Source organism: Streptomyces sp. NPDC005202 (assembly GCF_040608235.1).
GTDB lineage: Bacteria > Actinomycetota > Actinomycetes > Streptomycetales > Streptomycetaceae > Streptomyces.
In genome coordinates, this window is sequence record NZ_JBEXHW010000007.1 from 171930 (window position 1) to 227417 (window position 55488).

Annotated in this window: 56 protein-coding genes and 3 pseudogenes; 33 read left to right on the forward strand and 26 right to left on the reverse strand. The window is 71.7% G+C overall.

All coding sequences use genetic code 11. The features are described 5' to 3' along the window. Window positions 1-232: 232 nt before the first annotated feature. Both ABZV31_RS14625 and ABZV31_RS14630 read left to right on the forward strand, forming a co-directional pair. Window positions 233-1360, forward strand: coding sequence for an alpha/beta fold hydrolase (locus ABZV31_RS14625; protein WP_355892877.1), 1128 nt, complete (start codon window positions 233-235; stop codon window positions 1358-1360). Between the two features lie 171 nt (window positions 1361-1531). Then, window positions 1532-2971: a hypothetical protein gene (locus ABZV31_RS14630; protein ID WP_355892880.1), complete on the forward strand. Its 1440-nt coding sequence runs from the start codon at window positions 1532-1534 to the stop codon at window positions 2969-2971. Window positions 2972-3053: 82 nt separating this feature from the next. Here the strand turns inward: ABZV31_RS14630 and ABZV31_RS14635 are convergent, their stop codons facing one another. Both ABZV31_RS14635 and ABZV31_RS14640 read right to left on the reverse strand, forming a co-directional pair. Beyond that, window positions 3054-3467 carry a VOC family protein gene (locus ABZV31_RS14635; protein WP_355892883.1) on the reverse strand — a complete coding sequence of 138 codons (414 nt, stop codon included), beginning with the start codon at window positions 3465-3467 and terminating at the stop codon, window positions 3054-3056. A gap of 75 nt (window positions 3468-3542) precedes the next feature. Continuing rightward, window positions 3543-3722 carry a hypothetical protein gene (locus ABZV31_RS14640; protein WP_355892886.1) on the reverse strand — a complete coding sequence of 60 codons (180 nt, stop codon included), beginning with the start codon at window positions 3720-3722 and terminating at the stop codon, window positions 3543-3545. A gap of 79 nt (window positions 3723-3801) precedes the next feature. Between ABZV31_RS14640 and ABZV31_RS14645 the strand changes: the two genes are divergently transcribed. The 3 genes from ABZV31_RS14645 (at window position 3802) to ABZV31_RS14655 (ending at window position 6930) form a co-directional block, all read left to right on the forward strand. After that, the gene (locus ABZV31_RS14645) at window positions 3802-5400 is read left to right on the forward strand and encodes an ABC-F family ATP-binding cassette domain-containing protein (RefSeq protein WP_355892889.1); all 1599 of its coding nucleotides are present in this window, start codon (window positions 3802-3804) and stop codon (window positions 5398-5400) included. Window positions 5401-5774: 374 nt separating this feature from the next. Continuing rightward, window positions 5775-5996, forward strand: a complete 222-nt coding sequence (locus tag ABZV31_RS14650; RefSeq protein WP_053128672.1) for a helix-turn-helix domain-containing protein — start codon at window positions 5775-5777, stop codon at window positions 5994-5996. Window positions 5997-6126: 130 nt separating this feature from the next. Beyond that, the gene (locus ABZV31_RS14655; protein WP_355892892.1) at window positions 6127-6930 is read left to right on the forward strand and encodes an enoyl-CoA hydratase/isomerase family protein; all 804 of its coding nucleotides are present in this window, start codon (window positions 6127-6129) and stop codon (window positions 6928-6930) included. A 4-nt stretch (window positions 6931-6934) separates the two neighbouring features. Here the strand turns inward: ABZV31_RS14655 and ABZV31_RS14660 are convergent, their stop codons facing one another. After that, complete coding sequence (locus ABZV31_RS14660; protein WP_355892895.1) at window positions 6935-7684, reverse strand: nucleopolyhedrovirus P10 family protein; 750 nt, start codon at window positions 7682-7684, stop codon at window positions 6935-6937. Between the two features lie 86 nt (window positions 7685-7770). On the opposite strand from ABZV31_RS14660, the gene ABZV31_RS14665 reads away from it, so the two are divergent. The 5 genes from ABZV31_RS14665 to amaP all read left to right on the forward strand — a co-directional run bounded on the left by ABZV31_RS14665 (window position 7771) and on the right by amaP (window position 10225). Further along, window positions 7771-8268, forward strand: a complete 498-nt coding sequence (locus tag ABZV31_RS14665; RefSeq protein WP_355892898.1) for an Asp23/Gls24 family envelope stress response protein — start codon at window positions 7771-7773, stop codon at window positions 8266-8268. A gap of 133 nt (window positions 8269-8401) precedes the next feature. After that, entirely contained in the window at window positions 8402-8587 is a 186-nt protein-coding gene (locus tag ABZV31_RS14670; RefSeq protein WP_355892901.1) for a hypothetical protein, read from the forward strand. Continuing rightward, window positions 8584-8967 (forward strand): hypothetical protein, encoded by a 384-nt coding sequence (locus ABZV31_RS14675; RefSeq protein ID WP_355892904.1) that lies wholly within the window; start codon window positions 8584-8586, stop codon window positions 8965-8967. The genes ABZV31_RS14670 and ABZV31_RS14675 overlap by 4 nt, the downstream gene beginning before the upstream one ends. Continuing rightward, window positions 8964-9641 (forward strand): DUF6286 domain-containing protein, encoded by a 678-nt coding sequence (locus ABZV31_RS14680; RefSeq protein WP_355892907.1) that lies wholly within the window; start codon window positions 8964-8966, stop codon window positions 9639-9641. The genes ABZV31_RS14675 and ABZV31_RS14680 overlap by 4 nt, the downstream gene beginning before the upstream one ends. Continuing rightward, window positions 9638-10225: an alkaline shock response membrane anchor protein AmaP gene (amaP, locus tag ABZV31_RS14685; protein WP_355892910.1), complete on the forward strand. Its 588-nt coding sequence runs from the start codon at window positions 9638-9640 to the stop codon at window positions 10223-10225. Before ABZV31_RS14680 ends, amaP begins: the two co-directional genes overlap by 4 nt. A gap of 96 nt (window positions 10226-10321) precedes the next feature. Here amaP and ABZV31_RS14690 read toward each other — a convergent pair whose 3' ends face one another. The 7 genes from ABZV31_RS14690 to ABZV31_RS14720 all read right to left on the reverse strand — a co-directional run bounded on the left by ABZV31_RS14690 (window position 10322) and on the right by ABZV31_RS14720 (window position 16815). Then, a complete protein-coding gene (locus ABZV31_RS14690) occupies window positions 10322-11077 on the reverse strand; it encodes an SDR family oxidoreductase (protein ID WP_355892913.1) in 756 nt (251 codons plus the stop codon). Between the two features lie 5 nt (window positions 11078-11082). Then, window positions 11083-12870 (reverse strand): glycoside hydrolase family 15 protein, encoded by a 1788-nt coding sequence (locus tag ABZV31_RS14695; protein WP_355892916.1) that lies wholly within the window; start codon window positions 12868-12870, stop codon window positions 11083-11085. A gap of 87 nt (window positions 12871-12957) precedes the next feature. Further along, entirely contained in the window at window positions 12958-13749 is a 792-nt protein-coding gene (locus ABZV31_RS14700) for an SURF1 family protein (RefSeq protein ID WP_355892919.1), read from the reverse strand. A 47-nt stretch (window positions 13750-13796) separates the two neighbouring features. After that, window positions 13797-14030 (reverse strand): hypothetical protein, encoded by a 234-nt coding sequence (locus ABZV31_RS14705; protein WP_355892922.1) that lies wholly within the window; start codon window positions 14028-14030, stop codon window positions 13797-13799. 92 nt (window positions 14031-14122) lie between these two features. Beyond that, window positions 14123-15223 carry a DEDDh family exonuclease gene (locus ABZV31_RS14710; protein WP_355892924.1) on the reverse strand — a complete coding sequence of 367 codons (1101 nt, stop codon included), beginning with the start codon at window positions 15221-15223 and terminating at the stop codon, window positions 14123-14125. Between the two features lie 324 nt (window positions 15224-15547). Then, window positions 15548-16366 carry a class I SAM-dependent methyltransferase gene (locus tag ABZV31_RS14715; RefSeq protein WP_355892927.1) on the reverse strand — a complete coding sequence of 273 codons (819 nt, stop codon included), beginning with the start codon at window positions 16364-16366 and terminating at the stop codon, window positions 15548-15550. Further along, entirely contained in the window at window positions 16363-16815 is a 453-nt protein-coding gene (locus tag ABZV31_RS14720) for a hypothetical protein (protein ID WP_355892930.1), read from the reverse strand. Before ABZV31_RS14720 ends, ABZV31_RS14715 begins: the two co-directional genes overlap by 4 nt. 20 nt (window positions 16816-16835) lie before the next feature. Here ABZV31_RS14720 and ABZV31_RS14725 point away from each other — a divergent pair. The 6 genes and pseudogenes from ABZV31_RS14725 to ABZV31_RS14750 all read left to right on the forward strand — a co-directional run. Continuing rightward, a pseudogene (locus ABZV31_RS14725) lies at window positions 16836-17120 on the forward strand (hypothetical protein); the annotation flags it as partial. Next, window positions 17117-17476 (forward strand): ASCH domain-containing protein, encoded by a 360-nt coding sequence (locus ABZV31_RS14730; RefSeq protein WP_355892933.1) that lies wholly within the window; start codon window positions 17117-17119, stop codon window positions 17474-17476. The pseudogene ABZV31_RS14725 and the gene ABZV31_RS14730, both read left to right, overlap by 4 nt. Before the next feature lie 308 nt (window positions 17477-17784). Beyond that, window positions 17785-18312, forward strand: a pseudogene (locus ABZV31_RS14735) (SDR family NAD(P)-dependent oxidoreductase); the annotation flags it as partial. A 17-nt stretch (window positions 18313-18329) separates the two neighbouring features. Next, window positions 18330-18748: pseudogene (locus tag ABZV31_RS14740) on the forward strand (amidohydrolase family protein); the annotation flags it as partial. 53 nt (window positions 18749-18801) lie between these two features. Next, window positions 18802-19512, forward strand: coding sequence for a VIT family protein (locus tag ABZV31_RS14745; protein WP_355892936.1), 711 nt, complete (start codon window positions 18802-18804; stop codon window positions 19510-19512). A gap of 129 nt (window positions 19513-19641) precedes the next feature. After that, a complete protein-coding gene (locus ABZV31_RS14750) occupies window positions 19642-20688 on the forward strand; it encodes a zinc-dependent alcohol dehydrogenase family protein (protein ID WP_355892938.1) in 1047 nt (348 codons plus the stop codon). 96 nt (window positions 20689-20784) lie between these two features. On the opposite strand, the gene ABZV31_RS14755 is transcribed toward ABZV31_RS14750, so the two are convergent. The 4 genes from ABZV31_RS14755 to ABZV31_RS14770 all read right to left on the reverse strand — a co-directional run bounded on the left by ABZV31_RS14755 (window position 20785) and on the right by ABZV31_RS14770 (window position 26561). Further along, entirely contained in the window at window positions 20785-21795 is a 1011-nt protein-coding gene (locus tag ABZV31_RS14755) for a CopD family protein (protein WP_355892941.1), read from the reverse strand. Between the two features lie 105 nt (window positions 21796-21900). After that, window positions 21901-23355: a CoA transferase gene (locus tag ABZV31_RS14760; protein WP_355892944.1), complete on the reverse strand. Its 1455-nt coding sequence runs from the start codon at window positions 23353-23355 to the stop codon at window positions 21901-21903. Window positions 23356-23444: 89 nt separating this feature from the next. After that, window positions 23445-24968, reverse strand: coding sequence for a S8 family serine peptidase (locus ABZV31_RS14765; RefSeq protein ID WP_355892946.1), 1524 nt, complete (start codon window positions 24966-24968; stop codon window positions 23445-23447). A 66-nt stretch (window positions 24969-25034) separates the two neighbouring features. Further along, a complete protein-coding gene (locus tag ABZV31_RS14770) occupies window positions 25035-26561 on the reverse strand; it encodes a S8 family serine peptidase (RefSeq protein ID WP_355892949.1) in 1527 nt (508 codons plus the stop codon). A gap of 247 nt (window positions 26562-26808) precedes the next feature. On the opposite strand from ABZV31_RS14770, the gene ABZV31_RS14775 reads away from it, so the two are divergent. From ABZV31_RS14775 to moaA, 3 genes are all read left to right on the forward strand, one after another. Then, window positions 26809-27165 (forward strand): DUF485 domain-containing protein, encoded by a 357-nt coding sequence (locus ABZV31_RS14775; protein WP_355892951.1) that lies wholly within the window; start codon window positions 26809-26811, stop codon window positions 27163-27165. Then, window positions 27162-28781, forward strand: coding sequence for a cation acetate symporter (locus tag ABZV31_RS14780; protein WP_355892953.1), 1620 nt, complete (start codon window positions 27162-27164; stop codon window positions 28779-28781). The genes ABZV31_RS14775 and ABZV31_RS14780 overlap by 4 nt, the downstream gene beginning before the upstream one ends. A 157-nt stretch (window positions 28782-28938) precedes the next feature. Beyond that, on the forward strand, window positions 28939-29928 hold the full coding sequence (moaA, locus tag ABZV31_RS14785; RefSeq protein ID WP_355892956.1) for a GTP 3',8-cyclase MoaA: 990 nt from the start codon (window positions 28939-28941) through the stop codon (window positions 29926-29928). A gap of 18 nt (window positions 29929-29946) precedes the next feature. Here moaA and ABZV31_RS14790 read toward each other — a convergent pair whose 3' ends face one another. Further along, window positions 29947-30159 (reverse strand): hypothetical protein, encoded by a 213-nt coding sequence (locus ABZV31_RS14790; protein ID WP_355892958.1) that lies wholly within the window; start codon window positions 30157-30159, stop codon window positions 29947-29949. 212 nt (window positions 30160-30371) lie between these two features. Next, a complete protein-coding gene (locus ABZV31_RS14795) occupies window positions 30372-30770 on the reverse strand; it encodes a DUF3099 domain-containing protein (protein WP_355892961.1) in 399 nt (132 codons plus the stop codon). 265 nt (window positions 30771-31035) lie between these two features. On the opposite strand from ABZV31_RS14795, the gene ABZV31_RS14800 reads away from it, so the two are divergent. Beyond that, a complete protein-coding gene (locus tag ABZV31_RS14800) occupies window positions 31036-31317 on the forward strand; it encodes a GlsB/YeaQ/YmgE family stress response membrane protein (RefSeq protein ID WP_355892963.1) in 282 nt (93 codons plus the stop codon). Window positions 31318-31388: 71 nt separating this feature from the next. Here ABZV31_RS14800 and tyrS read toward each other — a convergent pair whose 3' ends face one another. From tyrS to ABZV31_RS14815, 3 genes are read right to left on the reverse strand one after another with little or no spacing between them, the layout of a single operon-like run. Then, window positions 31389-32657: a tyrosine--tRNA ligase gene (gene tyrS / locus ABZV31_RS14805; protein ID WP_355892966.1), complete on the reverse strand. Its 1269-nt coding sequence runs from the start codon at window positions 32655-32657 to the stop codon at window positions 31389-31391. A gap of 56 nt (window positions 32658-32713) precedes the next feature. Continuing rightward, window positions 32714-34108 (reverse strand): metallopeptidase TldD-related protein, encoded by a 1395-nt coding sequence (locus ABZV31_RS14810; RefSeq protein WP_355892969.1) that lies wholly within the window; start codon window positions 34106-34108, stop codon window positions 32714-32716. Then, window positions 34105-35628 carry a TldD/PmbA family protein gene (locus ABZV31_RS14815; protein ID WP_355892971.1) on the reverse strand — a complete coding sequence of 508 codons (1524 nt, stop codon included), beginning with the start codon at window positions 35626-35628 and terminating at the stop codon, window positions 34105-34107. The genes ABZV31_RS14810 and ABZV31_RS14815 overlap by 4 nt, the downstream gene beginning before the upstream one ends. Window positions 35629-35924: 296 nt before the next feature. On the opposite strand from ABZV31_RS14815, the gene fabG reads away from it, so the two are divergent. From fabG to ABZV31_RS14830, 3 genes are all read left to right on the forward strand, one after another. Beyond that, window positions 35925-36629 (forward strand): 3-oxoacyl-[acyl-carrier-protein] reductase, encoded by a 705-nt coding sequence (fabG, locus tag ABZV31_RS14820; protein ID WP_355892974.1) that lies wholly within the window; start codon window positions 35925-35927, stop codon window positions 36627-36629. A gap of 5 nt (window positions 36630-36634) precedes the next feature. Continuing rightward, window positions 36635-37402, forward strand: coding sequence for an enoyl-ACP reductase FabI (fabI, locus tag ABZV31_RS14825; protein ID WP_355892977.1), 768 nt, complete (start codon window positions 36635-36637; stop codon window positions 37400-37402). A 301-nt stretch (window positions 37403-37703) separates the two neighbouring features. Beyond that, entirely contained in the window at window positions 37704-38054 is a 351-nt protein-coding gene (locus ABZV31_RS14830) for a hypothetical protein (RefSeq protein ID WP_355892980.1), read from the forward strand. Here ABZV31_RS14830 and ABZV31_RS14835 read toward each other — a convergent pair. Beyond that, window positions 38032-38724 carry a FadR/GntR family transcriptional regulator gene (locus ABZV31_RS14835; protein ID WP_355892982.1) on the reverse strand — a complete coding sequence of 231 codons (693 nt, stop codon included), beginning with the start codon at window positions 38722-38724 and terminating at the stop codon, window positions 38032-38034. The genes ABZV31_RS14830 and ABZV31_RS14835 overlap by 23 nt on opposite strands. A gap of 70 nt (window positions 38725-38794) precedes the next feature. On the opposite strand from ABZV31_RS14835, the gene ABZV31_RS14840 reads away from it, so the two are divergent. The 4 genes from ABZV31_RS14840 (at window position 38795) to ABZV31_RS14855 (ending at window position 41435) form a co-directional block, all read left to right on the forward strand. Continuing rightward, window positions 38795-40099: a CynX/NimT family MFS transporter gene (locus ABZV31_RS14840; RefSeq protein WP_355892984.1), complete on the forward strand. Its 1305-nt coding sequence runs from the start codon at window positions 38795-38797 to the stop codon at window positions 40097-40099. Between the two features lie 47 nt (window positions 40100-40146). Continuing rightward, the gene (locus tag ABZV31_RS14845) at window positions 40147-40263 is read left to right on the forward strand and encodes an SGM_5486 family transporter-associated protein (RefSeq protein ID WP_355892986.1); all 117 of its coding nucleotides are present in this window, start codon (window positions 40147-40149) and stop codon (window positions 40261-40263) included. 170 nt (window positions 40264-40433) lie between these two features. Beyond that, window positions 40434-40640, forward strand: a complete 207-nt coding sequence (locus tag ABZV31_RS14850; RefSeq protein ID WP_355892989.1) for a hypothetical protein — start codon at window positions 40434-40436, stop codon at window positions 40638-40640. A gap of 276 nt (window positions 40641-40916) precedes the next feature. Then, window positions 40917-41435: a histidine phosphatase family protein gene (locus ABZV31_RS14855; RefSeq protein WP_355892992.1), complete on the forward strand. Its 519-nt coding sequence runs from the start codon at window positions 40917-40919 to the stop codon at window positions 41433-41435. Window positions 41436-41623: 188 nt separating this feature from the next. Here the strand turns inward: ABZV31_RS14855 and serB are convergent, their stop codons facing one another. Together serB and ABZV31_RS14865 are read right to left on the reverse strand one after the other, a co-directional pair. Further along, a complete protein-coding gene (gene serB, locus ABZV31_RS14860; RefSeq protein ID WP_355892995.1) occupies window positions 41624-42832 on the reverse strand; it encodes a phosphoserine phosphatase SerB in 1209 nt (402 codons plus the stop codon). 210 nt (window positions 42833-43042) lie between these two features. Beyond that, window positions 43043-44890, reverse strand: coding sequence for a streptophobe family protein (locus ABZV31_RS14865; RefSeq protein ID WP_355892997.1), 1848 nt, complete (start codon window positions 44888-44890; stop codon window positions 43043-43045). A 255-nt stretch (window positions 44891-45145) separates the two neighbouring features. Here ABZV31_RS14865 and ABZV31_RS14870 point away from each other — a divergent pair, with 255 nt between their 5' ends. Continuing rightward, the gene (locus ABZV31_RS14870; RefSeq protein ID WP_355893000.1) at window positions 45146-47662 is read left to right on the forward strand and encodes an FHA domain-containing protein; all 2517 of its coding nucleotides are present in this window, start codon (window positions 45146-45148) and stop codon (window positions 47660-47662) included. A 79-nt stretch (window positions 47663-47741) separates the two neighbouring features. Here ABZV31_RS14870 and ABZV31_RS14875 read toward each other — a convergent pair whose 3' ends face one another. The 3 genes from ABZV31_RS14875 to ABZV31_RS14885 all read right to left on the reverse strand — a co-directional run bounded on the left by ABZV31_RS14875 (window position 47742) and on the right by ABZV31_RS14885 (window position 50594). Then, a complete protein-coding gene (locus ABZV31_RS14875) occupies window positions 47742-48518 on the reverse strand; it encodes a transglycosylase SLT domain-containing protein (RefSeq protein WP_355893003.1) in 777 nt (258 codons plus the stop codon). A gap of 298 nt (window positions 48519-48816) precedes the next feature. Next, window positions 48817-49902 carry an S-adenosylmethionine:tRNA ribosyltransferase-isomerase gene (locus ABZV31_RS14880; protein WP_355893006.1) on the reverse strand — a complete coding sequence of 362 codons (1086 nt, stop codon included), beginning with the start codon at window positions 49900-49902 and terminating at the stop codon, window positions 48817-48819. Further along, window positions 49899-50594 carry an SDR family oxidoreductase gene (locus ABZV31_RS14885; protein ID WP_355893009.1) on the reverse strand — a complete coding sequence of 232 codons (696 nt, stop codon included), beginning with the start codon at window positions 50592-50594 and terminating at the stop codon, window positions 49899-49901. The genes ABZV31_RS14880 and ABZV31_RS14885 overlap by 4 nt, the downstream gene beginning before the upstream one ends. Before the next feature lie 240 nt (window positions 50595-50834). Between ABZV31_RS14885 and ABZV31_RS14890 the strand changes: the two genes are divergently transcribed. The 3 genes from ABZV31_RS14890 (at window position 50835) to ABZV31_RS14900 (ending at window position 53015) form a co-directional block, all read left to right on the forward strand. Further along, window positions 50835-51980 (forward strand): GAF domain-containing sensor histidine kinase, encoded by a 1146-nt coding sequence (locus ABZV31_RS14890; protein ID WP_355893012.1) that lies wholly within the window; start codon window positions 50835-50837, stop codon window positions 51978-51980. Further along, window positions 51973-52614 (forward strand): response regulator transcription factor, encoded by a 642-nt coding sequence (locus ABZV31_RS14895; RefSeq protein WP_355893015.1) that lies wholly within the window; start codon window positions 51973-51975, stop codon window positions 52612-52614. Before ABZV31_RS14890 ends, ABZV31_RS14895 begins: the two co-directional genes overlap by 8 nt. Before the next feature lie 155 nt (window positions 52615-52769). Beyond that, complete coding sequence (locus ABZV31_RS14900; protein ID WP_355893018.1) at window positions 52770-53015, forward strand: chaplin; 246 nt, start codon at window positions 52770-52772, stop codon at window positions 53013-53015. Between the two features lie 175 nt (window positions 53016-53190). Here ABZV31_RS14900 and ABZV31_RS14905 read toward each other — a convergent pair whose 3' ends face one another. Continuing rightward, the gene (locus tag ABZV31_RS14905; protein ID WP_355893020.1) at window positions 53191-54030 is read right to left on the reverse strand and encodes a hypothetical protein; all 840 of its coding nucleotides are present in this window, start codon (window positions 54028-54030) and stop codon (window positions 53191-53193) included. 150 nt (window positions 54031-54180) lie between these two features. Between ABZV31_RS14905 and ABZV31_RS14910 the strand changes: the two genes are divergently transcribed. Together ABZV31_RS14910 and ABZV31_RS14915 are read left to right on the forward strand one after the other, a co-directional pair. Beyond that, window positions 54181-54972, forward strand: a complete 792-nt coding sequence (locus tag ABZV31_RS14910) for an ABC transporter ATP-binding protein (RefSeq protein ID WP_355893023.1) — start codon at window positions 54181-54183, stop codon at window positions 54970-54972. 55 nt (window positions 54973-55027) lie between these two features. Beyond that, window positions 55028-55459 carry an NfeD family protein gene (locus tag ABZV31_RS14915; RefSeq protein ID WP_355893026.1) on the forward strand — a complete coding sequence of 144 codons (432 nt, stop codon included), beginning with the start codon at window positions 55028-55030 and terminating at the stop codon, window positions 55457-55459. Window positions 55460-55488: the final 29 nt, after the last annotated feature.

The following is a 55488-nucleotide window of genomic DNA, read 5'->3' on the forward strand; positions in this document are numbered from 1 at the left end:
GGATAGGTGGTGTGGTGCGCCACGGGCAGCGGGATAGGTGGCGGTGGTGCGCCACGGGCAGCGGGATAGGTGGCGGTGGTGCGCCACGGGCAGCGCGGGATAGGTGGCGGTGGTGCGCCACGTGGCAGCGGGCGCAGGGGTGAAGACGGCTCTTCCCGGAACTCGTCGGGACATGTCACCCCGACCCTTCCTCCCGCTGGCCGGTGGCCGGATGCTCCAGGACACTGGTTCCGTGCGCACAGTCAAAGCGACGGCCGCGGCCGTCACCGTGGCCCTGGCGGCCGGCGCGGCGAGCGTCGTCGCCGGCCGGCTCGCCAGTGACGCCGCGCTCAAGGCGCCCCCGGGCCGGCCCCTGCCCACCGAGCCCCGGCTCACCGTGCACGGCACGGCGGCGGGCCAGATCACGCTCACCAGGGACCTGGCCTCCCTGCGGCCCGGCACCTACGGCCTGTCCGGCAACGGCTCCCACGCGATCGTCGGCCCCGTCCTGCAGACCGCCCCGCACCCCCCCGACACCGTGGTACGCCGCCTGGAACGCGTCACCCACGGCACCCTGCGCTCCGGCGACAAGGTCTGGCTCACCCCGAACGTGCACATCGGCAACCCGAAGTCCGCGCTCGGCCTCGACCACGCCGACGTTGACATCCCGGGCGAACTCGGCGCCCTGCCCGCGTGGTTCGTGCCCGGCGTCCGCGACACCTGGGTGATCACGGTGCACGGCCTGGGCACCACCCGCGAACACCCCATGAACGTCATGGGGTTCCTCCACCGTCGCCGCTTCCCCGTGCTGGACCTCGCCTACCGCGGCGACCTCGGTGCGCCCCGCTCCCCGGACGGCCTGAACCACCTCGGCGAGACGGAGTGGCGCGACCTGGACGCGGCCATCCGCTACGCCGTGCGCTACGGCGCCCAGCGGGTCGTCCTGCACGGCTGGTCCACCGGCGCCACCATGGCCCTGCACGCCGCCGCCCACTCCGGGCTGCGCGACCGCATCTCCGGGCTGGTGCTGGACTCCCCGGTCCTCAGCTGGGAAACGACGCTGCGGGCACTGGCGGCGGCGCGCCACACGCCGGGTGCCCTGCTGCCGCTCGCGGTGCGCGCCGCGCAGGGGCGCACGGGACTGTACGGCGACCGCCTCGCCGACGCGGCCGACCCCGCGCGGCTCACGGTGCCGACGCTGATCCTCCACGGCCCGGACGACAGGGTGGCGCCCTGGCAGCTGTCCCGCCGCCTCGCCGACCGCCGGCCCGACCTGGTCGCTTTTCGCACGGTTGCGAACGCTCCGCACGGGGCGATGTGGAACGCCGACCCGGACGCCTACGAGGAGGCCTTGCGGCGCTTCCTCACCCCGTTGATGTGACCGCGGGGCGACGGCCCGGAGGCGAACCGTCGTCCACCGGTTCCGTTCAAGGGCGCACCAGTGGCCTGATCACGCCTCCGGGGCCCGCCAGACCCGGTGCGTTGGCCATCCCCGTCGCCCGCCGTGACATTCCGTTTGGGTTTTCGGACCGTCAACCGGAAGACTGCACCCGTGACGTCCCGTATCCCGCGCGACTCCAGGCTTCGACTCGTCCGCCCGCGACCCCTGGCCGCCGCCCCCCGAACCGTGAACCAGCGGCGCTCGCACCGCCCCGCACCGCGCCCTCCCGAGGGCACCCCGGCACCCGCGGAGCTGGCCAGAATGGCGCGCTCCCGCCTGGCCGGGGCGGCCCGCGTCGCCCGCTGGGCCGACGCCGCCCTCGGCCCCGGCCGGGCCGGCGCGACCGCCGACGGCAAGGCCACCCTGTCCGACGCGACCGCCGAACGGGCCGCCCGCGAGTTGGGCCTGACCGTCGCTCAGGTCCGCGCCGACTGGGACACCGCCCGCCTCGCCGGCCTGGTCGAGGTGCACGGCGACCGCGCCCGCCCCGGCTGGCGGCTGCGCGCCTGGGACCGCGACGACAGCGCCGTCCTGCGCGGCTGGGTCGCTCTCTTCGACGCCTGGTCGCTTGCCTGCCCGGAGCCCGCCGGCCACGAGCACGCCGCCGTCGCCGAGGTCGTCTCGGCCATGCCGCAGGTGCTCTCCTTCCTCCAACTGTCCGCCGGCCCCGTCCCCGTGGAGCAACTCCTCGACCTCCTCCAGCAGCGGGTCACCGAACTGCGCACCGAACGCTGCGAAGTCCCCTACGGCCCGCAGCCCGAGCCCGCGAGGCCCACGTCCCCGGTGCCGGGCACCCCCGCCGACACCGCCCCGGAACCCGCCGAGGACACCTCGCTCGCTCCCCTCCTCGACTGGGCCCTGAGCGCCCTCGCCTCCGTGGGTGCCCTCACCTACGGCGACGGGCAGGCCACGCTCACCCCGCTCGGCAGCTGGGCGGTCTGGGTCAAGCTGGAGCAGATCTGCGTCGCCGCCCAGAGCCCCGCCGGGAACATCGAGCAGGCGGCCGAGGACATGCTCCGCGGCTGCGCCCAGCTGCGTCCGAACGCGGCCCGCGCCGAGTACCGCGCCTGGCTCGCCGCCCGCCCCGTCGGCAGCGCCGTCACCGAACTCCTCGACGCCGCCCGCGGCGAGGACGCCCTGCTGCGCGGCCTAGCCTTCGAGGCACTGCGCGTCGTCGGCGCCCCCGCCGAGCCCGACGTGCGGGCCGTGCTCGACGAGCCGACCCTGCGGCCGTACGCCCTGCTGTGGCTGGCCGAGCACGACGGCATCGGCCCGGAGGACGCCCACGAGGTCCTCACCCGGGAGGAGGCCACGTGGCTGTGGGTGGACACCGCCGCCGCCGTCGCCGACCACGGCGAGGCCCCGATGCTCGTCCGGCACCTGGAGTCCGCGGTGCAGCCCACCGTCCCCGCGCTGCTCGACGAGGTGCGCGCCGTCGGTCATCCCCGCACCGTGCAGGTGCTGGTCGCGCTCGCCGCCGCGCACCCCGACCCGGCGCTGGCCAAGGCCGTGCGCCGAGCGGCCTTCCAGGTGCACACCGGGGGCAGCTAGAGGGCTCGGTCCCGTCCGAGGCCGAGGCTTCCTGAGCTCAGGCTTCCCGAGCTCAGGCCTCCTGAGCTCGGCCCTCCCGAGCTCAGGCCCCTGTCTGAGGGGCGTACGTGCCGAAGCTCCAGACGTTGCCCTCGACGTCCCGGGCCATGTAGTCCCGCGAGCCGTAGTCCTGGTCCGTCGGGGGCATCAGGATCTCCGCGCCGTGGTCCACCGCCCGCTGGTAGTGGGCGTCCACGTCGTCCACGACGATGTACACCCCCGTCGGGCCCGCGCCCCGCATCGCCTCGTCGAAGCGGCCGCCGCGACCCTTCGAGCCGAGCATCACCGCGCCGTTGCCCTGCACCAGTTCGGCGTGCTGTACGAGGCCGTCCTCGCCCTCGTACGCCGACAGCTCCGTGAAGCCAAAGGCCTCGGTGAGCTGCTTGATGGCCGCCTTGGCGTCCGCGTACAGCAGCGTGGGGTAGATGCTCGGACGCCCGCCGCCCGTACCTGCCATGCCGATCACTCCCCTGTGAGTCGGTGCCGTCCGTGAGTCGGTACGTGCCGAAACTCCGGCCCGCCGCTCAGTCCGTCAGTCTTGCAGTCGCCACTGACAACGCCCCGCTCTCCGGCACGGGCGCAGGCCGAACAGGCCGAACAGGCCGAACAGGTCGAACAGGTCGAACAGGCCGAACAGGTCGAACAGGGTGAACAGGGTGAACACGCGGACGCTGAAAAAGCGCTTGCACGGCCCCGTTAGACTGGTCTCCATGGCCATTCTCCTCGCGCATTAGACGGCGGGAACGTCCTCAGCCGCCCATCCCGCCACCCACCCGCCCTGGAGTCTGTCCGTGATCTCCGCTTCCGGCATCGAGCTGCGCGCCGGTGCCCGCATCCTCATCGAGAACGCCACCTTCCGCGTCGCCAAGGGCGACCGCATCGGCCTGGTCGGCCGCAACGGCGCCGGCAAGACCACCCTCACCAAGGTCCTGGCCGGCGAGGGCATCCCGGCCGCGGGCACCGTCACCCGCTCCGGCGAGGTCGGCTACCTCCCGCAGGACCCGCGCACCGGCGACCTCGATGTGCTCGCCCGCGACCGCATCCTCTCCGCGCGGGGCCTCGACGTCCTGATCCGCAAGATGCGCGAGAACGAGCAGCGCATCGCCACCGGCAAGGGCGCCACCCGCGAGAAGGCGCTCAAGCAGTACGAGCGGCAGGAGACGGAGTTCCTCACCAAGGGCGGGTACGCCGCCGAGGCCGAGGCCGCCACCATCGCCGCCGCCCTGAACCTGCCCGACCGGGTGCTCGGCCAGCCCCTGCACACACTCTCCGGCGGTCAGCGCCGCCGTATCGAGCTCGCCCGCATCCTCTTCTCCGACGCGGACACCCTCCTGCTGGACGAGCCGACGAACCACCTCGACGCGGACTCGATCGTCTGGCTGCGGGACTACCTGAAGACCTACCGCGGCGGCTTCATCGTCATCTCGCACGACGTCGACCTGGTCGAGACGGTTGTCAACAAGGTGTTCTACCTGGACGCCAACCGCGCCACGATCGACATCTACAACATGGGCTGGAAGCTCTACCAGCAGCAGCGCGAGGCCGACGAGAAGCGCCGCAAGCGGGAGCGGGCCAACGCCGAGAAGAAGGCCGCCGCGCTCAACGCCCAGGCCGACAAGATGCGCGCCAAGGCCACCAAGACGGTCGCCGCGCAGAACATGGCCCGCCGCGCCGAGCGCCTGCTGGCCGGCCTGGAGGACGTCCGGCAGTCCGACAAGGTCGCCAAGCTCCGCTTCCCGGAGCCCGCGCCCTGCGGCAGGACCCCGCTGATGGCCGAGGGACTGTCGAAGTCGTACGGCTCGCTGGAGATCTTCACCGACGTCGACCTGGCCATCGACAAGGGATCCCGGGTCGTCATCCTCGGCCTCAACGGTGCCGGCAAGACCACCCTGCTGCGGCTGCTCGCGGGCGTCGAGCAGCCGGACACCGGCATGGTCGTGCCCGGTCACGGCCTCAAGCTGGGTTACTACGCGCAGGAGCACGAGACCCTGGACCCCGACCGCACGGTCCTGGAGAACATGCGCTCGGCGGCCCCCGACATGGACCTCGTCGAGATCCGCAAGGTGCTGGGCTCCTTCCTGTTCTCCGGCGACGACGTCGACAAGCCGGCCGGCGTCCTCTCCGGCGGCGAGAAGACCCGCCTCGCCCTCGCCACGCTCGTCGTCTCCTCGGCGAACGTGCTGCTCCTCGACGAGCCGACCAACAACCTCGACCCCGCCAGCCGCGAGGAGATCCTCGGCGCGCTGCGCACCTACAAGGGCGCGGTCGTCCTGGTCACGCACGACGAGGGCGCGGTCGAGGCGCTGCAGCCGGAGCGGATCATCCTGCTGCCCGACGGTGTCGAGGACCTGTGGGGAGCCGACTACGCGGACCTCGTCGCCCTCGCCTGAGCACTCCCGGCGCCCGGCACGGCGGTCAGCACCGCTTGATCGAAGGAGTGATCCACTGCGTATGGATCATTCGGCCGATCCGTGATCCATCATCTGAGTGAGATCTCCTCGTACCGAGGTGTGTCCTACATCGATTTCCCGGCCGAGCCCTTATCCGCCAAGGGCTCGGCCGTGGTACGTCCCTGACCTGGTACTTCGCGGAAGAACCCGTTCGGCGGTACGGATGCCGCCGTGTGGAGGGATGGATTCCGCATGTGGGGATGCGCTCCTGTCGTCACAACCATGTCTCACGGACCTTGCCGAATGGGTGGCCATCACGCCCCGGAGGGGTGATCATGAGGGGACCAGAGCGCACTTCCCATGAGGAGGCACGGGTGGCCGAGACTCTGAAGAAGGGCAGCCGGGTGACCGGCGCCGCGCGCGACAAGCTCGCGGCAGACCTGAAGAAAAAGTACGACGCCGGTGCGAGCATTCGGGCGTTGGCCGAGGAAACCGGCCGCTCGTATGGATTCGTGCACCGGATGCTCAGCGAGTCGGGCGTCACGCTCCGTGGGCGTGGCGGGGCGACGCGGGGCAAGAAGGCCACGACGGCCTGACCGCGGGTGGCCATCGGCTTCGACGATGGCCACCCGGTCGGTCGACCGATCGGCCGGGTGGTTACTGTGCAGTCACTTGAGGATGCCCTCGTACGGCATCCAGGATGACCGCACTCATCGGAGGCGCCCCATGGCTTCGCCCGAGCACGACCTCGATCCGGTACTCGACAAGGACGGCGTACGGCTCACCGTCGACGACGCGATCGCCACGGTGACGCTGACCAACCCGGCCAAGCGCAACGCGCAGAGCCCCGCCCTGTGGCGGGCGCTCGCCGAGGCCGGGCGGCTGCTGCCGGGCTCCGTCCGCGTCGTGCTGCTGCGCGCCGAGGGCAAGTCCTTCTCGGCCGGGCTCGACCGGCAGGCGTTCACGCCCGAGGGCTTCGACGGCGAGCCGTCGTTCATCGACCTCGCGCGCGGCAGCGACGCCGAGCTGGACGCGACCATCGCCGAGTACCAGGAGGCGTTCACCTGGTGGCGGCGCAGCGACATCGTGTCCGTCGCCGCGGTCCAGGGGCACGCCATCGGGGCGGGCTTCCAGCTGGCGCTCGCCTGCGATCTGCGCGTCGTCGCCGACGACGTGCAGTTCGCCATGCGCGAGACCAGCCTGGGGCTGGTACCGGACCTCACCGGTACGCATCCGCTGGTGGGGCTGGTCGGCTACGCCCGCGCGCTGGAAATCTGCGTGACCGGGCGGTTCGTGACCGCCGAGGAGGCGGTGAGCACGGGGCTGGCGAACCTCGCCGTGCCCCTGGACCAGCTCGACGGAGCGGTACGGGACCTGACCTCGGCGATCCTGGCCGCGCCCCGGAACGCCGTGATCGAGACCAAGGCGCTGCTGCGCGGCGTCCAGGGACGCTCGTACGAGGAGCAGCGTGCCGCCGAACGCCAGGCCCAGGCCCGGCGGTTGCGGGACCTGGCCGGCGTCGGCGAATGAGCCGTCAGCCCACCGTCGTGACCAGTACGGCCACGGTCGGGTGATCCGTCAGCGCCTCGGCCACGGCCGTCCGGATCTCCCGGGTCACGTCCAGAGCCCGGTGGTCCGTGCGCACCGCCACCTCCACGCGGACATGGCGGCGCGGCAGGGCGTTCTCCTGCTGCCGCTCTTCGATGTGCACCGCCCGGCCCAGGCCGCCGAGCGCGCCCGTCAGACGCATCACCCCGGGGACGGCGAGCACGACCGCGGCCACACGGGTTTCGTCGGCGTCCGCGGCCGTTGCTCCGGCGTCCGCGGCCGCCTCTTCGGCCGTCGGCGGTTGAGGCGGCCGCACGGGGACGGGTACGGGTTCCGCTGCCTCGTCCAGCAGGGCCGTCACCCGTAGGTCGATGTCGGTGACCGTCAGGCCGAGGGCCTCCGCCGCGGCCGCCGCCAGGGTGCCACGCAGGCGGGCCGCCGTCGTCGGCAGCGGCTCGACGGCCGTCGCCGCGAGGTCCGCGGACACGCGCAGGGGACCGGGCGGCAGAGCACTCGGCGGTGGCGGTACGACGGGGGCCTGGCCGTTCTCCGGGTCGGCCAGGGCGACGCGGAGCGCGCCCAGCCGCACCCCCGGCACGTCCTGCGCCGCGCGCCGCAGCACCGCCTCCGCCGCGCGCTCCGCGATCCACGCGGCATCGTGCGGGCCGCCCAGGGGCAGGAGCCTGCCGAGCGCCAACTGGTGCCGAACTGTCCGGGTCCACCCGTCTGCCGTCATTGCTCCAGCCTGCCGCATCCTTGGCGCGCGATCGCGGCGGCGGCCTTACGGTGGCTGGGGGACGACGACCGAAGGGACGTACGGCGATGACCGACATGACGGAGCAGAACCGGACGAGGACCCCCGAGGGTGAGACGGACGTGCCGGACACACCCGGCACGCGCAGGGCCCAGCCGACCAGGCGCGGCGGAGGAGATCCCGCCAAGCGAGGCCGGACCACCATCGCCGACGGTGTCGTGGAGAAGATCGCCGGGCTGGCCGCGCGTGACGTGCTCGGGGTGCACGCCATGGGCAGCGGGCTGTCGCGGACCTTCGGGGCCGTACGGGACCGGGTGCCGGGCGGTTCGAAGTCGGTGACCCGGGGAGTGAAGGCCGAGGTCGGTGAGGTGCAGACCGCGCTCGATCTGGACATCGTCGTCGACTACGGCGTGTCGATCGCGGACGTGGCGCATGCCGTCCGGGAGAACGTGATCGCGGCCGTGGAGCGGATGACGGGACTCGAGGTCGTCGAGGTCAACATCGCTGTCAGTGACGTGAAGCTGCCGGAGGAAGAGGACGAGGAGCCGGAGCCGCGGATCCAGTGACGCCCGGCGACCGGAGCACCGAACGACCGAAGGCGACCGGAGCACCGAACGACCGAAGGCGACCGGAGCACCGGACGGCCGAGGGACGATTGACGGACGGCCGAGGGACGGCTGAGGAGCTGAGGAGCACACGATGAGCATGGCTGTGGTCGGCATGATCGCCGGCATGGCACTGGGCTTCGCCGGATACTTCGGCGGGTTCGGCGCCTTCCTGCTGGTGGCGGCTTTGGGCGCCGTCGGCTTTGTCGTCGGCCGGTTCCTGGAGGGGGACCTGGACCTCGGCGACTTGTTCCGTCCGCGTGACAACCGCCGGCGGTGACCTCCGTGAGCGGCGGAGCCGGTGAGCTCCGCAGATCCCCGGCCGCCGTCGCACCGGGCGAGCGCGGCGCGACCCGGATCGCCGACCGCGTCGTCGCGAAGATCGCCGAGCAGGCGGCGCGCGAGGCGCTCGGGGTGCTGCCGCCGGACGCCGCGCCGCCGCACGCCACGGTCGTCGTGCACCGCGACGCCGCGCACGTCCGGGTCCACCTCGACCTCGCGTACCCGTGCGACATCGGTGCCCGGTGCCGCGAGGTGCGTCGCCGAGTGGTCGAGCGGGTAGGCGCGTTGGTGGGAATGCAGGTGCCGGAGGTCGCCGTCCGGGTGGAGCGGCTGCACCTGGCAGCGGCACACGGCGCGGCACACGGGAGGACGCCATGAGCGAGCCCCGGGGTACCGAGAGCACCACCCGGCCCCTACCGGTCATTGAGAAGGCGACCGACGACGCACTCGGCCAGTCGGCGTCGGCGGCGGCACACGAACCCCCGCCCGTCCTCGACGGCGAGGACGGCGGCAGCGGCCGCTTCTGGTCCGCGCGCCGGGTCCCCGCGGGCATCGTCGCGCTGCTGCTCCTGCTCGCCGCGGGGGCGTTCCTGTACGACGTCGCGGCCGTGCGCGCCCACCGGCCCGCCCTGCGCTGGCGCCGGGAGCTGGCCCGGCAGCTGGCCGAACGGCCCCTGGACGACACCTGGGTGCTGGTCGGCGCCGGCGTCACCGCGGTCCTCGGCCTGTGGCTGGTCGTGCTCGCGGTCACCCCCGGGCTGCGGGACCTGCTGCCGATGCGGCGCACGCACCCCGACGTCCGGGCGGGGCTGTACCGGGAGGCGGCCGCCCTGGTGCTGCGCGACCGGGCCATGGAGATCGCCGGCGTGCAGTCGGTACGCGTACGGCTGCGCCGGAGAACGGCCGACGTGCGGGCGGTCACGCACTTCCGGGAACTCGACGACGTGCGCGCCGACCTGGACGCCGTGCTCGCCGACGCGATCAGGGGACTGGGGCTGGCCCGGCCGCCCGCGCTGTCGGTGCACGTCGCGCGACCCGGACGGCAGGGGTGAGGGCCGTGATCAGGGTCGTCAACCGCGTACTGATCGCCGTCGTCGGACTGGTGCTGGCCCTGCTCGGCGGCTCCGTGCTCGCCGTCGGACTGGGGGTGCGGCCACCCTCGTGGTGGATCCACGACGGGCGGCACGACGTGCTGCTCAGCGTCGCCGAGCGGACGCGGTGGCGGGACGCCGGCTGGTGGTGGCCGACGGTCCTCGCCGCGCTGGCCGTCCTCGTGCTGCTCGCCCTGTGGTGGCTGACCGCCGTGCTGCGCCGGCGCCGGCTGGCCGAGGTGCTGGTGAACACCGGCGACGGCGAGCACGCGCTGCTGCGGGGCCGGGCCCTGGAAGGCGCACTGGCCGGCGATGCGGAGGGGCTGGACGGTGTCGAGCGGGCCCAGGTCCGCCTGACCGGCCGCCGTGACGCCCCCGCGACCCACGTGCGGCTCCTGCTCGAGCCGCACGTGGACCCCGGGACCGCGCTGCATGACCTGACCACCCGGGCCCTGGCGCACGCACGGGACTCGGCGGCCCTCGAGGCGCTGCCGACGGAGGTGCGGCTGCGCGGGGTCAAGCACCGGGCGGAACGGGTGAGTTGACGGCGAGGTGCTGGGCGACACGGTTGAGGGCGCGGGGAACTGTGCGATCAGCCCCACCGGCCCGCAGAGGCCCGTCGGCCTCGACCCCGCGAGAACTCAGAACCCGTGCCGGGCCCCACCATCCACCGGCACCATGATCCCCGTCAGATACGACGCGGCCGGCGACAGCAGGAACGCAGCCGTTCGCCCGAACTCCTCCGGAGTGCCGTAGCGGCGGAGCGGAATGCGGGACTCGTTGGCCGCCCGGGTCGCCTCCGGATCGGCGGACAGCCCGTCCAGCTCGCGCGCGCGATCCGTGTCGATGCGGGCCGGGAGCAGACCGACGACACGGATGCCGCGCGGCCCCAGCTCGTCCGCGAGGGACTTGGCGAAGCCGGCGAGACCCGGCCGTAGGCCGTTGGAGATGGTCAGCCCCGGTATCGGTTCGTACACCGAGCCGGACAGCACGAACCCGATGACGCCGCCCGCCTCCAGCTCCGCGGCGGCCGCGCGAGCGACCCGCACCGCACCCAGGAACACCGACTCGAACGCCGCCCGCCACTGCTCGTCGGTGTTGTCGGCGACGAAGCCGGGCGGCGGACCGCCGACGCTGACGAGGACGCCGTCGAAGCTGCTGAAGTGCTCGCGCGCGGTCGCGATCAGCCGGGCGGGGGCCTCCGCGTCCGCGTTGTCCACGGCCACACCGACGGCGTTCGTGCCCAGCTCGGCCGCCGCGTCGGCGACCCGCTTCTCGTCCCGCCCCGTGATGACCACCTTCGCCCCGTCGGCGACGAGCTCGCGCGCGGCGGCGTTGCCCAGCCCGCGCGTGGCCCCTGTGACGACGTACACCCGGTCCTTAAGTCCAAGATCCATGGCTCCTATCCTGCCCGGTCGCCCCCGTACAGGGCGAGGGCGGTGTGCACCAGGCCGATGTGGCTGAACGCCTGCGGGAAGTTGCCCAGCTGCCGACCGGACACCGCGTCGTACTCCTCGGACAGCAGCCCCACGTCGTTGGCGAGGCCCACCAGCCGTTCGAACAGCTCCCGCGCTCCCTCCGTACGGCCCGTCATGTGCAGCGCGTCCGCGAGCCAGAACGAGCACACCAGGAAGGTGCCCTCGGCGCCCGGCAGCCCGTCGACGGTCGTCCCGTCGGCGCTGTAGCGGCGCAGGAAACCGCCCTCGCCCAGCTCCGCGCGGACCGCGTCGATGGTGCCGATCACGCGCGGATCGTCCGGCGGCAGGAAGCCGACGCGCGGGATGAGCAACAGGGCGGCGTCCAGCTCCCGCGAGCCGTAGGACTGCGTGAAGGTGTTCCGCTCGGGGTCGTAGCCCTTCTCGCACACCTCGCGGTGCACCTCGTCGCGCAGCGCGCGCCAGCCGTCCAGGTCGCCGCGCAGCGTCGGGTTCTCCTCCAGCGTGCGCACGGCGCGGTCGGCGGCCACCCATACCATCACCTTCGAGTGCACGAAGTGACGTCGTCCGCCGCGCACCTCCCACAGCCCTTCGTCCGGCTGCCGCCACGCCGTCCGCAGGAACTCCATCAGCGCGCACTGCAGGGCCCACATGTGCGGCTTGGCCGACAGGCCCGAGTGCCGGGCCAGCGACAGCGAGTCCATGACCTCGCCGTACACGTCGAGCTGGAACTGCTCCACGGCGTCGTTGCCGATGCGTACGGGCGCCGAGCCGGCGAAGCCGGACAGCCACGCCAGCTCGTACTCCGGAAGCCGCCGCTCGCCCGCCAGGCCGTACATGATCTGCAGGTCCGCCGGGTTGCCCGCGACCGCGCGCAGCAGCCAGTTCCGCCACGCCTCGGCCTCCTCGAGGTAGCCGGCCGTCAGCAGCGCGCCCAGGGTGAGGGTCGAGTCGCGCAGCCAGCAGTAGCGGTAGTCCCAGTTGCGCACGCCGCCCGGCTCCTCGGGCAGGGAGGTGGTGGGGGCGGCGACGATGCCGCCGGTGGGCGCGTAGGTGAGCGCCTTGAGGGTGATCAGGGAGCGGACGACGGCGTCCCGGTGCGGGCCGTCGTAACGGCAGCGGGACGCCCAGACCTGCCAGTCCTCGACGCTGTGCGCCAGGGCCTCGTAGGGGTCGACCAGCGGCGGGCGCGGCTGGTGCGAGGGGTGCCAGGTCAGGACAAAGGCCACCTTCTCGCCCTCGGTCACGGTGAACTCCGCATGCGTGCCGAAGTCCTCGCCCCAGGTGCGCACCGCGGGCTCCGAGCGCAGCCACGCCGAGTCCGGTCCGGCGACGGCGACCCGGTGGCCGTCGGACCTGCGCATCCACGGGACGATCGAGCCGTAGTCGAAGCGCAGCCGCAGCGTGCTGCGGACGGTCACCCGGCCGCTCAGACCCTCCACGATCCGTACGAGGTCGGGGGCGCGGTCGCGTTGCGGCATCAGGTCGGTGACGCGTACGGACCCCTCCGGGGTGTCCCACTCGGTGTCGAGGACGAGGGTGTCCGGGCGGTAGGCGCGGCGGGTGCAGGGGCCGGTGGCGCCCTTGGGGGCGATGCGCCAGTGGCCGTTCTCCTCGTCGCCGAGCAGCCTGGCGAAGCAGGCGCCGGAGTCGAAGCGGGGCAGGCACAGCCAGTCGACGGAACCGTCCCTGCCCACCAGGGCGGCGGTCTGCTCGTCACCGATGAGCGCGTAGTCCTCGATCCGCGGGTGCACGGATGTCCGGATTCCCGGCCAACCGAGGGGGCAATCAGGGCCGGGGCTGCGCGAGTGAAACGGTTGCCGACGGGACGGGGCGGGCTCTCAGACCGAGGCCGGTTCGTTCTCCTGCGCCGCTTCCTTCGTCGCCGCCTCCGCCCGTTCGCGGGCCTCGCGGCGGACCAGGACCACCCAGCCGAGCGGGACGCCCGCCGAGAACAGCCACCACTGGATGGCGTACGCCAGGTGCGGGCCGATGTCGCGGTGCTGGGGGTCGGGGATCGGCTCGGGGCTGCCGCCCTTGGGCGCGGGCGCGGTCAGCTCGATGTAGCCGCCGAGGACCTGCTTGCCGAGCCGCTGCGCCTGCTGCGCGCTGCTGATCAGCATCACCTGGCGGTCGGGCAGGCCCTTGACGTTCTTGATGCCGCTCTCCGCGGTCGTCTCGTCGGGCATCAGCCGCCCGGTGACGGTGACCTCGCCCCGCTCGGGCGCCGGGATCTTCGGAAACGTGGTCTGCGCGCCGTTCGCCGGGATCCAGCCCCGGTTGACCATGAGGACCCTGCCGTCGTCGAGGACGAAGGGGGTCAGGACGTGGTAGCCGACCTCGCCGTCGGAGTTCGTACGGCGGCGTACGACCTCCTCGTCCGCGGTGTCGAAGTGCCCCTTCCCGGTGACCCGGCGGTACAGGTCGGCGTGCTTGACCTGCGCTCCGGGCGAGGTCAGCGACTCGGCCGGCACCGGCTTGGCCGCCAGGGATTCGGCGATCACCTTGTTCAGCGCGACCCTGTGCTCATGGCGGTGCAGCTGCCAGAAGCCCAGCCGGATCATCGTCGGGATCAGCGCGATCGCGACGATGGTGAGGATCACCCACTGGCGGGTCAACAGGAAGCGGTACACCCCACGACGGTACAACTCGGGCCGTGGGGTGCTCGCAGAGGGGGGTCTCAGACGCGGTCGACGATTCCGGCCCTCCCCTCGGCGCGGGCGCAGTGGGCGCCGCAGTACCAGTGGCCCTCGACCTCGACGCCCTGCCCGATGATCTGGACACGACAGTGTTCGCAGATGGGGGCCATGCGGTGGATCGCGCAGGCGAAGCAGTCGAAGACGTGCACCGCGCCCTGGGCGTGCACCTCGAAGGTCATTCCGTAGTCATTGCCGCATACTTCACATCTGGCCATGCGCCACAGGGTGGGCCGTGGGCGCGGTGCGGGCGAGCGGGCGGTGGGCGAGTCGTCCGGCAATCACCCGTACGTCCGTCAGCGACCGCCAGTCACCGCACTGACGCGGGCGCTCCGCCCGCCGCTGCCGACGCCCCGCTTCCTTCCTCCGGCGCGCGCTCTCCCGTCGCGGGCGCGCTCTCTCCCGCTGCAGGCGCGCTCTCTCCCGCCGCAGGCTCCACGTCTCGCAGCAGCTGCCCGAACGCCGCCTCGTCCACCATCGGCGTGCCGTACTGCCGCGCCTTGACCACCTTCGACGTCCCCGAGTCCGGATCGTTCGTGACGAGCAGGCTGGTCAGCCGGGACAGGCTGGTGGCGACATGCAGCCCGGCCTCGGTCGCACGGTCCTCCAGCAGCTCGCGGTCGACCGAGGTGTCGCCGGAGAAGGCGACCCGCATGCCCTGCTTGAGGCGTTTGCCCTCTTCGTAGCGGCCGGGGTTGGGATAGGGGCAGGCGGGCCTCCTGCGGGTCGGGCGGGTCGGGCGCCAACTGCTCGGCCGGTAGCCGCCGTAACCGCCTGTCTGCTGGCGTGGCACGGGCCGGTCGGACCACTCCGTCAGCGGCCGGCACTCGTGCAGCGGCAGCCGGACGCCGCCTGCCGCCGCGGCCCGCAGACTGGGCCGGAACGCCTCCGCCAGCACGCGCGCGTCGTCCAGCGCGTGGTGCGCCCGCTGCTGCACGACGCCGAAGTGCGCCGCGAGCGACTCCAGCTTGTGGTTGGGCAGCGGAAGGCCCAGCTCCTTGGAGAGCGCGATGGTGCACAGCCGCTGCCGCACCGGCGCCTCGCGCTTCGCGCGCGCGTACTCGCGTGCGATCATCTGCCAGTCGAAGACCGCGTTGTGCGCGACGAGCACCCGGCCGTCGAGCCGGGCCGCGAACTCCTCGGCGATGTCCTCGAAGACCGGCGCGCCCTCGAGCAGCTCGCTCGTCAGACCGTGGATCCACACCGGGCCCGGGTCCCGCTCCGGGTTGACCAGCGTGTACCAGTGGTCCTCGACCTCGCCGCGCGCGTCCAGCCGGTAGACCGCCGCCGAGATGATGCGGTCGTCCCGGGCCAGGCCTGTGGTCTCCACGTCAACGACCGCGTATCCGTTCGGATACGCGGCCGGCCACGGTGTGGGGGAGGACGCCGGCATCGTGGGGTCTTCGAGCATGGTCCCTGAGGATACGGGCCACGACTGACAGCCCCACGCCCACCCGCCCCCGCGCCCACCTCCCGAAGGCCTGCCGCGGAGGGAGGTTGACGCCGCGTCGACCGGGCGGAGACCGCCGTCGAAGGCGAACTCGACACCGCCGAGCACCCCGCTCAGGTCCTGATCTGGCGCATCATCACCCAGCCAACCGGCGTGCACAGGCAGCACGCAGGCAAGGCAACGTCACCCCCACGGCCTCTCTGCCCTCGGCGCCGCAGCCCATGGCCACGGCGGTGAACATGAGGCCCGAGGAACGCGGACGACGCCGCTGGCGACCATGCCTGCTCAACGACGGCAGACCAGGATGCCGCCCTTGCAATTGATCTCGAACGCCCCTCGCCGGGCGATCTGGCCGGCGACGATGGCACGGGCACGCTCGATGGTCGCGTCGAAGGGCACATCGTGCTGGTCCGCCCACGCCCGGTAGGAGGCCATGTGCGCGATGACCGGCTCCGGGTCGCGGACCGTGATGGTGCCGGGCAACTCGATCGTCTTCACCCGGCCGAACTTCTCGCCCAGGAAGGCCGGGGCCTTCTCCAGCGAGAAGCGGGCGCTCAGCGAAATGCGGGCCGGGCCGCGTTCGGTACCGAGGACATCGCCGGCGGCCCGCTGCCACAGGTCATCGAGCTCGGCCTTGTCGCAATCGCTGTTGGTGGAGGCGAGCACCAGCCCGTCACGGGTCACCACGCGGGACAGCTCCCTGACCGCCTGGGCGATGTCCGGGACGTGGTAGAGCATGTGCAGCGCCAAGGCCGCGTCGACGCTCGCCGTGGCCAGTGGCAGGCGGGTGGCCTCCGCCACGGCGACCGGGCCGGGGACGCCGGCAAGGATGCCGGGGGCGATGTCCAGGCCCAGCACGGTCAGATCGGGCCGGTCCTGGCGGAGCCGCTGGATGAACTTGCCGTTGCCGCAGCCGACGTCGACCACCCGCCCGTGCACCTCGCTCAGCTTCTCGGCGACGATGCCGGGCAGGTCGTAACGGGGCGTCTGCCATTGGTAGAGCGACTGGCGGGCGGCGAGGTCCCGGTCGCCGTTGTAGGCGCTCCTAGCAAGGCGGTTCCGGTCAGTGACGGCGGCGGCATGTGCGGCGGACAGTTCGGTCACGTCGGCAGCTCCGGAGGGTGGGCGGCTGGTGAGGCCGCGAGGACGGCCGTGTGCTGGAGTCGTTCGCGCAGGTGCGCCGCCTGCTGGGCTTCACCGTACTGCGGCCCGCCCAGTTCCCGGCCCAGAGCGGTGAGCCTTCGCACGATGCTGGCCGACATGCGCTCCGGCGGGGAGTCGAGGACGAAGCCGAGCATCTCCTCGGTGCCGTCCAGATCGCCGAGGAGCATGTGGCCGCGGGCGAGGTCGACGTGAGCAGCGAACAGGTCACCGACCGACTGGTCGTCGTCCTCCGCGCTCCTGTAGAGCCGGATCGCGGTGTCCGCGCTGGCGATGGCCTGCTGTACATGCTCCCGGCCGCCCAGGGCCAGACGGGTCGTTCCGGCGTACGCGAACTGCTTGGCGGCCGGGAAAGCGAAGATACGCGACGGCCTGGTCGAGCACCGCGACATCGACGCCGAACACCTGCGCCCAGCTCCCCGCCCGCCTGTTCTGCCCCCAGATCGTCACCGACACCGGCGCCAAGCTGTCCAAGTCGCTGATCCGCGAGGGCCGCGCTCCGTTGCCCGAGTGCCCCGCCGACTGGATGCTCGACACCCGGCAGTGGCCCGGCACCATCGCGGAGTACGCCGAGCAACTGCTCGCCATGACCGCTACCTTGCTGTCCGACCCCCGCCACTTCTTCCGCTCGTACTCGGCCGTCGAAATCCGCCGCATGATGACCGCACCTGCACCCAGGAGCGTTCCCGCCCCATGACCGACACCACCGCCCGCGTCCGCGAGCTCAACCTCTACGCCCAGTACTTCGCCCTCGTGGCCGCAGGCACCAAAACCATCGAGGTGCGGGTGAAATACCCGCACCTCGCCGACCTCGCCACAGGTGACGTCATCCGCTTTCGCATCAAGGGCACCGCCGAGAGCTGCGACGTGAAGGTCAAACGGGTCACCGAGTACCCCGACTTCGAATCCCTGCTCGACGGTGAGGGACCGGCCAACGTCAACCCAACAGCCACCCGCGACCAGCAGCTCACCAACATCCGCGCCATCTTCCCGCCCGAGAAGGAAGCCCTGGGCGCCCTCGCCATCGAGATCAAGCTGGTGCCAGCTTCATAACCTCATCCCGCTCGCCGTCCCCATCGCTCAAACAAAAGCACCCGATTGCACTGCTGGGCTTCCCGCCGACCTTCAAGGACTTTGCGCACAGGAGAGCACGCGTCCCACGTCACCAGTGGTCCACCCACGCATGACGTAAAGACGTGGTTGGAGGATCAACGCAAGCCAGCCCGTCACTCCACAGCTGTTAGGAGGGCTCTCTCCATCGCATCACACGCGAAGTAGTTGCCAAACTTATGGAAGTCGACACGCGCGATACTCGTTTCGACGTCCTCCTCAATACCGTCGAATCGACTGAGTAGCCGAGGGAGAAGGCGGCGTCGGCTCTCCGCGCGGACGGCGCCGACGTGCGCGTGCGTGGTCGACGTCGGCGAGCGCGAGCAGGTCCTCGACCTGGCCGAGTCGGCGTACGAGACGTACGGCGCCGTCCACGTCCTGTGCAACAACGCCGGGGTCGGCTCGGGCGCCGAGGGCTGCAGGTGGGAGCACGATCCGAACGACTGGAAGTGGGCCTTCGCCGTCAACGTGTGGGGCGTCTTCCACGGCATCCAGGCGTTCGTGCCGCGCATGCTCGCGGGCGGCGAGCCCGGCCACGTGGTCAACACGTCGTCGGGAGACGGAGGCATCGCGCCCCTCCCCACGGCTTCCGTGTACGCCGTCACCAAGGCGGCCGTCGTCACCATGACCGATTCCCTAACGCCCACCTGAAGGCGGAGCACGCGCGCGTGGGCGCGTCGGTCCTCTTCCCCGGGCCGCACATGCTGCGCACCGGCCTGTGGGAGTCGCACCGCAACCGCCCCGCCCGCTACGCCAAACAGCGGCCCCGCAGGACCCCACAGCGACGAAAACGGCGGCGGCCACGGCGGAGTCGAAGTTCGGCGCCGGCCTGGCGGCCCGCATGGGCAAGGCACCGTCCGAGGTCTGGCGGGACAACTGCTACGTCGGCGCGAGCTTCATGCGCCCGCACGAGGTGCCACTGCTCGACCGTATCGGGGTCGACAAGATCATGTGGGGGAGCGACAACCCGCACGACGAGGGGACCCACCCCTACTCCCGGGAGGGCCTGCGGATCGCGTACGCGCGCGTGCCGAGGGCGCGGCGATGGTCGGCGGGAACGCCGCCCGGGTCTACGGCTTCGAGTTGGACGTCCTGGACCCGATCGCCGCGAAGGCCGGCCCGACCATGACGGAAGTGGCGCGGCCCCTGACGGAACCGCCGGCGGACGCGACCAGTCCGGTGTTCGCGCGGGGAGCGTCGGTTCGGGTCTGGTGACGGCGGTGGTGCGTTCCTCCGTGCTGTGAGGGAACCGTGCGATCCTCCGTGCTGTGACGGAACCAACGCATGACGAGGCGCACGGTGGCGCGCTCGGCTCCCGCCTCAACTGGCTGCGGGCCGCCGTCCTCGGCGCGAACGACGGCATCGTTTCCACCGCGGGCCTCGTCGTCGGCGTGGCCGGCGCGACGGACTCCCGCTCGACTCTGCTGACTGCCGGGCTGGCCGGTCTGCTCGCCGGGTCGATGTCGATGGCGGCGGGGGAGTACGTGTCGGTGTCGACCCAGCGGGACTCGGAGATGGCCGCGCTGGCCCTGGAGATGCAGGAGCTGCGCGAGCAGCCCGAGGCCGAGCTGGAGGAGCTGACCGAGCTGCTGGAGGAGCGCGGACTGTCCCGTCAGGTCGCCAGGGAGGCGGCGGAGCAGTTTACCGCGCGGGATGCGCTGCGGGCCCACGCGCGCGTGGAGCTCGGCATCGACCCCGACGAGCTGACCAACCCGTGGCACGCGGCCTGGGCGAGCTTCCTGGCGTTCACGGTGGGCGCCCTGCTCCCCCTGCTCGCGATCGTGCTGCCGCCGGCGGGATGGCGGCTGGGGGTCACCGTGGTGTCCGTCCTGGCCGCGCTCGTCCTCACGGGCTGGAGCAGCGCACGGCTGGGGGCGGCGAAGCCCGGGCGGGCGGTGGTACGGAACGCGGCCGGCGGGGCGCTGGCCATGGTGGTGACGTATGCGGCGGGGGCCCTGCTGGGGGCGGCCGGAGTGTAGCGTCGCCCGGTTCCCGCTGGTCCGGGGCACCCTCGGCGAACGGCGGCCCGGCGACGGCGTACCGTGAAGTGCGCTCGACCACCCCCTGAGCGCAGCCCCCACAGCCGAGACACGAGAAGGATCCTCGCCATGCGCGCCACCACCATCCACGCCCCTTACGACATACGGGTGGAGGAGGTGCCCGAGCCCGTGGTGCGGCTGCCCACCGACGCCGTGGTGCGGGTGCTGCGCGCCTGCATCTGCGGCAGCGACCTGTGGGCGTACCGCGGCGAGGCGGCACGGCAGCCGGGGCAGCGGATCGGGCACGAGTTCCTCGGCGTCGTCGAGGAGACCGGACGCGAGGTGACCACCGTCAAGGCAGGCGACCTCGTGGTCGCGCCCTTCATGTGGTCCGACGGTGTCTGCGACTACTGCCGAGAGGGGCTCACCACCTCCTGCGAGCACGGCGGCTTCTGGGGCTCCGTCGGCTACGACGGCGGCCAGGGCGAGGCCGTGCGCGTGCCCTTCGCCGACGGCACCCTCGTCCAGTTGCCCAAGGACGCCGCGTCCGACGACCACCTGCTGTCGGCGCTGCTGACCCTGTCCGACATCCTTGGCACCGGCCATCACGCGGCCCTGGGCGCGGGCGCCCGGCCGGGCGCCACCGTCGCCGTCGTGGGCGACGGAGCCGTCGGGTTGTGCGCGGTGCTCGCCGCGAAGCGGCTGGGCGCCGAGCGGATCATCACCCTCGGCCGCCACCAGGTCCGCACCGACATCGCGCGCCGCTTCGGCGCCACCGACGTCGTCGCCGACCGCGGGGATGCGGCCGTGGAGGCCGTCCGCGAACTCACCTGCGGCCAGGGGGCGTACGCCGTCGTGGAGGCGGTCGGCACCGAGCAGTCGATGCGCACGGCCATCGGCATAGCCCGCGACGGCGGTGCCGTCGGCTTCGTCGGCGTGCCGCACGGCAGCGACACCGGCGTCGACCTGGGTGTCATGTTCGACCGGAACATCGCGCTGCGCGGCGGGGTCGCGCCGGTCCGCGCCTACATCCCGGAGCTGCTGCCCGACGTCCTCGACGGCACCGTCGACCCGTCGCCGGTCTTCGACATGACAGTGGACCTGAACGGCATACCGGACGGCTACAAGGCCATGGACGAGCGCGTCGCGCTCAAGGTGCTCGTCACCAACGGCTGAACACGACCAGAGGCTCACGGCTGGTCGGGACGAGCGGCTCACGGCTGGTCGGGACGAGCGGCTCACGGCTGGTCGGGACGAGCGGCTCACGGCTGATCAGGACCAGCGGATGGGCAGCGGCAGCGCCGTCAGCAGCCCCGACACCACGACCACCACGCCGAGGACGGCGACCTCCGCCCGCGCGGGGGCGCACGCGGTCAGCGGGTCGGGCGCCCGGCTCAGCCGGATCCGCGCCCACAGGGCGAGCAGGGCGACGGCGGCCACCAGGATCACCTTGGCGAGCAGGGTGCGCCCGTAGGCCGTCGTCGTCAGCTGGTGCAGCACTGTGTCCGCCGGCATCCGGCGCAGGGTGCTGCACAGGCCCGTGGCGGTGACCCCCGCCAACAGAACGGCCGCCACGCGCGCGTAGAGACCCAGCAGGGCGGCCCCCGCCTCGGTGCTGCGCCAGCGCCGCAGCGTGCGCAGCGCGTGCAGCAGCGTGCCGACCCACAGCGCCCCGCAGACCAGGTGCACAAGCGTCAGTCCGGAGCCGACCAGCGGGCTGTTCTCCGTCGTGGGGTGCGCGCGCAGGGCCTCCGCCACGATTACGACGGCCAGCGGCCACATCTGGGTCGAGGGGCGGCGCGACAGTGCGCAGAGGCCCGTCACGAGGAAGGCGTTGACCTCCAGCAGGGCCAGGGAGCCGTCCCGGGTCCGGTAAAGGCCGCCCACGTCGATCTGCGTCAGGCTGTGCGGCACCAGGTTGCCGGTGGCCACCACGGAGGCGAGGCCCAGGGCGGCGAGGAAACCGGCGGCGGCCGCGTACAGGGACCAGCTGCGCGGCAGCTCTGCGGGGGCTTCGGGTATGCGGTCGGCCAGTCTGTTCACGAACACCTCGCCCACGGGGACGCATATCGCCGTGAACAGCACTGTCCGCAGCAGGGCTATGCCGCCGACGCCGGGGGCGGCGGCCTCCCCGGTGCCGTGCAGTGCGGCGGACGGGCCGAGCAGCGGGATCAGTGCGGCGAGCGCCACCAGGGCGAGGACGGCGGCCGCACGAGCCGTCGCAGCGCGGCGACTCGTCCCGCTCGCGTCCGCCGCCTTGGTGGCCGGTCGTATCAGCGTCACCCCAGGATCTTCACCAGCCGCCATAAAGGGGGCAAGTGGGCGCAAGCAACTGGGGGAACGGCGTTCCGCGCGACGCCCATTCGCGCCTGCCGCCGGCCCGCCCGCTCAGGCCCACCGGGCAGTGTCCGTCCCCCAGGGCCCCGGAGGCCGCGCCCAGTCGACGGGGCCACCGGCGAAGGCGACGGGCGACCGGGCGTACCGAAGCCTCCCGATCCCGCTGTCCGTCTCGCCGAGCCGGGGATCCGGCCGGTCGTAGGGGGCACCCTCCACGGCGCTTTCCACGGTGCCCACGGCGCTTGCCACGGCGCCTTCCGCGGTGCCCACGGTGCTCTCCCCGGCGCCTTCCGCGGTGCCCTTCACCCCGCGCGGCTCGATCCCGTCCGTCAACCACGCCGCCGTCCGCGCCAGCGCCAGTCGTACGACCCGGCTGCCGCCTTCGTACGACTGCTCCGTCAGCGCCCGTAGCACCGCCGCCGCCAGCAGATAGCCCGTTCCGTGGTCCAGGGCCTGCGCGGGCAGCGCACCGGGCTGCTCGGCCGACCCCTCGATCGCCGCGATGCCGGTGGCGACCTGCACGAGGCTGTCGAAGCCCCGCCGTCCGCCCCACGGCCCGTACCCGCCCCACGCCGACAACTGCGCCACGACCAGCCCGGGCCGCCGCTCGGCCAGCGCCTCGGGGGAGAGGCCGAAGCGGTCCAGGGCGCCCGGCCGGTACCCGGTGACGACGACGTCCGCCTCGGCGAGCAGCTCCTCGAAGGCCGCCCGGTCGGCCGCGAGGTCCAGGGTCGCCGACCGCTTTCCGAAGCCCGTGTCCGCGTGCTGGTCGGCCAGCTCGGGCAGCCGCGGCGCGTCCACCCGCAGCACGTCCGCGCCGAGCAGGGCGAGCGTGCGGGTGGCGACGGGTCCTGCGATGACCCGGGTCAGGTCGAGGACGCGCAGCCCGGAGGCGGGCAGCAGGGGAGCACCCTCGGCCGGCGGAAGCACGCGCGCGTGGACCGCGTCCAGCCGCTCGCGCTCGACCAGCGGCCGCGCCGCCACCGCGGCCCCCTGCTCGTGCGCGGCCCACTCCTCGGGGGTGCGCAGCGCGACGGCGAGGCCCCCGGCCGCGTACACGGCCTCCTCGACGTCCAGTGCCGACCGCTCGGCGAGCGCGGACTCCACGGACGCCCGGCCCTCCGGCAGCCCCAGCGCGGAGAGCAACCGCTCCCGGTGGTGCGGATAGTTGGCGTGCGTGCGCACCCAGCCGTCCGCCGTCCGCCAGAACCGCGACAGCGGGGCGAAGACGACCGGCGCCCGCCCGTCGACCAGCAGATGCCGCTCACTGACGAACGCCGTGGCCACGGCCCCGTCGTCCACACGCACCGCGGGCACCTCGGCGAGCCCCGCCCGCCGTGCCGACAGCTCGGCGGCGGCCAGCGCGCACGCCCCCACACAGGCACGCGCCAACTGCCGTACGGGAAGGCGGGCTTCGAGCGCTCCCCGGCGTACGACGGTCGACACCCGCGAGACGAGGGCGGGATCGCCGCCCAACGCGGACCAGGCGAACTTGATGTCAGTCATGACTGCACTATGTAGTATGTACTGAATCAATACGTGGACCCGGACGTCGCGGCCCGGGTCCACACCGGTTACTCGCTACTTGTTACTCGCTACTTGGTCACCGCGGCCAGCGCGTCCGCCGTGCCCCAGCCGTAGAAGCCGTTGCGGTTCTTCGTGCCCTGGCACACCGCGTCGACCTTGCCGTCGCTGTTGATGTCGTAGGGGTCCGTGCACGGCGTCGCGTCGGCCTCCGCGTACAGCAGCGCCTTCACCAGGGCGGCGGAGGCGTGCGGATGCGTCGACTTGAGCAGGGCGGCGACGCCCGCGACGTGCGGGGTCGCCATCGACGTACCGGCCATGTAGCCCCATGTGCCGCCCGGCAGCGGGCCCAGGATCAGGCCGCTGGTCGCCGGGGGCTCCGGCCTCTGGTAGGCGGTCGAGTCGCCGCCGGGTGCGGCGATGTCGATGACGCCGAGGCCGTAGTTGGAGAAGGACGACTTGATGCCCTTGGCGCCGGTCGCCGCGACCGTGACGACGCCCGGCAACTGGGTCGGTATGTCGAAGCACTTGTGCGGGTCGATCACCCGGTCCGAGGGCGTGGAGTCGTTCGGGGAGGCCGGGTCGGTGACCGAGTGGGACGCGAGGTCGTAGTTCTCGTTGCCCGCCGCCGCGACGTTGACCGTGCCCTTCTTCTCCGCGTACCGCGAGGCCCGGGTGATGGCGTCCACAAGGGCCTTCTGGTCCGGGTCGCCGGTGCAGTTGAAGTACCAGGGGTCGGTGTAATAGCTGTTGTTGGTCACGTCGACCCCGTGCTCCGCCGCCCACACGAAGCCGCAGACCACGGCCTCCGTGTAGAAGAAGCCGGCGGAGGTGGCGACCTTGATGCCGGCGACCTTCACGCTCGGAGCCACGCCCGTGATGCCGACGCCGTTCTTCGCGCCCGCGATCTCCCCGGCCACGTGCGTGCCGTGCGGGCTCTCCGAGGCGCTGGGCCGCCAGGCGCCGTCGGTGGTGTCCGGCTTGCCCGACACGCAGTTGACGGAGGCCTTCCGGTCGAAGTTGGGGGCGATGTCGGGGTGGGTGTCGTCGACGCCCGTGTCGATGACGGCGACGGTGACGTTCCGGCTGCCGAGCGTCTTCTCGTGCGCCTTGTCCGCCTTGATGGCGGGAAGGTCCCACTGCAGCGGCTCCAGCGGGTCCTGCCCGTCGGCCGCCTTGGCCTTCGCCACCTGCGCGGCGCTGAGCACCTTGGGCGTGCCGAGGTCGGTGGTCGACTGCGCGGGCAGCGGCGCGGTGCGCGTGGCGCCCGCCGAGTCGACTCCGCGGATCTTGCGGACGGTCTTGGCGAAGTCGGCGTTCGAGGAGTGGACGACGATCACGCCGATCCGGTCGTACGACGTCACGATGGTGCCGCCGGCCTGGGTGATCGCCTTCTTCACATCGGCGGCGATGCCGTGCCCGGGGCGGACGTTGACGACGTAGCTCAGCGAGGTCGCCGAGGTCACCGAGGGGGCTGTCGGGACGACGTCCGCCGCCGACGCCGTGACATTCGGCAGGAACGCGAGGGCCGTCGCCAGGGCCATTCCGAGCGGAAGGGCCAGGGCGCGGCGGTAGCGCGGGTGAGGCGCTGTCATGTGTCTGTGTCTCCAGTTCGTTCGCGGTACGAGCGGGCCGGTGCGGGAAGTCCCGTGAAGCGGCGGCTACTTGACCGCGCGCAGCGCGTTGACGATCCCGAACCCGTAGAAGCCGTTGACGCGCTTGCCGCCGACGCAGGTCGCGTCCACGACCCCGTCGCCGTCCCCGTCGTACGGGTCGCTCGGGCAGCCCGGGTTGTCCGCCTCGGCCTTGAGCAGTGCCTGCAACTGTGCCGGAGTGGCGTGCGAATGGGCGGACTTCAGCAGGGCGGCCGCGGCGGCGACGTGCGGGGTGGCCATCGACGTGCCCTGGAGGAAGCCGTACTGGTTGTTGGGCAGCGTGGACAGGATGCGGCCGTTCTTCGACGGCGTGTCCGGGATCTGGTACTTGTCGCCGCCCGGCGCGGCGACGTCGATCACACCGGCGCCGTAGCTGGAGTAGTACGACTTGGCGCCCTTGACGCCCGTCGCGCTGACCGTGACGACGCCCGGCAACTGGGTCGGCACGTCGAAACACGTGTGCGGGTCGACCGTGCGGTTCACGGGGGGCGAGTCGTCGGGGCTGGAGTCGTCGACGATGGCGTCGGAGTCGAGGTCGTAGCCCGAGTTGCCGGCCGCGGCGACGCTCAGTGTGCCCTTGCTCCGCGCGTACAGCTGGGCCCGGTTGACCGCGTCGACGATGGCCTTCTGGTCGGGATCGTCGAGGCAGTTGTACTGCCACGGGTCCACGTAGTAGCTGTTGTTGGTGATCTCCACGCCGTGGTCGGCGGCGAACACGAAGGCGCAGACGACGCTTTGGGGGTAGAACAGCTGGCCCGGGTCCGGCTGGGCGACCGTGATGCCGGCGACCTTCACGCCGGGCGCCATGCCCGCGACACCTGTGCCGTTGCGGGCCGCGGCTATCTCGCCCGCCACGTGTGTGCCGTGGTAGTGGTCCGCGTCCACCGGCCGCCAGGAGCCGTACGTGGTGTCCGCCTTGCCGCTGACGCAGTTCGCGGACTGCGAGGGGGAGAAGTTCGGGGCGATGTCCGGGTGCGTGTCGTCGACGCCGGTGTCGATGACGGCGACGGTCACGTTCCTGCTGCCCGGGTTGATCTTCGCGGCCTTGTCGGCGCCGATCGCCCGCAGGTCCCACTGGTCGGCCTCTAGGGGTTCGCTGTCACCCGCCGAAGCCTTCTCGACCTTCGCGGCCTCCGCCTTGGAGAGGTACTGCACCGCGCCCTCGTCCGTCGTCCCGGACGCGCTCAGCGGCGCGGTGCGGGTGGCACCCGCCGACTGCACTCCCCGCACCGCGCGTATCTGCTGGGCGAAGTCCGGGTTCGCGGAGTGGACCACGATCACGCCGATCCTGTCGTACGTCACAACGACGCTGCCGCCGACCGCGGTGACCGCCTTCTGCACCGACTCGATCGTGCGACGGTCGAGCTTCGTGTTGACGACGTATGCCAGGGCGGGCGCGTCCGTGGCCTGCGCGGCGGACTCCGCGCGGGGCGTCGCCGACGCCGCCGACGGGAGGAAGCCGAGCGAGGCGGTCAGCGACAAAACGACCGGTACGGCGAGGGCGAGCCGGCGTCTGGAGCGCAGATGAGCCATGGGATCTCCACATCATCCGGGTACAGAAGAGCCCGAGACACAGGTGGTGCTCGGGCAGGTACATGACGGGTGTGCAGGGCGAAGCTATCTCCCTGTCTCGCCGGCCAGCAATGACCTGTGGAGACGACCTCTGAAAGTAATCAGATGACTTGAACCGGACTTCGCGTGGCGCCGTGGACCTTGAGCAGGGAGCGCGAGCACCATCGAGCCCCCTGTCGCAACCGCATCCGCAACGCGAGGAGACTCCGTGGCCACCGAGACACCGCCCCCCTCGAAGACCCAAGCCCAACTCCCCTCCACCGAGGACTTCGTCGCAGTGCAGGAAAGCGCGGAGTTCGGTGAACTGCGCCGCTCCTACCGCTCCTTCGCCTTCCCGCTGACCGTCGCCTTCATCGTCTGGTACCTGCTGTACGTCCTGCTGTCGAACTACGCGGGCGACTTCATGGGCACCAAGCTGTTCGGCAACATCAACGTCGCCCTCGTCCTGGGCCTCGCCCAGTTCCTCACCACGTTCCTCATCGCCTGGTGGTACGCGCGGCACGCCGCCGCCAAGCTCGACCCCAAGGCGGAGGCCATCAAGTCCCGGATGGAGGGCGGCGCATGAGCCCCGCGATCACCCTGGCCGCCGGCGAGGCGAGTCAGCACCGGCCGCTGATCATCACGCTGTTCGCGGTGTTCGTCGCCGCGACCCTCGGCATCACCGTCTGGGCGGGCCGGCAGACCAAGGACGCCGCCGACTTCTACGCGGGCGGCCGCCAGTTCACCGGCTTCCAGAACGGCCTCGCCGTCTCCGGCGACTACATGTCCGCCGCATCCTTCCTCGGCATCGCGGGTGCCATCGCGCTGTTCGGGTACGACGGCTTCCTGTACTCCATCGGCTTCCTGGTCGCCTGGCTGGTCGCGCTGCTCCTGGTCGCCGAGCCGCTGCGCAACTCCGGCCGCTACACGATGGGCGACGTGCTGGCGTACCGCATGCGGCAGCGGCCGGTCCGTACGGCGGCGGGTACGTCCACGATCGTGGTGTCGATCTTCTACCTGCTGGCCCAGATGGCCGGCGCGGGCGTCCTGGTGTCCCTGCTCCTCGGCATCACCGGCGACGGCGGCAAGATCGGCATCGTGGCGCTGCTCGGCGTGCTGATGATCGTGTACGTCACCATCGGCGGCATGAAGGGCACCACCTGGGTCCAGATGGTGAAGGCCGTGCTGCTGATCGTCGGGGCCCTGCTGCTGACCTTCCTGGTCCTGCTGAAGTTCCACTTCAACGTCTCCGAACTGCTCGGCAAGGCCGCCGACAACAGCGGCAAGGGCGCCGCCTTCCTGGAGCCCGGCCTGAAGTACGGCGCGACGGGGACCACCAAGCTGGACTTCATCTCCCTGGGCATCGCCCTGGTGCTGGGCACGGCGGGCCTGCCGCACATCCTGATCCGCTTCTACACGGTGCCCACGGCGAAGGCCGCCCGTAAGTCGGTGATCTGGGCGATCGGCCTGATCGGCGTCTTCTACCTGATGACGCTCGCCCTCGGCTTCGGCGCCGCCGCCCTCATCAAGCCGGACGAGATCATCGCCTCCAACAAGGCGGGCAACACGGCCGCACCCCTGCTGGCACTCCACCTCGGCGGGGTGGACTCCACCTGGGGCGCCATCCTGCTCGCCACCATCTCGGCGGTCGCCTTCGCCACGATCCTCGCAGTCGTCGCGGGCCTGACGCTTGCCTCGTCCTCGTCGTTCGCCCACGACATCTACGCGAACGTCATCAAGAAGGGCACGGCCACCGACAAGCAGGAGGTGAGCGCGGCCCGCTGGGCGACGGTCGGCATCGGCGCGGTCTCGATCGTCCTGGGCGCCCTGGCCCGCGACCTGAACGTGGCCGGCCTGGTGGCACTGGCCTTCGCGGTCGCCGCCTCCGCCAACCTGCCGACGATCCTCTACAGCCTGTTCTGGAAGCGGTTCACCACCGGTGGCGCCCTGTGGTCGATCTACGGCGGCCTGGTCACCGCGGTCGGCCTGGTGCTGTTCTCGCCGGTCGTGTCGGGCAAGCCGACGTCGATGTTCCCGGACGTCGACTTCCACTGGTTCCCGCTGGAGAACCCGGGCATCATCTCGATCCCGGTCGGCTTCCTGCTGGGCGTCGCCGGCACGCTGCTGTCCAAGGAGGCGCCGGACACCGCGAAGTACGCGGAGCTGGAGGTGCGGTCGCTGACCGGCACCGGAGCGCACTGAGACCTTCGCAAGGGCGGCCGCGTCGTGGGGATCGTAGGACCCTACGACGCGGCCGCGTCCTACCTCGTGGGATCGGGTCGCTGTCGTTGTCAGCGGTGTCGCGTAGGCTCGCAAGTGACGGAAAGCCAAGTGATCCACGACGAGGGAGGGCGCCCACGTGCTCATCGACACCTACGGCCGGGTGGCCACCGACCTGAGGGTCTCGCTGACCGACCGGTGCAACCTGCGCTGCACGTACTGCATGCCCGAGGAGGGCCTGCAGTGGCTGGCCAAGCCCGACCTGCTCACGGACGACGAGATCGTCCGCCTGATCGACGTCGCGGTCACCTCGCTGGGCATCAAGGAGGTCCGTTTCACCGGCGGCGAACCCCTGCTGCGCCCCGGCCTGGTCGGCATCGTGGAGCGAGTCGCGGCCCTGGACCCCCGCCCCCAGATGTCGCTGACGACCAACGGCATCGGCCTCAGGCGTACGGCGGCGGCCCTGAGAGCGGCCGGCCTGGACCGGGTCAATGTCTCCCTGGACACCCTCCGTCCGGACGTCTTCAAGGCCCTCACCCGCCGGGACCGCCACAAGGACGTCATCGAGGGCCTCCACGCCGCCCGCGAGGCCGGCCTGACCCCGGTCAAGGTGAACTCGGTCCTGATGCCGGGCCTGAACGAGGACGAGGCCCCGGACCTGCTGGCCTGGGCCGTGGAGCACGACTACGAGCTCCGATTCATCGAACAGATGCCCCTGGACGCCCAGCACGGCTGGAAGCGCGAGGGCATGGTCACCGCGGGCGACATCCTGGCCTCGCTGCGCACCCGCTTCGAGCTGACCCCCGAGGGCGTTCAGGAGCGCGGCTCGGCGCCGGCGGAGCGCTGGATCGTCGACGACGGCCCGCACCGCGTCGGCGTCATCGCCTCCGTCACCCGCCCGTTCTGCGCGGCCTGCGACCGCACCCGCCTGACGGCCGACGGCCAGATACGCACCTGCCTGTTCGCCACCGAGGAGACCGACCTGCGCGCCGCCCTGCGCTCCGGCGCCCCCGACGAGGAGATCGCCCGCATCTGGCGCCTGGCGATGTGGGGCAAGAAGGCCGGCTCGGGCCTGGACGACCCCTCGTTCCTGCAGCCGGAACGGCCGATGTCGGCGATCGGCGGCTGAACCCCGCCTCCACGGAGGCTACGAGCCCTCGGGCGCTTCCCAGTCCTCGAACTTCACGACGTCCTTCAGAAACCCCCGCATGCCGAGGAACTTCGAAAGATGCTCGCGGTGCTCCTCGCACGCGAGCCACGTCTTGCGCCGCTCCGGTGTGTGGATCTTCGGGTTGTTCCAGGCCAGCACCCATACGGCGACGGCACGGCACCCCTTGGCAGAGCAGATCGCGTCACTCACAGCTTCGTCTCACAGGCGGGTGAACAAGGCGACGCCGAGCAGCCACGGGGGGAGCTGCCCGGCGTCGGTCTGTCGCTCCGACGGGGGATGCGGAGCGCGTACGCAGTATGTCACGGGTAACCCGTCGCCCGGCACTGGAACAGCATGATTGATCTGAGCTTTTCCTGAGCTTGGCGCACAGCTGCCTTCCGGTTGAGGCCCCTCAGTCATGCTCATGCCCCGTCGGGCCGCTCGCTTCTTGCGCCCGCCGCAGGGTCGGTCACGACATCTTCCGGGACGGATTCCGCGAAGCCGTCGTCGGTCCGCGGCGGCGTGATCATCGGCCGCAGCGGCACGGTGATGAACGTCGACGGCAGCGACGGCGCGTTCTCCCGCCCCGCGTTGGCGATCACCACGGCGATGTAGGGCAGCACCGCCCCCAGCACCAGTGCCACGATCGCCACGTGCCGTTCGACGTTCCAGAGCGAGGCCGCGAGGATCACCGACACGGTACGGACCGACATCGAGATGACATACCGGCGCTGCCGACCGCGCACGTCCTCCTGGAGGCCCGTCCGGGCTCCGGTGATCCGGAACACCTGGGCGTTGCCACCGCCATGCTGCTTCCGCATCACATTCCACCATCCGCCCGCATCGGACTCCCCGGCCCGTACCCGGTCCGTGACCGGTCGGGAACGCCGGCCCGCACAGCCTCCACGGTACGCCGCGGCTCCGCCGCCTACGAGACCGGGGCATCTCCCGTCTGCGCGAACGGCCTGCGCACTCCCGCGTACGCGACCTGCGCCCTCCCGCGTACGACGTACCCGACGTGCGTCGTACGGCCGACCGGCCGACACTGGGCGTAGTGCTCACGTCGAGCCGGACGAGGAGGCAGCCATGGGCTGGTTGTGGGCGATCATCGTGGGGTTCCTGCTCGGTCTCATCGCCAAGGCGATCATTCCCGGCAAGCAGCACAGCCCACTCTGGCTGACCACCATCTTCGGCATGCTCGGCGCGATCGCCGGCAACGCCATCGCCGGCGCCGCCGGCGTCGCCGCAACCCCCGGCATCGACTGGAGCCGGCACGCCTTCCAGCTCGTGGCCGCGATCATCATCGTCGCCCTCGGCGACATGGCCTACATGGCGATGTGGGGCAACAAGAAGAGGCAGCGGGCCTGACGGGACGTACGACGGAGGGGGCGGCATTCGATGCCGCCCCTCCGCCTTGCCCCGTTGGTTCAGCCGTTGGTTCAGCCGCCGGTGACCTCGACCGCCGCCAGGTTCTTCTTGCCCCGGCGCAGCACCAGCCAGCGGCCGTGGATCAGGTCCTCCTTGGCGGGGACCGCGTCCTCGGCGGCGACCTTGACGTTGTTCACGTAGGCGCCGCCCTCCTTGACCGTGCGCCGCGCGGCCGACTTGCTGGGCACCAGGCCGACCTCGGCGAACAGGTCGACCACCGGGCCGAGTTCGGTGACCTGGATGTGCGGCACCTCGGACAGGGCCGCGGCCAGCGTCCTGTCGTCCAGCTCGGCCAGCTCGCCCTGGCCGAAGAGGGCCTTGGACGCGGCGACCACGGCGGCCGTCTGGTCGGCGCCGTGCACCAGCGTCGTCAGCTCCTCGGCCAGCGCGCGCTGCGCGGCCCGGGCCTGCGGACGCTCCTCGGTCTGCTTCTCCAGTTCCTCGATCTCCTCGCGGGACTTGAAGCTGAAGATGCGCAGGAACTTGGAGACGTCCCGGTCGTCCGCGTTCACCCAGAACTGGTAGAACGCGTACGGCGTGGTCATCTCGGGGTCGAGCCAGACCGTGCCGGACTCCGTCTTGCCGAACTTCGTGCCGTCGGCCTTGGTGATGAGCGGGGTGCCCAGCGCGTGCACCACGGCCTCGGGCTCGACCTTGCGGATCAGTTCCGTGCCCGAGGTGAGGTTGCCCCACTGGTCGCTGCCGCCGGTCTGCAGCGTGCAGCCGTACCTCCGGTACAGCTCCAGGAAGTCCATGCCCTGCAGGATCTGGTAGCTGAACTCGGTGTAGCTGATGCCCGCGTCGGAGTTGAGCCGCCGGGCCACGGCCTCCTTGGCGATCATCTTGTTGACCCGGAAGTGCTTGCCCACGTCCCGCAGGAACTCGATGGCCGACAGACCCTGGGTCCAGTCCAGGTTGTTGACCATGACCGCCGCGTTCGAGCCGTCGAAGTGCAGCAGCGGCTCGATCTGGGCGCGCAGCCGCTCGACCCAGCCGGCCACGACCTCCGGTGCGTTCAGCGTGCGCTCGGACGTCGGCTTCGGGTCGCCGATCAGGCCCGTGGCACCCCCGACCAGCGCCAGCGGCCGGTTCCCCGCCTCCTGGATGCGGCGCATCGTCAGGATCTGCACGAGGTTGCCGAGGTGCAGGCTGGGCGCGGTCGGGTCGAAGCCGCAATAGAACGTGACGGGACCGTCCGCGAACGCCTTTCGCAATGCGTCCTCGTCCGTGGAGAGGGCGATGAGCCCCCGCCACTTCAGCTCGTCGACGATGTCCGTCACGGTTCTCGTGTCTCCTTGGTGATCTTCGGGCAGTCGGGTGACAGCCGACTACGAGGTTATACGCCCTGACTGACAGAGCTCATGTTGAAATCCGGGATGCGCAGCGCGGGCATCGCGGCCCGGGTGAAGTAGTCGCTCCACTCCCTCGGCAGGGTCTTCTCCGTGCGCCCGGCCTCCGTCGCCCGGCCCAGCAGGTCCACCGGCGACTCGTTGAACCGGAAGTTGTTGACCTCCCCGGTCACCTCGCCGTTCTCGACCAGGTACACACCGTCCCGGGTCAGGCCCGTCAGCAGCAGCGTCGCCGGGTCGACCTCGCGGATGTACCACAGGCAGGTCAGCAGCAGCCCGCGCTCGGTGCCGGCGACCATCTCCTGAAGGGAGCGGTCCGTGCCGCCGTCCAGGATCAGGTTGCCGATCGCCGGGGCGACGGGCAGCCCGGTCAGGTCCGCGCTGTGCCGGGTGGTCGTCAGGTGCTTCAGCTCGCCGCCGCCGATCCACTCGGTTGCGTGGACGGGCAGCCCGCTGTCGAACACCGACTGGTCGTCCCGCGAGGAGTGCGCGACCACGAAGGGGGCGCACTCGAGACCCGGCTCGTTCGGGTCGCTGCGCAGGGTCAGCGGCAGCTCGCTGAGCTTCTCGCCGACGCGCGTGCCACCGCCCGGCTTGGAGAACACCGTGCGCCCCTCGACCGCGTCCCGGCCCGACGACGACCACATCTGGTAGATCAGCAGGTCCGCGACCGCGGTCGGCGGCAGCAGTGTCTCGTAGCGGCCCGCGGGCAGGTCGATCCGCCGCTCGGCCCAGCCGAGGCGTTCGGCGAGCTCCGCGTCCAGCGCCGCCGGGTCGACGTCCTTGAAGTCCCGCGTGGACCGCCCCGCCCACGCCGAGCGCTTACGGTCCGGGGACTTGGCGTTCAGCTCCAGCGTGCCGTTGGGTTGGTCGAACCGGAGGCGCAGCCCCGTCGACGTACCGAGATAGGTCGATACGAGCTCGTGGTTGGCGAAGCCGTACAGTTCGCGGCCGCCGGCACGCGCGCGTGCGAACGACTCGCCGAGTGCCGGCGCGAAGTCCGCGAACACCGCCGACGAGGTCTCGGCGGGCGCGTCGGTGAAGTCGGGGGACTCCGGTACGTCCGTGACCAGCGGCTGTGCGTCCTCGGCGGGCCCGGCCCCGCGCGCGGCGGCCTCGGCGGCCCGGACGAGGGGCTCCAGCTCGGCCGCGGTCACGGCGGACCTCGACACGACACCGGAGGCCGTGCCCTCCTTGCCGTCGACGGTCGCGATGACGGTGAGCGTGCGCCCGCGCGTGACGCCGTTCGTGGTCAGCGCGTTGCCGGCCCAGCGCAGGTTGGCCGTGGAGTGCTCGTCGGCGATCACGACGCAGCCGTCGGCCCGGGACAGTGCGAGGGCCCGTTCGACGACCTCGTGCGGCTTGTTCGTACGCGGGCTCATCGACCGGCCTCCTGCGTGGTGTTCAGAATGTTGACGCCCTTGAAGAGGGCCGACGGGCAGCCGTGGGAGACGGCCGCGATCTGGCCCGGCTGGGCCTTGCCGCAATTGAAGGCGCCGCCCAGGACGTACGTCTGGGGGCCGCCGACGGCCGCCATGGAACCCCAGAAGTCGGTGGTCGTCGCCTGGTAGGCGACGTCCCGCAGCTGCCCGGCGAGCCGCCCGTTGACGATCCGGTAGAACCGCTGCCCGGTGAACTGGAAGTTGTAGCGCTGCATGTCGATGGACCAGGACCGGTCCCCGACGACATAGATGCCTCGGTCGACGGCGCCGATCAGGCCCTCCGTCGACAACCCGGCCGGGTCCGGCTGCAGCGACACGTTGGCCATGCGCTGCACGGGCACGTGGGCGGGGGAGTCGGCGAAGGCGCACCCGTTGGACCGGTCGAAGCCGGTCAGCTTCGCGATGCGCCGGTCCAGCTGGTAGCCGACCAGCGTCCCGTCCTTGACCAGGTCCCAGGACTGGGCCTCGACGCCCTCGTCGTCGTACCCGACGGTCGCCAGGCCGTGCTCGGCGGTGCGGTCGCCGGTGACGTTCAACAGCTCCGAGCCGTACTTCAGCTTGCCGAGCTGGTCGAAGGTGGCGAAGGAGGTGCCGGCGTAGGCGGCCTCGTAGCCGAGGGCCCGGTCCAGCTCGGTGGCGTGGCCGATGGACTCGTGGATGGTCAGCCACAGGTTGGACGGGTCGATCACCAGGTCGTACAGGCCCGGCTCGACGCTCGGCGCCCGCAGCTTCTCGGCGAGCAGCTCCGGAATCTGCGCGAGCTCGCTCTCCCAGTCCCAGCCGGTGCCCGTGAGGTACTCCCAGCCGCGCCCGACGGGCGGCGCGAGGGTGCGCATGGAGTCGAACTCGCCGCTGGAGTCGTCGACCGACACTGCGGTCAGCTGCGGATGCAGCCGCACCCGCTGCTGCGTCGTCACGGTCCCGGCCGTATCGGCGTAGAACTTGTTCTCGTGCACGGTGAGCAGCGAGGCGTCGACGTGGTCGACGCCGTCGGCCGCAAGCAGCCGCGCGCTCCACTCGGCCAGCAGCCCCGTCTTCTCCTCATCCGGCACGGTGAACGGATCGATCTCGTACGACGAGATCCACGTCTTCTCGGCGTGCACGGGCTCGTCGGCGAGCTCGACGCGCTCGTCCGACCCGGCCGCCGCGATGACCTGGGCGGAGAGCTTCGCCATCGCCACGGCCTGCGAGGCGACCTTCGCGGCGGTGTCCAGCGTCAGGTCCACACCGGAGGCGAACCCCCACGTACCGCCGTACACGACCCGCACCGCGTACCCCAGGTCGGTGGTGTCCGACGACCCGGCGGGCCGGGCGTCCCGGAAGCGCCAGGACGCACTGCGCACCCGCTCGAACCGGAAGTCGGCGTGCTCGGCACCGAGAGCACGCGCGCGTGCCAGCGCGGCGTCCGCCAACGCGCGCAGGGGAAGTGCCGTGAAGGCTTCGTCGATGGAATGAGGCACCGAGGTCTCTCCCTGTTGTCGTGACCTGTGGTTGCACCGAGTTGTCGTGACCTGTGGTTGCACCGAGTTGTCGTGACCTGTGGTTGCACCGATCATGTCGCGCGAGCCGACCCGCGGACCACAGGTTTCCGGGCCGATTCTGCTGTTTTCTGTAGGGACTCGACAGTGAGTCCCCCACGCCACTGTCGGTGCCCGATTGTCCGCGGACGTGGCGGGACCGATAGGTTTTCCGGGAAGCCGCCTGTCATCCAGGTGTTCGGGCGGGGGCATCAGACCGCTATCGAAAGGGTGATCCGTTGAGCCGCTCGGTTCTCGTCACCGGAGGCAACCGGGGCATCGGCCTCGCCATCGCCCGCGCGTTCTCCGACGCCGGCGACAAGGTCGCGATCACGTACCGTTCGGGGGAGCCGCCGGCCGGCTTCCTCGCCGTCAAGTGCGACATCACCGACCCCGAGCAGGTGGAGCAGGCCTACAAGGAGATCGAGGCCGAGCACGGGCCGGTCGAGGTGCTCGTCGCCAACGCCGGCGTCACCCGGGACCAGCTGCTGATGCGCATGTCCGAGGAGGACTTCACCTCGGTCATCGACACCAACCTCACCGGCACCTTCCGCGTCGTCAAGCGCGCCAACCGCGGCATGCTGCGCGCCAAGAAGGGCCGGGTCGTCCTGATCTCCTCGGTCGTCGGTCTGCTCGGCTCGGCGGGGCAGGCCAACTACGCCGCCTCCAAAGCCGCCCTGGTCGGCTTCGCGCGCTCCCTCGCCCGTGAGCTGGGCTCGCGCAACATCACCTTCAACGTCGTCGCCCCCGGCTTCGTCGACACCGACATGACCAGGGCGCTCAACGACGAGCAGCGCGCGAACATCGTGTCGCAGGTGCCGCTCGGCCGCTACGCGCAGCCGGAGGAGATCGCCGCGGCGGTGCGGTTCCTCGCCTCGGACGACGCCTCGTACATCACTGGAGCCGTCATCCCCGTTGACGGCGGACTGGGAATGGGTCACTGAACACCATGAGCGGAATTCTCGAGGGCAAGCGCGTCCTTATCACCGGTGTGCTGATGGAGTCCTCCATCGCTTTCCACACCGCCAAGCTGGCCCAGGAGCAGGGCGCCGAGATCATCCTGACCGCGTTCCCGCGGCCCACGCTGACCGAACGCATCGCCAAGAAGCTCCCGAAGCCGACCAAGGTCATCGAGCTCGACGTCACCAACGACGAGCACCTCGGCCGCCTGGCCGACGTCGTCGGCGAGGAGCTCGGCGGCCTGGACGGCGTCGTCCACTCCATCGGCTTCGCGCCGCAGGACGCGCTCGGCGGCAACTTCCTCAACACGCCGTTCGAGTCGGTGGCCACCGCCATGCACGTCTCGGCGTTCTCGCTGAAGTCGCTGACCATGGCCTGCCTGCCGCTGATGCAGAACGGCGGCTCGGTGGTCGGCCTCACCTTCGACGCCCAGTACGCCTGGCCGCAGTACGACTGGATGGGCCCGGCCAAGGCCGCCCTGGAGGCCGTCAACCGCTACCTCGCCCGCGACCTGGGCAAGCAGAACATCCGCTGCAACCTCATCTCCGCGGGCCCGATCCGCTCCATGGCCGCCAAGTCCATCCCGGGCTTCGCCGAGCTGGCCTCCGTGTGGGACACCCGTGCCCCCCTGGAGTGGGACCTGAAGGATCCCGAGCCGGCCGGCCGCGGTGTCGTGGCGCTGCTGAGCGACTGGTTCCCGAAGACCACCGGCGAGATCGTCCACGTGGACGGCGGCCTGCACGCCGTCGGCGCGTGATCGCTGCCGCTCAGGCCCGGCCGACAGGTGAAGGCCCGCATCCCAAGGGGCGCGGGCCTTCGGCGTACCGGCCGCCGCGGGGACGGTGATGCACCCACAGGGCCGTCATAGGGCTGTCATGCGGCTGCGGTGCGGAGTGGTGTCCACGTCGTCGGCGCCCCGCTTCCCGCAGCGCGAGCGGTAGCGGGCGTCACCCGCTCGGCCTACCTGGCCGGGCGGAGGAGGCCGGCGACCGCGCACGCTGGGATTACGCCTTCACCACGGTGAATCCCTCCCCAGCACGGCCGAGGAGGTCGCCCTTGTGCGCCTGTCCCGCAGCGTGGCCTCAGTGACCGTGGCCGTCGCTTTCGTACTGTCCCTGCCGTACGAGGCGATGCCGCACGCGCGCGTGCACGCCGAGAAAACCACAGCGTCCGAGCCGTTCGGCGCGACCTGCCGCACCCGCGTCACCGGCTCCCGTGTGACCGCCTACTGCCACAACCCGTATCCGTTGACCGACCGCGTCAGCCTCCACGTCGAGTGCGCCCGCTGGTGGGACCTCGACAGCGACGGCTCCCCGGTGGACACGGGGCCCGCGCAGACCGTACGGCTGACCGGCCGCTGCTGGATGGAGGTCCGCTCGGTGTGGGTCAGCCACCAGCGGGCTTCCTGAACCGGCCCGGCCGGCACAGGAAGGGGTAGCTCGCGGCCTCCGCGCCCGCCGCCTGGGCGTCGCCCGTGCGGATCGCGTCGAGCAGCCGCGTGTGGTCCATGTACGTCTGAGGGGTCAGCTCCTCGCCGACGTCCGCGCGCAGCCAGTCCCGCAGCACCTCGCCCAGGTCCGCGTACATCGCGGTCATGACGTCGTTGTGGGAGGCGGCCACCACCGCGAGGTGGAACGTCGCGTCCGCGGCCACGAAGGCCTCCGCGTCACCGGACTCCCAGGCCTCCTCCCGCCGCTGGAGCAGCCCGTCGAGCTGCTTGAGGTCCTTCTCCGTGCGCCGTTCGGCGGCCAGCTTCGCCGCGGCCGACTCCAGCGTGGAGCGCAGCTCTGCGATGTGCCGCGGGTCGGCGTCGGCGAAGCGGCGGTGCATCACGCCCGCCAGCTCGCTGGTCGCCACGACGTACGTGCCGGAGCCCTGGCGGATGTCCAGCAGGCCGTTGTGCGCGAGCGCGCGGACGGCCTCGCGGACGGTGTTGCGGGCGACGCCGAGCTGCTCGACCAGCTCGGGCTCCGTCGGGATGCGGGAGCCGACCGGCCACTCGCCCGAGGTGATCTGGTTCCGCAGCGCGGCGATGACTTGCTCGGACAGTGCCGACCGGCGGGGATGGCTCAGGGGCATGGCACACCTTCGCACGCGAGGCCCGGAAGCCGGCTACCAGGCCATGGACAACCAATCATCCCACGATTCTATGATGGGTCTCATGGCAAGCGAGGAAACCCGGACGACGACGTCAACGACCGAACGACCCCCGGCCGCGACCGCCGCCTCCCGGGAATCCCGGGGAGCCGCCACGCGCGCGTGGACGACGCGCCTGGTCGTCGTCGGGGTCGTGCTGTCCGCCCTGAACCTCCGCCCCGCCATCACCAGCCTCGGCGCGCTTCTGGAGGAGGTCCGCGACGGGCTTGGCATGAGCGGCAGCGTGGCCGGACTGCTCACCTCAGTGCCCCCGCTCTGCTTCGCCGCCTTCGGCGTCACGGCGCCCCGGCTCGCCCGCCGCTTCGGACCGGCCGCGGTGGTGTGCGCGGGCATGATCGCCATCACGGCCGGACTGCTGATCCGGCCGTACGCGGGGAGCACGGCCGCTTTCCTGGCCGCCAGCGCCCTCGCGCTCATGGGCATCGCCGTCAGCAACGTCCTGATGCCGGTCATCGTCAAGCGCTGGTTCCCCGACCGGGTCGGTTCCATGACCGGCCTGTACTCCATGGCCCTCGCCCTCGGTACCTCGGCCGCCGCCGCGGTGACCGTGCCCATGACGGGGCTGCTGGGCGGAAGTTGGCAGTCGGGGCTCGCCGTGTGGGCGGCGCTCGCGGCGGTGGCCGTCCTGCCGTGGCTGCCGCTCGTACCGGACCGGGGAACGACGCAGGCCCAGCCCTGGCAGGAACCCGCGCGCACGGAGCAGCCCCCCGCGCTGCGGATCACCCGGAGCCGTACCGCCTGGGCGCTGGCCGTCTTCTTCGGGCTCCAGGCCACCGCCGCCTACATCACCATGGGCTGGATGCCGCAGATCTTCCGCGACGCGGGTGTGCCCGCGGGCACGGCCGGAGTGCTCCTCGCCGTCACGATGGTGATGGGCGTGCCGCTGGCCTTCGTCATCCCGCGCGTGGCCACCCGGCTGCCCCACCAGGGCCCGATCGTGCTCGCGCTCGGCGTCTGCGGCCTCGTCGGCTACGCGGGCCTGTACTTCGCGCCGGCCGGGGGCGCCTGGGCCTGGGCGCTCCTCCTCGGCGTCTCCAACTGCGCCTTCCCGCTGGCGCTCACGATGGTCGGGATGCGGGCCAGGACCGGCGCGGGCGTGGCCCAGCTGTCGGCGTTCGCGCAGAGCACCGGCTATCTGATCTCCATCCCGGGACCCCTGCTGGTCGGCGTGCTCTACCAGAGCAGCGGCGGTTGGGGGCTGCCCATCGCGCTCATGACCGGCCTGATGGTCCCGCAGATGGTGGTGGGCTTCCTGGCGGGGCGCGACCGCACGGTGGAGGACGAGGCGGGTCGCTGACGCGCCCCGGCGGATCCGTCCCGGGCGCGGGGTGCGAGACTGGCCGTATGCCTGTGCTCGACCCGAACCCGCAGAACAGCCAGAAGAAGATGCTGCTCGTCTTCGGCGCGTTCTTCGCCGTCTTCGTGCTCATCGCCGTCATCGCGACCCTCGTGTCCCCGTGACCCCGCCTCCGCGGGCCCGGTGGTGGGGTTAACCCCCCATCCCCTAGGGGGCGAGGGTCAGGGTCAAGTGGGTGGATCACCGGATGGGTCGGAGCGCGCGGATTCCGTAGCTTCGAGGTGTGACCGCGGGACGCGGTCCACGGACCACTCGAAGACCAGCGGAGGCAGTCATGTCGGCCCGTACGCACACCCGGCCCCACCCGGCGACCACGGGCGGCGTCGACATCCGGTTGCCGTGGTGGGCCCTGGCCCTGCCGGCCCTCGCCTTCGTCACGCTGCTCGTCCTGATACTGAACCCGTCGGACGCCCACCCGGCCACCGGCGACCCCGCGATCACCCAGCTGTTCCAGCGCGCCCAGGAGTTGCTCGCCCGCTGAAGCGGCCCGCGGGCAGCGCCGGGCCGGGGTCCGGTCCCGCCCGTGCCGTCGGGGTCCGGTCCCGCCCGTGCCGTCGGGGTCCGGTCCCGCCCGTGCTGCCGGGGTCCGGTGCCCGCCCGTGCCGCCGGGGTCGGGAGCCCGCCCCGCACTGCCGGGGTCGGGAGCCCGCCCCGTGCTGCCGGGGTGCGGGACCCGGGCCGCGCGGGCGCGTCACCCGAGAAAGCCGCATGTCAACTCCCTGCGCCCTGTGGCCTGTTTCATGCGAAGCTGGGTCCCATGAGCGTCGCAGAACCCCGCAGGATTGTCCTCTTCCGGCATGCGAAAGCCGACTGGCCACAGGTGACCGACCACGAGCGACCGCTCGCTGAGCGGGGCCGCAAGGACGCCGCAGTCGCCGGACGCAAGCTGGCCGACTCCGGTATCTCCTTCGATCTGGCCCTGTGCTCCACCGCGACCCGGACCCGCGAGACCTGGAAGCTCGCCGTCCATGAGCTGCCGCAGCGGCCGAAAACCGTCTATGAGGAGCGGATCTACGATGCCTCCCCCGGCGAGCTGATCGCCGTGCTCAACGAGATCCCGGACGACGTGCAGAACCTGATCGTGGTGGGCCACAACCCGGGCATCCAGGGCCTGGCCGAGGTCCTGTCCGGCTCGGCGGAGGCCGAGGCCCGCGAGCGGATGAGCCGCCGCGGCTTCCCGACCGCCGCCTTCGCCGTCCTGTCCTTCGACGGCTCCTGGAAGAGCCTGGAACCGGGCGTGGCCACGCTGCTCGACTACTGGGCGCCGTCGGAGTAGGCCGACAGCTCGCACAAGGAGCAGCCCAAGAGCTCACGCAAGGAGCAGCCCAAGAGCTCACGCAGGGGGCCCGGCACCCGCGAGCGCGAGGTGCCGGGCCTTGCGCCGTCCGGACGCTGGGTCCGTCCCGCGTGCTCACTTGGTCCGAGGTGCTGGTCCGCCCGGGGTGCTCGGTCCGCCCCGGGCGCTCAGTGCTCCTCGTGCGCGTCCGCCGCCTCGACCTCTTCGCGGGTGACACCCAGCAGGTACAGGACCGTGTCGAGGAACGGCACGTTCACCGCGGTGTGCGCCGCCTCCCGCACCACCGGCTTGGCGTTGAAGGCGACCCCGAGACCGGCCGCGTTCAGCATGTCCAGGTCGTTGGCGCCGTCGCCGATCGCCACGGTCTGCGCCAGTGGTACGCCCGCCTCGGCGGCGAACCGGCGCAGCAGCCGCGCCTTGCCCGCCCGGTCCACGATCTCGCCGGTGACCCGGCCCGTCAGCTTCCCGTCGACGATCTCCAGCGTGTTGGCCTGGGCGAAGTCCAGCCCCAGCCGCTCCTTGAGATCGTCCGTGACCTGGGTGAACCCGCCCGAGACGACGCCGACTTGGTAGCCGAGCCGCTTCAGGGTGCGGATCAGGGTGCGGGCGCCCGGGGTCAGCCGGACCTCGCTGCGCACCTTGTCCACCACCGAGGCGTCCAGCCCCTCGAGCAGCGCCACACGCGCGTGCAGCGACTGCTCGAAGTCCAGCTCCCCGCGCATCGCGGCCGCCGTCACCTCGGCGACCTTGTCCTCGCAGCCGGCGTGGGCGGCGAAGAGCTCGATCACCTCGTCCTGGATGAGCGTCGAGTCCACGTCCATGACGACCAGGCGCTGCGCCCGCCGGTGCAGGCCCGCCGCGACGACCGCGACGTCGACGCCGAGTGCCGCCGCGTCCGTCACCAGGGCGGTGCGCAGCGGCTCCGTCTCCACACCCGACACCGCGAACTCGACCGCCGTCACCGGGTACTTGGCCAGTCGGAAGATGCGGTCGATGTTGCCGCCGGCCTTGGTGATGCGCGCGGCGATCTGCGCGGTCGCCTCCGCGGTGAGCGGGTGGCCGAGGACGGTGACCAGCGAGCGTCCGAGGCCGCGCGGCCGGTTGTCGCCGTGGCCGGAGATGATCTCCGCCTGCATCTTCATCGACTCGGCCCAGCTGTGCACGGTGGCCCGCAGATCGCCCTCCAGCCCGGCGGGCGGCAGGGTCACGAGCGCGCACAGCACCATCCGGCCACGGGTGACGACCTGCTCGATGTCGACCACGTCGACGGAGTAGGCCGCGAGGGTGTCGAACAGGCCGGCCGTGATGCCCGGCCTGTCCTTCCCGAAGATCTTGACGAGCAGGGTGGGAACGTCGGAGGTCTGCGAAGCGCTCATGGTGTTTCCACCGTATCCGGCACCCAGTGCCTCGTGCCCCTCAGGTCCGCCTGGCGGACAGGGAACACTGGGTGTCGAACAGGCGGCAGGGACCTGACGGCTCGGTCACGGCTCCGGGTGCGCACGGCGCGCCGGACCCCGTTTCCTCGCCCGCTTGCGGCTCGGCGTCCGCCCGCGCGGCGAACGGTTCGACGTCTTCCCGGGGCACGGTCACTTCTTGGGCGCCTTCGGCGCCCTCGGCGGGGGCGGTGGGGGCGGCGGCGGAGGACCCTCGTCCGGTGGTGGCGGAGGCCGGTCCCCCGGGCGGGGGCGGCGCTGCGGTGGGCGCGGGGGCGGGGCGATGGGCCCGGCCACCGTCGGCGCGCCGTACATGTCGTCGGGCGGTCGCGCCGGCCGAGGCTGCCGTGCCGTTTCGTCGGACGCCCGCGCACCACCCCGGGGTCCGGTCGGCCCGGAGGGGAACGGTCCGCCCGACTGCCGTCGGTTCTCCGGCGGCCGGGCGTCCTCCGGCTCCCGCAGCTCGTCGGGCAGCCGGAGATACGGATTGGTGGCCGGGTTCGGCGGCCGGTACGGCGTACTGGGCGCGTACGGGCTGCCCTGCCCCGCGGAGTCCGGGACCCCGGCGCCTTCCGCCGGAGCCGGTACCTCCGCGTCACCCAGTGCCAACGGCGCCGCCCGCCGCCCCGCGGCCCCTGTCGCGTCGGCCAGCAGCCCACCGACGGCCCCGGCCCCGGCACCCCACGCGGCGCCCAGCAGCAACGCCGTGCCCAGGTGCCCGTGCAGCTCGATCCCCGCGCCGAACACGTCGAAGCCGAGCACGGACAGCGAGGCTCCCACGGAGACCTCCGTCAGCCACGTGAGCAGCGGAAACGTCAGCGCGGCCACGACCCCCAGCCGCAGCGCACACCGCCCGGCGAAACCAAGGGCACCGGGACTCCGTGCCCCGGCCCCCACCGGTGTCCGCACCGCCGTCAGCACCCCGGCGAGCAGCATCATCAGCGCCGCGGCGACCCCCAGCAGCCACACCCGCCCGTCCAGATCGGCCAGATGCCCGACCGTGACCGGCTGGTCCGCGTGCACGGTCAGCAGCTTGTCCAACGGATCCGGCAGCAGCTTGGCCAGCTCCCCGGTCGCCTTGCCGTCCCATGGCACGAACAGGCCGATGGGGATGCCGAGCCACACCCCGTTGGGTGCACCCAGCAGTGCCGCCCCGGCGATGCGCCTGGGGTGGGCGTCGCCGATCGTCGCGTACGCCGCCGCCGCGAGCCCGGCGACCACCGCGACCAGCAGCACCGCGACGAGCGCGGACACGGCCGGCCGTACCACCCGGTGCACCGCTTCCCAGCCGCGCGGCAGCGGAGTGCGGCGCGAGGCGAGCAGCGCGATCAGCAGGATCCCGGCCGACCAGCCGAGCCCGCCGAGCAGCGTGGGCGCCGTGTCGACGGTGAAGCCGACCGCTGCCTTGGCGTCGATCAGCTTGCCGATCTTGTCGGGCAGCAGTCCGCCGATGTTCCCCAGGTCGCCGAGCCCGGGGATCTGCACGCCCCCGGACCCGCCGGCACCGGGCAGTTTGTCGAGTCCTGGCGAACCCCCGTCGATCGTGATGACGTCGTGCCCCGCCCAGGCCAGCCCGCTCAGCGTCACCACGAAGAGCGACACCACCGCCCCTGCGCGCGCGAGGAGTTCGGACGGGGGGATCACAACTCCGGCCCCGCGCAAGGACCGCAGGAAGAACCACGACAGAAGGAGCGCGCCGACCAGGCTCACACCCAGTGGCGTGATCTCGATGGCGGTGTGCGCCTGCGCCCCTTTCAGACCGAACGCGGACACATCGCCGGACGGCGTGACCGAACCACCCGCCCCAAGTGCCACCACCGCCGCGGTCATCGGTCCGAGTGACCCGGCCGAGTCCGCCTCCAGCAGGTGCAGGCCCAGCGCGGCCGTGCCCGCCATGCCTATCAACGCCCAGCTCACGGAGGCGATCGCGGACAGCAGCACGTCTCCCCACGGCAACCGTGCGCCGTGCCGTGCGGTCTCGACACCCTTGGCAGCGCTCATGGCAGACCCCCCGATCCGCGGTGCGGCGCGACCGCCGCGCATGTCCCCCTCGCGGGGGATTACCACTCTCCGGCCCGGTTTCAACCCCGTCAACGGAAACAGTCGAAGCGCGCGTACCCACTCTTCACCAGGCCCGACTCACTAGGCCCGACTTTCGGTCAGAGGGTGGAGCCTGAAATAGTTCCCCACGATGTTCGACATCCCTAGACTCCCTGTGATGGGGGTAACTCGGGGGACAACTCAGTGGGGCATGGAGTGCCGGAACTCGTACTGGAATCAAACGGACGGACCTGGACGCTCGACCCGTCCAGGCCATACACCCTCGGACGCGATCCGCAGGGAGACATCGTGTTCGACGACGCCAGGGTCTCCTGGCGCCACGCCACGATCAGCTTCAACGGCCGCAGTTGGGTCATCGAGGACCACGGCAGCACCAACGGCACGTTCGTGCAGGGCCAGCGGATCCATCAGATGGAGCTCGGCCCCGGCTCGGCGGTGCACCTCGGCAACGCGACCGACGGACCGCGCCTGAACCTCTCCGGCGCCGCGGCCGCCGTCGCCACGCCGCAGGCCCAGCCCGAGCAACAGCCGTACGCCGCCCAGGGCGCGGGCCCCGGCTGGAGCCGGCAGGTGCCCCCGCAGCAGTCGGCCCCGCAGGCCGGTTGGCAGCAGTCGCAGCAGGCGGCTCCGCAGATCCCGCAGCAGCAGGGCCCCGGTGGTGGCGCGGGGGCGCCGCCGGTCTACGGCGACCGCAGCCCGACCACGTTCCACCAGTTCTCGCTGGGCCGCGTGATGCGCATCGGCCGTGCCCTGGAGAACGACCTGGTCGTCTCCGACCTCCAGGTCTCCCGCAACCACGCGGAGTTCCACGTCACGCCCGACGGCCGCTTCGAGATCCGCGACCTGGGTTCGCACAACGGCACGTACGTCAACGGCCAGCCGATCCCCAAGGGCGGCTCCGCGGTGCTGGGCCCGACCGACATCGTGGGCGTCGGCCACTCGACGTTCCGGATCGTGGGCGACCGGCTCGAGGAGTTCGTCGACACCGGTGAGGTCTCCTTCTCCGCGCGCCACCTGACCGTGACGGTCGACGGCGGCAAGCAGATCCTCAAGGACGTCTCCTTCGGAGTTCCGGAGAAGTCGCTGATCGCGGTGATCGGCCCGTCCGGCTCCGGCAAGTCGACGCTGCTGAAGGCGCTCACCGGTTACCGCCCCGCCGACCAGGGCGAGGTCCTCTACGACAACCGGAACCTCTACAAGCAGTTCGCCGAGCTGCGCCAGCGCATCGGTCTGGTCCCGCAGGACGACATCCTGCACAAGGAGCTGACCGTCAAGAAGGCCCTGAAGTACGCGGCCAAGCTGCGCTTCCCGGCCGACACCACGGCCGCCGAGCGCGAGGCGCGCATCGACGAGGTGCTGCGCGAGCTGAAGCTGGACATCCACAAGGAGAAGAAGGTCACCTCCCTCTCCGGCGGCCAGCGCAAGCGCGTCTCGGTGGCCCTGGAGCTGCTCACCAAGCCGTCGCTGATCTTCCTGGACGAGCCGACCTCCGGCCTGGACCCGGGTATGGACCGCGACGTCATGCAGCTGCTGCGCGGCCTCGCCGACGACGGCCGTACGGTCCTGGTCGTCACCCACTCCGTGGCCGAGCTGGCGCTGTGCGACAAGCTGCTCGTGATGGCGCCGGGCGGCTCCGTCGCCTACTTCGGCCCGCCGGAGGAGGCGCTGAACTTCTTCGGCTACGACAGCTGGGCCGACGTCTTCTCCGCCTTCGAGAACTACCGCGACTACGACTGGGCGGGCCGCTGGAAGGGCTCGCAGCACTACCAGATGTACGCCGCGGACATCGACGCCGTTGCCCCGCAGTCCGTACACATGCCTTCGCCGCAGGCGATGAAGCCGCCCAAGCCGCAGGGCTGGGGCTCGCAGCTGCTGACCCTGATCCGGCGGTACGTGGCGGTCATCGCTTCCGACAAGGGCTTCCTGGCGCTGACGGTGATCCTGCCGGCGGTGCTCGGCGCGGTCAGCCTGCTGATCGACCACAACAAGGGCCTGCTGGTGAACCCGGTGAACCCGCGGACCGGCGTGCACATCCCGAACGGCACGGCGACCACCGTCCTGCTGATCCTCGCGGTCGGCGCGTGCTTCGCGGGCGCCGCGAACTCCGTCCGTGAGCTGATCAAGGAACGGGTCATCTACGAGCGGGAACGCGCGACCGGCCTGTCCCGCTCGGCGTACCTGATGTCCAAGGTGGTCGTGCTCGGTGCCGTCACTGTGCTGCAGGGCCTCATGGTCGGTCTGATCGGGTTCTCCAGCCGTGAGATCCCCGACAAGGGCCTGATCCTCGGCAACGCGACGCTGTTCGAGCTGTGCCTGCCGATCATGGCGCTCGGCTTCACCTCGATGATGTTCGGCCTGGTCATCTCCTCGCTGGTGAAGACCGCCGAGAAGACCATGCCGCTGCTGGTGATGTTCGCGATCGTCCAGGTCGTGTTCACCGGCTGCCTGTTCACCCTGAACGGCACTGTCGGCGTCAACCAGTTCTCCTACCTGATGCCGTCGCGCTGGGCGGTGGCCGCCGCCGGTGCCACGCTGGACTTCAACAACATCGCCCCGAACACCGACGATCCGACCAACACGGATCCGCTGTGGAACCACGAGGCCTCCGCCTGGGGGCTCGACATGGCTGCGCTGATCGTCATAGGCGTCATCTGCGGCTTCCTCGTGGCCCGCTTCCTGCGCCGCCACGAGCCGGAGGTCATGCGCAAGTAACCGCGCCCGTACGACACGAAGGGCGGCACCTCACATGGGGTGCCGCCCTTCCGCGTATCGTCAGAGGCCCGCGCCGACCTCAGTACGCGCTGTTGACGTTGTCGATCGAGCCGTACCGGTGGGCCGCGTAGTTGGCGGCGGCGGTGATGTTGGCGACCGGGTCGTAGATGTTCCACGACGTGCCGGCCACGTGGTAGGCGTTGAAGGTCGGCGGAATGACCTGGAGCAGACCCTTCGACGGGACGCCGTTGATGGCGTTGATGTCCCAGTTGTTGATGGCGTTCGGGTTGCCCGAGGACTCCCGCATGATGTTGCGGTGCAGCCCGCTGTAGGAGCCCGGGATGTTGTGCTGCTTCATGATGTCCAGCGCCTGCCGGATCCAGCCGTCCAGGTTGTTGGCGTAGGTCTTGGCGGCGACCGGCTGCATCTGCGGGCGCTGCGCGGAGCGGCTGGCGGCAGCCTTGGCCTGGCGCGCCTGCTCCGCCTTCTTCCGGGCGGCGGCCTGGGCGGCGGCCTTCTTCGCGGCAACCTCGGCCTTCTGCTTCGCGGCAACCTCGGCCTTCTGCTTCGCGGCGGCCTCGGCGGCGGCCTTCTTCCTGGCTTCGATGGCCTGGATCTTCAGGCTGGCGCCGGCGAGCTGGTCGGTGACGCTGGCCTTGACGTCCTTGATCGGCGCGGAGCTGAACTGCACCGGGGCCGAGGAGACGGCCTCGGTCGTGGTCGTCGTGTGCGCCTCGCCGGGAGCGGCGGAGAAGGCGAGGGCGGCGGCGCCGAGGGTGGCGACACCGGTGAGCGCGATCTTGTGGGTTTTGGTCAGGGCACGACTGCGACGGCGGATGCTGGTGTTTTCGAGCATGGGGAAATGGACCTCTTCGAGTAGCGCGGAGGTCGCTCTCCGGGCTGCGGGGAAAGGTGCTCTTCCCGCACGAACGCTGCGGACGGAACCCGCGGCGCTGAGCGACGGCAGCCATTGTTAGCGGCCGCAAAAACCGGAGGCAAAGGTGTGACGTACGATGCCCGCTAGTGGAGCGGGAACAGACGAAACGGGACAGACAGGGCCATCTGTCCCGTTCGCAAGGGGTTGCGTGTCTCCTATATCCGTTCGTACGTGATCCGCGTCCTATGCGCGTCCTCACATCGGCGGAAAGGTTTTCTCACCGACAGTTGCCACTGCAATGCTCTATGTGAGCGGTCTCCTCCGGGAGGAGGAGGTGCACATCGCCGAACTCGTGCCACAAGTAGTGGCCGCGCAGGGCCTGCTCATAACTTCGGTCGATCGCCGCCCGTCCCGCGACCGCCTCCAGCATCAGCAGATGCGAGGCCTCCGGTTCGTGCAGCCCGGTCAGCAGCCCGTCGACGACCCGCACCCCGCGCTCGGGCGTGACCACGAGATCGGTCCACCCGGCGGCCGCCCGGACCACCCCGTCCGGCCCGGTGGCGGACTCCACGGCCCGCACCGCCGTGGTCCCGACCGCGATCACCCGTCCCGCACCGGCCTTCGCCGCGTTGAGCAGCCGCGCCGACGCCTCCGGCACCGAGAACCGCTCCGGATACGGCGGCTCGTGCGCCTCGGTCGAGGCCACCCCCGTGTGCAGCGTGATCGGGGCGAACTGCACCCCCCGGCTCACCAGCTCCGCCACCAGCCGCGCCGTGAAGGGCCGCGCCGCACTCGGCATCTCCGCACTGCCCGCCCCGTCGGGGGACGGCACCGCGAACACCGTCTGGTACACGGACAGCGGCTGGTCCCGCTCCGTGTAGGAGTAGCGAATGGGCCGGCCGTGCTCCCGGAGCACCCCGAAGACCTCCGACCCCGCCGCCCGCGCCCACCACAACCGCTCGCTCCCCGCGCTGAGCGGCTCCTCCAGCACCAGCCGTACGCCCCCGGGCAGCTGCACCTGCGTACCCGCGGGCCCGCCCGCACGCGCGCGCGTGGTGCCCCGCCCGTCCGGATCCCGCAGCTCCACCGCCCAGCGCCCGTCGTCCCCGCGCGTGGAGAAGTGCACCACCACGCGCGCGTGCCCGATCCGCCCGTCCACCGCGGCGGCCAGCGTGGGGGAGGTGTTCACCACGAGCAGGTCTCCGGCCTCGAGCAGCCACGGCAGCTCCCCGAAGGTGTGGTGGGACACCTCCGTCCCACGCGACACCAACAGCCGTACGGCATCCCGGTCCAGCCCGGGGCCGCGCTGCTCGACCGGCACCCGCGCCGACAGCTCCTGCGGTACCTGCACCGCCGACGTCATCGCCCCTCCAGCAGGGACGGCGCCCCGTAGCGGCCGCTCACCGGACGCTCGTCCAGCAGCCGCAGGAAGGCCGGAACCACACTGGCCGGCGCAGGACGCGGCGCGTCGTCGTCCGGTACGGCCGCCGCGTACAGGTCGGTCGCCATGTCCCCGGGGTCGACCGCCCACACCCGCAGCTGCGGCTCCTCCACGGCGAGCACGGCCGCCAGGTGGTCCAGCGCCGCCTTCGACGCCCCGTAGCCGCCCCACATCTCGTAGGCCTCGGCGGCCGCGTCCGAACTGACGGTGATCAACGTGCCCGCCGCCGACTCCCGCAGCAGCGGCAGTGCCTCCTGGACCAGGCCCAGCGCGGCGACCGTGTTCACCTCCAGCGCCCGCCGCAGCCCCTCCAGGGGCAGCTCCGCCAGCCGTACCAGCGGCTCGGCCCCCAGCGCGCTCGCGTTGTGCACCACCAGGTCGACGCCCCCCAGCTTGCGCGCCGTCGCCACCAGCTCGGCCCGGTGCCCGGCGTCCGTGACGTCGCCGGGCAGGGCCTCCACCCGCGCTCCGTGCGCGGAGACGGCCCGAGCCGCCCGCGTGAGGACCCCGGCGTCCCTGGCGTCGAGCACCAGATCCCAGCCGCGCGCGGCCAGCGCCTCGGCCAGCGCCCGCCCCAGCCCCTTGGAAGCCCCCGTGATGATCGCTACCGGCATGACATCCGTCCCTTGTCGTGTGCGCCTCCTGATCGGCGTGGCGTTCACCGTAGGAACGGGGCACCCCGCACCGCCTCGGACGCGGGCCGCAAAGCGGCGGGGCCCTTCGCCCTAGGACGCCCGACGGGTCCCAGCCGCCCACCACACCCGCCCACGTCTGCGGCCCTAGGCCCACCGTCCTAGGCGGCGGCCGTCACAGGTCCGATCCGCGCTGTCACACCCCGCCGGTACCGTGAGGGCATGAGTCAAGGCCCCCGGTCCGGCCTCGCCGCGGTGAGCTCCGCGCTGCTGGCCATGAGCAGGCACCTCGAGGTGCGAGACGTCCTGAAGACGATCGTCGCCTCGGCCCGCGAGCTGCTCGACGCGCAGTACGCCGCCCTCGGCGTCCCGGACGACCACGGAGGTTTCGCCCAGTTCGTGGTCGACGGTGTCAGCGACGAGCAGTGGCGGGCCATCGGCCCGCTCCCGCGCCAGCACGGCATCCTCGCCGCGATGCTCCAGGAGGCAAAGCCCGAGCGCCTCGCCGACGTGCGCAAGGACCCGCGCTTCGAGGGCTGGCCGTCCGCCCACCCCGAGATGTCCGACTTCCTGGGCCTGCCCATCCGTGACGGCGACGAGGTCATCGGGGCGCTCTTCCTCGCGAACAAGAACTGCCCCAAACCAGAAGGAAGTTGCGGCTTCACCGAGGAGGACGAGGAACTCCTGTCGATCCTCGCCCAGCACGCCGCGATCGCCCTCACCAACGCCCGCCTCTACGAACGCAGCCGCGAGCTGACCATCGCCGAGGAGCGCTCCCGCCTCGCCCACGAGCTGCACGACGCGGTCAGCCAGAAGCTGTTCTCCCTGCGCCTGACGGCCCAGGCCGCCGCCGCCCTCGTCGACCGCGACCCGGTGCGCGCCAAGGGCGAGTTGCAGCAGGTGGCCGCGCTCGCCGCCGAGGCCGCCGACGAACTGCGCGCCGCCGTCGTGGAGTTGCGCCCCGCAGCCCTCGACGAGGACGGCCTGATCGGCACCCTCCGCACCCAGATCCAGGTCCTCGACCGCGCCCACACCGCGCGCGTGACCTTCGCCGCCCGTAGCTTCCGCGCGCTCCCGGCCGCCCAGGAGGAGGCCATGCTCCGCGTCGCCCAGGAGGCCCTGCACAACGCGCTGCGGCACTCGGGGGCGCAGCACGTCGACGTGACCCTCGACCGGCGCGGCTGCGGCGCCGTCCTCCGGGTCACCGACGACGGCAGCGGCTTCGACCCGAAGGCGGTACGCCGCGCCGGACGCCACCTCGGCCTGGTCTCCATGCGGGACCGGGCAAGCGGGGTCGGCGGCAGGCTGACGGTGGATTCGGCGCCCGGCAAGGGCACCGCGATCGAGATGGAGGTCCCCGGTGGCTGACCCAATCAAGGTGCTGCTCGTCGACGACCACCAGGTGGTCCGCCGGGGCCTGCGCACCTTCCTGGAGGTGCAGGACGACATAGAGGTCGTGGGCGAGGCGGCGGACGGCGCCGAAGGAGTCGCCCTGGCCGAGGAACTGAAGCCCGACGTCGTCCTCATGGACGTCAAGATGCCGGTCATGGACGGCGTCGAGGCGCTGCGCCGGCTCCGCGAACTCGACAACCCCGCGCGCGTGCTGATCGTCACCAGCTTCACCGAGCAGCGCACGGTGGTCCCGGCCCTGCGCGCGGGCGCCGCCGGGTACGTCTACAAGGACGTGGACCCCGACGCGCTCGCGGGTGCCATCCGCTCGGTGCACGCCGGGCACATCCTGCTGCAACCCGAGGTCGCGGACGCGTTGTTGTCCCAGGAGCGGGCCAACTCCGGCCAGGGCAGAGGAAGTTCGCTCACGGAGCGGGAACGCGAGGTGCTCGGCCTGATAGCGGACGGCCGCTCGAACCGCGAGATCGCCCGCGCCCTGGTGCTCTCCGAGAAGACCGTCAAGACCCATGTGTCGAACATCCTGATGAAGCTCGACCTCGCGGACCGCACCCAGGCCGCGCTGTGGGCCGTACGCCATGGCGTGACCGGCTGACACGTCTTGCCCACGGCAATACGGAAGGTTCCGCTCCGGACTGAGATTCATACCGTCGTGGGAATGTCCCCCAGATGGCGCATCCTCCGTGGATCTCCGCCGTTCTCCAGTGCGTGCTGCGGCGACTGCCGCGGCAGTCACAGGAGGGGTTAGAAGTGAAGAACCTGAAGAAGGCAGCGGCCGTGACGATGGTGGCCGGCGGTCTGATCGCGGCCGGTGGCGGTATGGCCTCCGCCACCAACGGCGCGTGGGCCGGCGGCCAGGCCGAGCACTCCCCGGGCGTCGTCTCGGGCAACCTCGTCCAGGCCCCCGTGGACATCCCGGTCAACGCCGTCGGCAACAGCGTCAACGTCATCGGCGTCCTGAACCCGGCCTTCGGCAACCTCGGCATCAACAACTGAGGCCCCCGCGCGTCCGTCGATGACCTCCGGCCTCCTGGGCACTCCCGGGAGGCCGGTCACTTCTCGGCGCAGGCCGGCGAAACTCAGCCCGTCCGGCGTTCGAGGACGAGACCGTGCAGACCGAAGCGGGGGCAGGAGGCGCTCACCCCGCTGCCGGACACCGGACAACCGGCGCTCACCGCACCCTCTTCTCCCGCTCCTCCACAACGGAGTTGTACGCAGCCACCTGCGCCCGCCGAGCCGTCCGCTCCACCGGCCGCAACGCAGCTGCCCGCGCCCCCATCTCCGCCGCACTCACGGCCCCACCGTGCCCGTTCTCGTACGCCAGGGACACCAGAATTCCCACCCGCTGCGCCAGCTCCAGCACCCGCACCGCCCGCGGTGGATACCCCGGCGCCAGCACCTCCCACCCCGGCCCGCCCGTCGCCCGACCACCCTCCCCCATCGAGGCGTTGCGCGCCGCCGCATCGACTCGCGCCCGATACGCGTCGATCGCCGCTTCCGCCACCGGCCCCGACGCGGCCACGTCAAGCCGCGACAACACCTCGGTCGCCTCCCGCAGGGCATCCGCCAGCTCCCGCTCGGCCTCACCCAGCGACGGCACATCGGCCGGCGGAGCCTCCCGCACCGGCAGCACCTGCCACACGACCTCGACATGCACATCACCGTCGGGCCCGGCCTCGTACACCTGAGGCACCAACCCCAACGCGGCGCCGTGGCAGATCACCGCCTCCTCGGCGTCCATCGCCCGCGCATTGAACTCCGGCGGCCCGCTCAGCCCCAGCGGATGCCCCGGCGCGGGCAGCGCGACCCGCAGCCCGGTCGCCCCCAGCGCCCGCAGCCGCCCCAGCGCGAGCGTGAGCCCGACGGGCGCCGACTCGCCGGGCAGCCCCTCCACCCGGTGGACGGCATCCTCGCCGACGATGGCGAGTACGGCGTCGTCCGGTGAGACAAGTCCGGCCAAAAGGGCGTTTCCCCATGCGGCAAGGCGTCCAGAGCGCGGTTCCGAGTGCATGCCCCCACCCTAAGGACCGGACCGATGGAACGGCCCGGCCGACCGGTGGCGTAGATTTCGTTGAGGGCTGCGTCCACCGGCGCGGCGGACCGAGCCACAGGCGTACGCGACAGCCGAGACCGGCACACTGCAAGGGGAGACAACGCGCTCATGAGCGATGTTCTGGAGCTTCAGGACGTATCCGTGGTCCGTGAGGGCCGGGCTCTGGTGGACCAGGTCTCCTGGTCGGTCAAGGAGGGCGAGCGCTGGGTCATCCTCGGCCCCAACGGCGCCGGCAAGACCACCCTCCTGAACGTCGCCTCCAGCTACCTCTTCCCCAGCAAGGGCACCGCCACCATCCTCGGCGAGACCCTCGGCAAGGTCGACGTCTTCGAGCTGCGCCCCCGCATCGGCGTGGCCGGCATCGCCATGGCCGAGAAGCTCCCCAAACGCCAGACCGTGCTGCAGACCGTGCTGACCGCCGCGTACGGCATGACGGCCGGCTGGCAGGAGGAGTACGAGGACGTCGACGAGCAGCGCGCCCGCGCCTTCCTCGACCGCCTCGGCATGAGCGACTACCTCGACCGCAGGTTCGGCACCCTTTCCGAGGGCGAGCGCAAGCGCACCCTGATCGCCCGCGCCCTGATGACCGACCCCGAGCTGCTGCTCCTCGACGAGCCCGCGGCCGGCCTCGACCTCGGCGGCCGCGAGGACCTCGTACGCCGCCTCGGCCGGCTCGCCCGCGACCCGATCGCCCCCTCGATGATCATGGTCACGCACCACGTCGAGGAGATCGCCCCCGGCTTCACCCACGTCCTGATGATCCGCCAGGGCAAGGTGCTGACCGCCGGTCCGATCGAGCTGGAACTCACCTCCCGCAACCTCTCCCTCTGCTTCGGTCTCCCGCTCGTCGTCGAACAGGTCGGCGACCGCTGGACCGCTCAGGGCCTCCCGCTGTCCTGAGCAGCCCCCCTTCGCGCCCTGTCCGCGGCACGACCCGCGGTTCTACCATGACCATGTGAACGACATCGACGCATGGGTGTGGTGGCTCGTCGGCGCGGCAGCACTCGGCATCCCGCTCGTGGTGACCGCGATGCCGGAGTTCGGCATGCTCGCGGTGGGTGCCGTCGCCGCCGCGGTCGTCGCCGGGCTCGGCTTCGACGTCGTGATTCAGGTACTCGCCCTCATCGTCGTCTCGGTCGCCCTCATCGCCGTCGTACGGCCCATCGCGGCCCGGCACAGCGCGCAGCGACCCCAACTCGCCACCGGCATAGACGCCTTGAAGGGCAAGCAGGCCGTCGTACTGGAGCGAGTCGACGGCTCCGGCGGCCGGATCAAGCTCGCCGGGGAAGTCTGGTCGGCGCGCTCCCTCGACACCGACCGCGCCTATGAAGTGGGCCAGGAGGTGGACGTCGTCGACATTGACGGGGCGACGGCGATCGTCTTGTGACCTCGCAGGACGCAGATGATCCGAACACC

Excerpts from the sequence above, each read along its gene's own strand:
- ABZV31_RS14890 (WP_355893012.1), top strand. The coding sequence starts at position 50,835 with ATGAGTCAAGGCCCCCGGTCCGGCCTCGCCGCGGTGAGCTCCGCGCTG.
- ABZV31_RS14750 (WP_355892938.1), top strand. The coding sequence starts at position 19,642 with ATGCGCGCCACCACCATCCACGCCCCTTACGACATACGGGTGGAGGAG.
- ABZV31_RS14880 (WP_355893006.1), bottom strand. The coding sequence starts at position 49,902 with ATGACGTCGGCGGTGCAGGTACCGCAGGAGCTGTCGGCGCGGGTGCCG.
- ABZV31_RS14635 (WP_355892883.1), bottom strand. The coding sequence starts at position 3,467 with ATGGCAGGTACGGGCGGCGGGCGTCCGAGCATCTACCCCACGCTGCTG.
- ABZV31_RS14765 (WP_355892946.1), bottom strand. The coding sequence starts at position 24,968 with ATGACAGCGCCTCACCCGCGCTACCGCCGCGCCCTGGCCCTTCCGCTC.
- ABZV31_RS14670 (WP_355892901.1), top strand. The coding sequence starts at position 8,402 with ATGAGCATGGCTGTGGTCGGCATGATCGCCGGCATGGCACTGGGCTTC.
- ABZV31_RS14910 (WP_355893023.1), top strand. The coding sequence starts at position 54,181 with ATGAGCGATGTTCTGGAGCTTCAGGACGTATCCGTGGTCCGTGAGGGC.
- ABZV31_RS14800 (WP_355892963.1), top strand. The coding sequence starts at position 31,036 with ATGGGCTGGTTGTGGGCGATCATCGTGGGGTTCCTGCTCGGTCTCATC.
- ABZV31_RS14760 (WP_355892944.1), bottom strand. The coding sequence starts at position 23,355 with ATGACTGACATCAAGTTCGCCTGGTCCGCGTTGGGCGGCGATCCCGCC.
- ABZV31_RS14655 (WP_355892892.1), top strand. The coding sequence starts at position 6,127 with ATGGCTTCGCCCGAGCACGACCTCGATCCGGTACTCGACAAGGACGGC.
- ABZV31_RS14845 (WP_355892986.1), top strand. The coding sequence starts at position 40,147 with ATGCCTGTGCTCGACCCGAACCCGCAGAACAGCCAGAAGAAGATGCTG.
- ABZV31_RS14795 (WP_355892961.1), bottom strand. The coding sequence starts at position 30,770 with ATGCGGAAGCAGCATGGCGGTGGCAACGCCCAGGTGTTCCGGATCACC.
- ABZV31_RS14780 (WP_355892953.1), top strand. The coding sequence starts at position 27,162 with ATGAGCCCCGCGATCACCCTGGCCGCCGGCGAGGCGAGTCAGCACCGG.
- ABZV31_RS14885 (WP_355893009.1), bottom strand. The coding sequence starts at position 50,594 with ATGCCGGTAGCGATCATCACGGGGGCTTCCAAGGGGCTGGGGCGGGCG.
- ABZV31_RS14905 (WP_355893020.1), bottom strand. The coding sequence starts at position 54,030 with ATGCACTCGGAACCGCGCTCTGGACGCCTTGCCGCATGGGGAAACGCC.
- ABZV31_RS14810 (WP_355892969.1), bottom strand. The coding sequence starts at position 34,108 with ATGAGCCCGCGTACGAACAAGCCGCACGAGGTCGTCGAACGGGCCCTC.
- ABZV31_RS14730 (WP_355892933.1), top strand. The coding sequence starts at position 17,117 with ATGACCGACACCACCGCCCGCGTCCGCGAGCTCAACCTCTACGCCCAG.
- ABZV31_RS14835 (WP_355892982.1), bottom strand. The coding sequence starts at position 38,724 with ATGCCCCTGAGCCATCCCCGCCGGTCGGCACTGTCCGAGCAAGTCATC.
- serB (WP_355892995.1), bottom strand. The coding sequence starts at position 42,832 with ATGAGCGCTTCGCAGACCTCCGACGTTCCCACCCTGCTCGTCAAGATC.
- ABZV31_RS14705 (WP_355892922.1), bottom strand. The coding sequence starts at position 14,030 with ATGGCCAGATGTGAAGTATGCGGCAATGACTACGGAATGACCTTCGAG.
- ABZV31_RS14850 (WP_355892989.1), top strand. The coding sequence starts at position 40,434 with ATGTCGGCCCGTACGCACACCCGGCCCCACCCGGCGACCACGGGCGGC.
- ABZV31_RS14690 (WP_355892913.1), bottom strand. The coding sequence starts at position 11,077 with ATGGATCTTGGACTTAAGGACCGGGTGTACGTCGTCACAGGGGCCACG.
- ABZV31_RS14710 (WP_355892924.1), bottom strand. The coding sequence starts at position 15,223 with ATGCTCGAAGACCCCACGATGCCGGCGTCCTCCCCCACACCGTGGCCG.
- ABZV31_RS14720 (WP_355892930.1), bottom strand. The coding sequence starts at position 16,815 with ATGTCGCGGTGCTCGACCAGGCCGTCGCGTATCTTCGCTTTCCCGGCC.
- ABZV31_RS14855 (WP_355892992.1), top strand. The coding sequence starts at position 40,917 with ATGAGCGTCGCAGAACCCCGCAGGATTGTCCTCTTCCGGCATGCGAAA.
- ABZV31_RS14665 (WP_355892898.1), top strand. The coding sequence starts at position 7,771 with ATGACCGACATGACGGAGCAGAACCGGACGAGGACCCCCGAGGGTGAG.
- ABZV31_RS14875 (WP_355893003.1), bottom strand. The coding sequence starts at position 48,518 with ATGCTCGAAAACACCAGCATCCGCCGTCGCAGTCGTGCCCTGACCAAA.
- ABZV31_RS14660 (WP_355892895.1), bottom strand. The coding sequence starts at position 7,684 with ATGACGGCAGACGGGTGGACCCGGACAGTTCGGCACCAGTTGGCGCTC.
- fabI (WP_355892977.1), top strand. The coding sequence starts at position 36,635 with ATGAGCGGAATTCTCGAGGGCAAGCGCGTCCTTATCACCGGTGTGCTG.
- ABZV31_RS14680 (WP_355892907.1), top strand. The coding sequence starts at position 8,964 with ATGAGCGAGCCCCGGGGTACCGAGAGCACCACCCGGCCCCTACCGGTC.
- ABZV31_RS14770 (WP_355892949.1), bottom strand. The coding sequence starts at position 26,561 with ATGGCTCATCTGCGCTCCAGACGCCGGCTCGCCCTCGCCGTACCGGTC.
- ABZV31_RS14865 (WP_355892997.1), bottom strand. The coding sequence starts at position 44,890 with ATGAGCGCTGCCAAGGGTGTCGAGACCGCACGGCACGGCGCACGGTTG.
- ABZV31_RS14840 (WP_355892984.1), top strand. The coding sequence starts at position 38,795 with ATGATGGGTCTCATGGCAAGCGAGGAAACCCGGACGACGACGTCAACG.
- ABZV31_RS14640 (WP_355892886.1), bottom strand. The coding sequence starts at position 3,722 with ATGGAGACCAGTCTAACGGGGCCGTGCAAGCGCTTTTTCAGCGTCCGC.